Origin of the sequence: Sagittula sp. S175 (genome assembly GCF_049800975.1) — a bacterium.
Lineage (GTDB): Bacteria > Pseudomonadota > Alphaproteobacteria > Rhodobacterales > Rhodobacteraceae > Sagittula.
The window spans coordinates 84,490-140,804 of record NZ_JBNAGB010000010.1; the positions used below are offsets into that span (position 1 = coordinate 84,490).

The 56,315-nt window shown below is 64.5% G+C and carries 54 protein-coding genes and 2 pseudogenes; 21 read left to right on the forward strand and 35 right to left on the reverse strand.

Annotated features, from left to right (window positions below; translation table 11 throughout):
- Positions 1-107 precede the first annotated feature (107 nt).
- Both ACP16H_RS14200 and ACP16H_RS14205 read right to left on the reverse strand, forming a co-directional pair.
- Positions 108-635, reverse strand: a complete 528-nt coding sequence (locus ACP16H_RS14200; RefSeq protein ID WP_425072956.1) for a tetratricopeptide repeat protein — start codon at positions 633-635, stop codon at positions 108-110.
- Positions 636-677: 42 nt separating this feature from the next.
- A complete protein-coding gene (locus ACP16H_RS14205) occupies positions 678-1,154 on the reverse strand; it encodes an Lrp/AsnC family transcriptional regulator (protein WP_425072957.1) in 477 nt (158 codons plus the stop codon).
- Between the two features lie 103 nt (positions 1,155-1,257).
- Here ACP16H_RS14205 and putA point away from each other — a divergent pair, with 103 nt between their 5' ends.
- The 3 genes from putA (at position 1,258) to ACP16H_RS14220 (ending at position 5,940) form a co-directional block, all read left to right on the forward strand.
- A complete protein-coding gene (gene putA / locus ACP16H_RS14210; protein WP_425072958.1) occupies positions 1,258-4,689 on the forward strand; it encodes a bifunctional proline dehydrogenase/L-glutamate gamma-semialdehyde dehydrogenase PutA in 3,432 nt (1,143 codons plus the stop codon).
- Positions 4,690-4,798: 109 nt separating this feature from the next.
- The gene (locus tag ACP16H_RS14215; RefSeq protein WP_425072959.1) at positions 4,799-5,578 is read left to right on the forward strand and encodes a rhomboid family intramembrane serine protease; all 780 of its coding nucleotides are present in this window, start codon (positions 4,799-4,801) and stop codon (positions 5,576-5,578) included.
- A complete protein-coding gene (locus ACP16H_RS14220; RefSeq protein ID WP_425072960.1) occupies positions 5,575-5,940 on the forward strand; it encodes a GFA family protein in 366 nt (121 codons plus the stop codon). Before ACP16H_RS14215 ends, ACP16H_RS14220 begins: the two co-directional genes overlap by 4 nt.
- Before the next feature lie 9 nt (positions 5,941-5,949).
- On the opposite strand, the gene ACP16H_RS14225 is transcribed toward ACP16H_RS14220, so the two are convergent.
- From ACP16H_RS14225 to ACP16H_RS14235, 3 genes are all read right to left on the reverse strand, one after another.
- Entirely contained in the window at positions 5,950-6,291 is a 342-nt protein-coding gene (locus tag ACP16H_RS14225; protein WP_425072961.1) for a hypothetical protein, read from the reverse strand.
- 334 nt (positions 6,292-6,625) lie between these two features.
- Positions 6,626-7,417: an inositol monophosphatase family protein gene (locus ACP16H_RS14230; protein ID WP_425072962.1), complete on the reverse strand. Its 792-nt coding sequence runs from the start codon at positions 7,415-7,417 to the stop codon at positions 6,626-6,628.
- Positions 7,418-7,510: 93 nt separating this feature from the next.
- Positions 7,511-7,921, reverse strand: a complete 411-nt coding sequence (locus ACP16H_RS14235; RefSeq protein WP_425072963.1) for a hypothetical protein — start codon at positions 7,919-7,921, stop codon at positions 7,511-7,513.
- A gap of 197 nt (positions 7,922-8,118) precedes the next feature.
- Here ACP16H_RS14235 and ACP16H_RS14240 point away from each other — a divergent pair, with 197 nt between their 5' ends.
- Complete coding sequence (locus ACP16H_RS14240) at positions 8,119-8,388, forward strand: hypothetical protein (RefSeq protein WP_425072964.1); 270 nt, start codon at positions 8,119-8,121, stop codon at positions 8,386-8,388.
- A 263-nt stretch (positions 8,389-8,651) separates the two neighbouring features.
- On the opposite strand, the gene ACP16H_RS14245 is transcribed toward ACP16H_RS14240, so the two are convergent.
- Positions 8,652-9,050 (reverse strand): hypothetical protein, encoded by a 399-nt coding sequence (locus ACP16H_RS14245; RefSeq protein ID WP_425072965.1) that lies wholly within the window; start codon positions 9,048-9,050, stop codon positions 8,652-8,654.
- Positions 9,043-10,251, reverse strand: a complete 1,209-nt coding sequence (locus tag ACP16H_RS14250) for a pyridoxal phosphate-dependent aminotransferase (protein ID WP_425072966.1) — start codon at positions 10,249-10,251, stop codon at positions 9,043-9,045. The genes ACP16H_RS14245 and ACP16H_RS14250 overlap by 8 nt, the downstream gene beginning before the upstream one ends.
- An 88-nt stretch (positions 10,252-10,339) precedes the next feature.
- Here ACP16H_RS14250 and ACP16H_RS14255 point away from each other — a divergent pair, with 88 nt between their 5' ends.
- Together ACP16H_RS14255 and ACP16H_RS14260 are read left to right on the forward strand one after the other, a co-directional pair.
- Positions 10,340-10,738 carry a helix-turn-helix domain-containing protein gene (locus ACP16H_RS14255; protein WP_425072967.1) on the forward strand — a complete coding sequence of 133 codons (399 nt, stop codon included), beginning with the start codon at positions 10,340-10,342 and terminating at the stop codon, positions 10,736-10,738.
- Positions 10,735-10,998: a succinate dehydrogenase assembly factor 2 gene (locus ACP16H_RS14260; protein ID WP_425072968.1), complete on the forward strand. Its 264-nt coding sequence runs from the start codon at positions 10,735-10,737 to the stop codon at positions 10,996-10,998. Before ACP16H_RS14255 ends, ACP16H_RS14260 begins: the two co-directional genes overlap by 4 nt.
- Positions 10,999-11,390: 392 nt before the next feature.
- Here ACP16H_RS14260 and ACP16H_RS14265 read toward each other — a convergent pair whose 3' ends face one another.
- From ACP16H_RS14265 to ACP16H_RS14280, 4 genes are all read right to left on the reverse strand, one after another.
- Positions 11,391-12,875 carry an inorganic phosphate transporter gene (locus ACP16H_RS14265; protein WP_425072969.1) on the reverse strand — a complete coding sequence of 495 codons (1,485 nt, stop codon included), beginning with the start codon at positions 12,873-12,875 and terminating at the stop codon, positions 11,391-11,393.
- A gap of 55 nt (positions 12,876-12,930) precedes the next feature.
- Positions 12,931-13,425, reverse strand: a complete 495-nt coding sequence (locus ACP16H_RS14270) for an NUDIX hydrolase (protein ID WP_425072970.1) — start codon at positions 13,423-13,425, stop codon at positions 12,931-12,933.
- 126 nt (positions 13,426-13,551) lie between these two features.
- On the reverse strand, positions 13,552-14,487 hold the full coding sequence (locus tag ACP16H_RS14275; RefSeq protein WP_425072971.1) for a hypothetical protein: 936 nt from the start codon (positions 14,485-14,487) through the stop codon (positions 13,552-13,554).
- 21 nt (positions 14,488-14,508) lie between these two features.
- Positions 14,509-15,186, reverse strand: coding sequence for a DUF6345 domain-containing protein (locus ACP16H_RS14280; protein ID WP_425072972.1), 678 nt, complete (start codon positions 15,184-15,186; stop codon positions 14,509-14,511).
- Between the two features lie 270 nt (positions 15,187-15,456).
- On the opposite strand from ACP16H_RS14280, the gene ACP16H_RS14285 reads away from it, so the two are divergent.
- Positions 15,457-15,954, forward strand: coding sequence for a MarR family winged helix-turn-helix transcriptional regulator (locus tag ACP16H_RS14285; RefSeq protein WP_425072973.1), 498 nt, complete (start codon positions 15,457-15,459; stop codon positions 15,952-15,954).
- Positions 15,955-16,150: 196 nt separating this feature from the next.
- Here the strand turns inward: ACP16H_RS14285 and ACP16H_RS14290 are convergent, their stop codons facing one another.
- The 5 genes from ACP16H_RS14290 to ACP16H_RS14310 form a co-directional block, all read right to left on the reverse strand.
- Entirely contained in the window at positions 16,151-16,822 is a 672-nt protein-coding gene (locus tag ACP16H_RS14290) for a DUF1194 domain-containing protein (protein WP_425072974.1), read from the reverse strand.
- Positions 16,819-17,475: a DUF1194 domain-containing protein gene (locus ACP16H_RS14295; RefSeq protein WP_425073036.1), complete on the reverse strand. Its 657-nt coding sequence runs from the start codon at positions 17,473-17,475 to the stop codon at positions 16,819-16,821. The genes ACP16H_RS14290 and ACP16H_RS14295 overlap by 4 nt, the downstream gene beginning before the upstream one ends.
- Positions 17,476-17,498: 23 nt before the next feature.
- The gene (locus ACP16H_RS14300; protein WP_425072975.1) at positions 17,499-17,933 is read right to left on the reverse strand and encodes a VOC family protein; all 435 of its coding nucleotides are present in this window, start codon (positions 17,931-17,933) and stop codon (positions 17,499-17,501) included.
- Between the two features lie 63 nt (positions 17,934-17,996).
- Entirely contained in the window at positions 17,997-19,373 is a 1,377-nt protein-coding gene (locus ACP16H_RS14305; protein WP_425072976.1) for a surface lipoprotein assembly modifier, read from the reverse strand.
- A complete protein-coding gene (locus ACP16H_RS14310; RefSeq protein WP_425072977.1) occupies positions 19,370-20,515 on the reverse strand; it encodes a hypothetical protein in 1,146 nt (381 codons plus the stop codon). The genes ACP16H_RS14305 and ACP16H_RS14310 overlap by 4 nt, the downstream gene beginning before the upstream one ends.
- Before the next feature lie 194 nt (positions 20,516-20,709).
- Between ACP16H_RS14310 and ACP16H_RS14315 the strand changes: the two genes are divergently transcribed.
- From ACP16H_RS14315 to parE, 4 genes are all read left to right on the forward strand, one after another.
- On the forward strand, positions 20,710-21,504 hold the full coding sequence (locus ACP16H_RS14315) for a thymidylate synthase (protein WP_425072978.1): 795 nt from the start codon (positions 20,710-20,712) through the stop codon (positions 21,502-21,504).
- A gap of 66 nt (positions 21,505-21,570) precedes the next feature.
- Entirely contained in the window at positions 21,571-22,050 is a 480-nt protein-coding gene (locus ACP16H_RS14320) for a dihydrofolate reductase (protein WP_425072979.1), read from the forward strand.
- 7 nt (positions 22,051-22,057) lie between these two features.
- Entirely contained in the window at positions 22,058-23,608 is a 1,551-nt protein-coding gene (locus ACP16H_RS14325; protein WP_425072980.1) for an HNH endonuclease, read from the forward strand.
- A 270-nt stretch (positions 23,609-23,878) separates the two neighbouring features.
- Positions 23,879-25,837 carry a DNA topoisomerase IV subunit B gene (parE, locus tag ACP16H_RS14330; RefSeq protein WP_425072981.1) on the forward strand — a complete coding sequence of 653 codons (1,959 nt, stop codon included), beginning with the start codon at positions 23,879-23,881 and terminating at the stop codon, positions 25,835-25,837.
- Here parE and ACP16H_RS14335 read toward each other — a convergent pair.
- A pseudogene (locus ACP16H_RS14335) lies at positions 25,798-26,387 on the reverse strand (transposase); the annotation flags it as partial. The gene parE and the pseudogene ACP16H_RS14335 sit on opposite strands and share 40 nt — an antisense overlap.
- Positions 26,388-26,484: 97 nt before the next feature.
- Between ACP16H_RS14335 and ACP16H_RS14340 the strand changes: the two are divergent.
- Complete coding sequence (locus ACP16H_RS14340; RefSeq protein ID WP_425072982.1) at positions 26,485-26,649, forward strand: hypothetical protein; 165 nt, start codon at positions 26,485-26,487, stop codon at positions 26,647-26,649.
- A gap of 699 nt (positions 26,650-27,348) precedes the next feature.
- Here ACP16H_RS14340 and ACP16H_RS14345 read toward each other — a convergent pair.
- Genes ACP16H_RS14345 through dctP form a run of 5 tightly spaced genes read right to left on the reverse strand, consistent with a single transcriptional unit; the run spans position 27,349 to position 31,471 of the window.
- The gene (locus tag ACP16H_RS14345) at positions 27,349-28,332 is read right to left on the reverse strand and encodes an alpha/beta fold hydrolase (RefSeq protein WP_425072983.1); all 984 of its coding nucleotides are present in this window, start codon (positions 28,330-28,332) and stop codon (positions 27,349-27,351) included.
- On the reverse strand, positions 28,329-28,679 hold the full coding sequence (locus tag ACP16H_RS14350) for a hypothetical protein (RefSeq protein WP_425072984.1): 351 nt from the start codon (positions 28,677-28,679) through the stop codon (positions 28,329-28,331). Before ACP16H_RS14350 ends, ACP16H_RS14345 begins: the two co-directional genes overlap by 4 nt.
- 9 nt (positions 28,680-28,688) lie before the next feature.
- Positions 28,689-29,972 (reverse strand): TRAP transporter large permease, encoded by a 1,284-nt coding sequence (locus ACP16H_RS14355; protein WP_425072985.1) that lies wholly within the window; start codon positions 29,970-29,972, stop codon positions 28,689-28,691.
- A gap of 4 nt (positions 29,973-29,976) precedes the next feature.
- Positions 29,977-30,450 (reverse strand): TRAP transporter small permease, encoded by a 474-nt coding sequence (locus tag ACP16H_RS14360; protein ID WP_425072986.1) that lies wholly within the window; start codon positions 30,448-30,450, stop codon positions 29,977-29,979.
- A 16-nt stretch (positions 30,451-30,466) separates the two neighbouring features.
- Positions 30,467-31,471 carry a TRAP transporter substrate-binding protein DctP gene (gene dctP / locus ACP16H_RS14365; RefSeq protein ID WP_425072987.1) on the reverse strand — a complete coding sequence of 335 codons (1,005 nt, stop codon included), beginning with the start codon at positions 31,469-31,471 and terminating at the stop codon, positions 30,467-30,469.
- A 98-nt stretch (positions 31,472-31,569) separates the two neighbouring features.
- Here dctP and ACP16H_RS14370 point away from each other — a divergent pair, with 98 nt between their 5' ends.
- Positions 31,570-32,502, forward strand: coding sequence for a LysR family transcriptional regulator (locus tag ACP16H_RS14370; protein ID WP_425072988.1), 933 nt, complete (start codon positions 31,570-31,572; stop codon positions 32,500-32,502).
- Between the two features lie 21 nt (positions 32,503-32,523).
- Here the strand turns inward: ACP16H_RS14370 and tcuB are convergent, their stop codons facing one another.
- Genes tcuB through ACP16H_RS14385 form a run of 3 tightly spaced genes read right to left on the reverse strand, consistent with a single transcriptional unit; the run spans position 32,524 to position 35,643 of the window.
- A complete protein-coding gene (tcuB, locus tag ACP16H_RS14375; RefSeq protein WP_425073037.1) occupies positions 32,524-33,579 on the reverse strand; it encodes a tricarballylate utilization 4Fe-4S protein TcuB in 1,056 nt (351 codons plus the stop codon).
- Positions 33,569-34,966 carry an FAD-dependent tricarballylate dehydrogenase TcuA gene (gene tcuA / locus ACP16H_RS14380; protein ID WP_425072989.1) on the reverse strand — a complete coding sequence of 466 codons (1,398 nt, stop codon included), beginning with the start codon at positions 34,964-34,966 and terminating at the stop codon, positions 33,569-33,571. The genes tcuB and tcuA overlap by 11 nt, the downstream gene beginning before the upstream one ends.
- Positions 34,963-35,643: a GntR family transcriptional regulator gene (locus ACP16H_RS14385; protein WP_425072990.1), complete on the reverse strand. Its 681-nt coding sequence runs from the start codon at positions 35,641-35,643 to the stop codon at positions 34,963-34,965. The genes tcuA and ACP16H_RS14385 overlap by 4 nt, the downstream gene beginning before the upstream one ends.
- A 79-nt stretch (positions 35,644-35,722) precedes the next feature.
- Here ACP16H_RS14385 and ACP16H_RS14390 point away from each other — a divergent pair, with 79 nt between their 5' ends.
- The gene (locus ACP16H_RS14390; RefSeq protein WP_425072991.1) at positions 35,723-36,778 is read left to right on the forward strand and encodes an AbrB family transcriptional regulator; all 1,056 of its coding nucleotides are present in this window, start codon (positions 35,723-35,725) and stop codon (positions 36,776-36,778) included.
- Here ACP16H_RS14390 and ACP16H_RS14395 read toward each other — a convergent pair.
- From ACP16H_RS14395 to ACP16H_RS14420, 6 genes are all read right to left on the reverse strand, one after another.
- Positions 36,753-37,727: a D-2-hydroxyacid dehydrogenase family protein gene (locus ACP16H_RS14395; protein WP_425072992.1), complete on the reverse strand. Its 975-nt coding sequence runs from the start codon at positions 37,725-37,727 to the stop codon at positions 36,753-36,755. The two genes, ACP16H_RS14390 and ACP16H_RS14395, sit on opposite strands and share 26 nt — an antisense overlap.
- A 12-nt stretch (positions 37,728-37,739) precedes the next feature.
- Complete coding sequence (locus ACP16H_RS14400; protein ID WP_425072993.1) at positions 37,740-37,901, reverse strand: hypothetical protein; 162 nt, start codon at positions 37,899-37,901, stop codon at positions 37,740-37,742.
- 8 nt (positions 37,902-37,909) lie between these two features.
- Complete coding sequence (locus ACP16H_RS14405; RefSeq protein ID WP_425072994.1) at positions 37,910-38,725, reverse strand: universal stress protein; 816 nt, start codon at positions 38,723-38,725, stop codon at positions 37,910-37,912.
- 1 nt (position 38,726) lies between these two features.
- A complete protein-coding gene (locus ACP16H_RS14410; protein WP_425072995.1) occupies positions 38,727-39,815 on the reverse strand; it encodes a 4-oxalomesaconate tautomerase in 1,089 nt (362 codons plus the stop codon).
- Between the two features lie 18 nt (positions 39,816-39,833).
- A complete protein-coding gene (locus tag ACP16H_RS14415) occupies positions 39,834-41,864 on the reverse strand; it encodes a tripartite tricarboxylate transporter permease (protein ID WP_425072996.1) in 2,031 nt (676 codons plus the stop codon).
- Between the two features lie 83 nt (positions 41,865-41,947).
- Entirely contained in the window at positions 41,948-43,024 is a 1,077-nt protein-coding gene (locus tag ACP16H_RS14420; protein WP_425072997.1) for a tricarboxylate transporter, read from the reverse strand.
- Positions 43,025-43,172: 148 nt separating this feature from the next.
- Between ACP16H_RS14420 and ACP16H_RS14425 the strand changes: the two genes are divergently transcribed.
- Complete coding sequence (locus ACP16H_RS14425) at positions 43,173-43,844, forward strand: response regulator transcription factor (RefSeq protein WP_425072998.1); 672 nt, start codon at positions 43,173-43,175, stop codon at positions 43,842-43,844.
- Positions 43,807-45,207: an ATP-binding protein gene (locus tag ACP16H_RS14430; RefSeq protein WP_425072999.1), complete on the forward strand. Its 1,401-nt coding sequence runs from the start codon at positions 43,807-43,809 to the stop codon at positions 45,205-45,207. Before ACP16H_RS14425 ends, ACP16H_RS14430 begins: the two co-directional genes overlap by 38 nt.
- A gap of 14 nt (positions 45,208-45,221) precedes the next feature.
- On the opposite strand, the gene ACP16H_RS14435 is transcribed toward ACP16H_RS14430, so the two are convergent.
- On the reverse strand, positions 45,222-46,745 hold the full coding sequence (locus ACP16H_RS14435) for a tripartite tricarboxylate transporter permease (protein WP_425073000.1): 1,524 nt from the start codon (positions 46,743-46,745) through the stop codon (positions 45,222-45,224).
- Between the two features lie 179 nt (positions 46,746-46,924).
- Here ACP16H_RS14435 and ACP16H_RS14440 point away from each other — a divergent pair.
- Both ACP16H_RS14440 and ACP16H_RS14445 read left to right on the forward strand, forming a co-directional pair.
- A pseudogene (locus ACP16H_RS14440) lies at positions 46,925-47,876 on the forward strand (IS5 family transposase); the annotation flags it as partial.
- Positions 47,877-48,221: 345 nt separating this feature from the next.
- Complete coding sequence (locus ACP16H_RS14445; protein WP_425073001.1) at positions 48,222-48,905, forward strand: hypothetical protein; 684 nt, start codon at positions 48,222-48,224, stop codon at positions 48,903-48,905.
- 1 nt (position 48,906) lies between these two features.
- Here the strand turns inward: ACP16H_RS14445 and ACP16H_RS14450 are convergent, their stop codons facing one another.
- Together ACP16H_RS14450 and ACP16H_RS14455 are read right to left on the reverse strand one after the other, a co-directional pair.
- Positions 48,907-49,305: a c-type cytochrome gene (locus ACP16H_RS14450; RefSeq protein WP_425073002.1), complete on the reverse strand. Its 399-nt coding sequence runs from the start codon at positions 49,303-49,305 to the stop codon at positions 48,907-48,909.
- A gap of 69 nt (positions 49,306-49,374) precedes the next feature.
- The gene (locus ACP16H_RS14455) at positions 49,375-50,844 is read right to left on the reverse strand and encodes a bromoperoxidase (RefSeq protein ID WP_425073003.1); all 1,470 of its coding nucleotides are present in this window, start codon (positions 50,842-50,844) and stop codon (positions 49,375-49,377) included.
- A 263-nt stretch (positions 50,845-51,107) separates the two neighbouring features.
- Between ACP16H_RS14455 and ACP16H_RS14460 the strand changes: the two genes are divergently transcribed.
- Positions 51,108-53,159 (forward strand): hypothetical protein, encoded by a 2,052-nt coding sequence (locus ACP16H_RS14460; RefSeq protein ID WP_425073004.1) that lies wholly within the window; start codon positions 51,108-51,110, stop codon positions 53,157-53,159.
- Positions 53,160-53,252: 93 nt separating this feature from the next.
- On the opposite strand, the gene ACP16H_RS14465 is transcribed toward ACP16H_RS14460, so the two are convergent.
- Positions 53,253-54,149, reverse strand: a complete 897-nt coding sequence (locus ACP16H_RS14465) for a phosphatase PAP2 family protein (protein ID WP_425073005.1) — start codon at positions 54,147-54,149, stop codon at positions 53,253-53,255.
- A gap of 108 nt (positions 54,150-54,257) precedes the next feature.
- On the opposite strand from ACP16H_RS14465, the gene ACP16H_RS14470 reads away from it, so the two are divergent.
- Both ACP16H_RS14470 and ACP16H_RS14475 read left to right on the forward strand, forming a co-directional pair.
- The gene (locus ACP16H_RS14470; protein WP_425073006.1) at positions 54,258-54,407 is read left to right on the forward strand and encodes a hypothetical protein; all 150 of its coding nucleotides are present in this window, start codon (positions 54,258-54,260) and stop codon (positions 54,405-54,407) included.
- Positions 54,408-54,551: 144 nt separating this feature from the next.
- Complete coding sequence (locus ACP16H_RS14475; protein ID WP_425073007.1) at positions 54,552-56,159, forward strand: transcriptional regulator; 1,608 nt, start codon at positions 54,552-54,554, stop codon at positions 56,157-56,159.
- Positions 56,160-56,315: the final 156 nt, after the last annotated feature.

Sequence of the window (56,315 nt, forward strand, 5' to 3'; positions counted from 1 at the left end):
GGGACCCCCCCACACCCCGCGCACCCACCGCCCCGCCCCCGTCGCTTTGGCGCAGCCAAAGCGAAATCCGAACATCTCAGTCGCTTTCGCGCAGCCAAAGCGAAACCCTACAGCTCATCCCCCGGCACGCCCTCCAGGAACCGCCGCTCCGGCAACCACGGATTCACCTCCAGAGCCTCACGCAGCGCCACCTGCCCCTCGGCCTCCCGCCCCAAGGCCAACAGCGTCAGCGCATATCCAGACAGCGCCCCGATATGGCGTGGATTCAATGCCAAAGCCCGCTCCAAATCCGGCACCGCCGCCGCGTAATCGCCGCCCAGAACATGCACGAAAGCCCGCTGATTGTACCCCTCGGCATAGTCCGGACAATACAGGATCAGCGTGTCGAACCGCTCCCGCGCTGCCAGCAGGTCAAAGGCCGCCCGCGCCTGCATCCCCTCGTCGAGGATCTCCTGCGAGGGTCCATCCGGCGCGTTGTCGTACAACCGCCACATGTCGTTTGTTATCATCTGAGCCGCCCCGGCATCGGGCGCCAGGCGCAGCGCCTCGTACAGGGGATCCAGCTCTTCCGACAGGTCCGGCGCAGCCGGGCACCCGCCCGCCACCGCAGGCCCCGCCGCCAGAAGGAAAGCCATGACATACCGCATGGCCCCAGCCTGCCACAGATTGTTTACAAATCAACCCACCTCGGTGACGGCATCGTCCTTGATCGCCTCCATGGCCACAAAGGTCGAGGTCGCCGCCACCCCCGGCAGGGTCGACACCTTCTCGGCCAGCACCATCCGGTAGGACGGCATATCCGCCGTGCGCACCTTCAAAAGGTAGTCGAAATTGCCCGCGATCAGATGCGCCTGCTCGATCTCCGGGATCTTCGCCACCGCCGCATTGAACTTCGCCAGCGTCGGCTCGCGCGTGTCGACCATCTTCACCTCGACAAAGGCCACATGCGCCAGCCCCAGCCGGATCGGGTCCAGCAGGGCGCGGTAGCCCTTGATGACGCCGCTGTCCTCCAGCTTCTTCAGCCGTGCCTGCACCGGGCTTTTCGACAGGCCCACCCGCCGCGCCAGCTCGGTGACCGAAATTCGCGCCTCGCCCGCCAGCTCGCGCAGAATCGCCCTGTCAAAGCGGTCCATCTCCGCCAATTCATCCTGCATCACGCACCCTCAAAAGTCGAAACACCTACGTCAGCCGCATCAATCAGTGAAATCACCCGGCAACTCGCGAGTATCATACACGCAATTCACCCCAGAGGCACCCATGAACACGCCATCCGACCTGCGCGCCCGCATCGACACGCTCACCTACGCCGCGGAGGCCGAGGTGCTCGATCGCCTCCGCACCACCGCTGCCCTCTCCCCCGAGGACCGCGCCGCCATTTCCGCGCAGGCCGCCCGCCTCGTCACCGAGATCCGCGCCAGCACACGCCCCGGCTTGATGGAGGTCTTCCTCGCCGAATACGGCCTTTCGACCGACGAGGGCGTGGCGCTCATGTGCCTTGCCGAGGCGCTGCTGCGCGTGCCCGACGCCGCCACCATCGACGCCCTGATCGAGGACAAGATCGCCCCCTCCGACTGGTCCCGCCACCTCGGCCACTCCACCTCGCCCTTGGTAAACGCTTCCACCTGGGCGCTGGTGCTGACCGGCAAGGTTCTGGACGACGACGCCCGCCCCGGTCCCGCCGGTCACCTGCGCAACGCCATCAAGCGCTTGGGTGAACCCGTCATCCGCACCGCCGTGGCCCGCGCGATGAAGGAAATGGGCGCGCAATTCGTCCTTGGCGAAACCATCGAGGCCGCCATGAAGCGCGGGCAGGCGCAAGAGGCCAAGGGCTACACCTACTCCTACGACATGCTGGGCGAGGCCGCCCGCACCGAGAAGGACGCCACCCGCTACCACCTCGCCTATTCCCGCGCGATCACCGCCATCGCCGGGGCCGCCACGCATGACGACATCCGCCGCAATCCCGGCATCTCGGTCAAGCTCTCGGCCCTGCATCCGCGCTACGACGACCTCCAGCGCGACGAGGCCATCGCCGCCCTCGCCCCCCGCCTCACCGCGCTCTGCGGTCTGGCCAAGGCGGCGGGCATCGGCCTCAACATCGACGCCGAAGAGGCCGACCGCCTCTCGCTCTCGCTCGACATCATCGAGAAGACGCTGGAAACCCCCAGCCTGCGCGGCTGGGACGGCTTCGGCGTCGTGGTGCAGGCCTACGGCCCGCGCGCCGGTGCCGTGATCGACTGGCTGCACGCCACCGCTGAACGCCTCAACCGCCGCATCATGGTCCGCCTCGTCAAGGGCGCCTACTGGGACTCCGAGATTAAGAAGGCGCAGGTCATGGGCCTCGACGCCTTCCCCGTCTTCACCGCCAAATCCATTACCGACGTCAGCTACATCGCCAACGCGCGCAAGCTCCTGTCCATGACCGACCGCATCTACCCGCAGTTCGCCACGCACAACGCCCACACGGCAGCGGCGATCCTGCACATGGCGCGCGATCTGCCCCGCGACGCCTTTGAATTCCAGCGCCTGCACGGCATGGGCGAGACCCTGCACGCCCTGCTGAAAGACCAGAACCAGACCGCCTGCCGCATCTACGCCCCCGTGGGCGCGCACCGCGACCTGCTGGCCTACCTCGTCCGCCGTCTGCTGGAAAACGGCGCCAACAGTTCCTTCGTGCACCAGATCGTCGACACCTCCGTGCCGCCCAGCGCCGTCGCCGCCGATCCCTTCGACGCGGCGCAGCCCTCGGACCTGCCGACGGGCCGCGACCTGTTTCCGGGCCGCGTGAACTCCAAGGGCTGGGACCTGCGACACCGCCCGACCATGGCGCGGATCAACGAGGCCCGCGATGCCTTTGCCGCCCACCAGTGGCAAGTCGCGCCCCTGACCACCGCCAAGGGCGACACCACCGCCCCGGAAACCCGCCTGAACCCGGCCAACCCCGCCGACACCGTAGGACAGGTGGCATGGGCCTCGCCCGGCCTCGCCCGCGCCGCCGCGGAGTCCGCGCAACCATGGCAGGCCGACGCCGCCACCCGCGCGCACATCCTCAACACCGCCGCCGACCTCTACGAATCCCACTTCGGCGAACTCTTCGCCCTGCTGCACCGCGAGGCGGGCAAGACCCTGCCCGACGCCGTCGCCGAACTGCGCGAGGCCGTCGACTTCCTGCGCTACTACGCGGGCCAAACCACCAACGACGCCCCAAGGGGCACCTTTGCCTGCATCTCCCCGTGGAACTTCCCGCTGGCCATCTTCACCGGCCAGATCGCCGCCGCGCTGGCTGCTGGCAACGCCGTGCTGGCGAAGCCCGCCGAGCAAACCCCGCTGATCGCCTTCCGCGCCACGCAACTGCTGCATCAGGCAGGCGTCCCGACCGAAACGCTCCACCTTTTGCCCGGCGCGGGTGACGTGGGCGCGGCGCTGACCTCTGCCCCTCAGGTGGCAGGCGTGGCCTTCACCGGCTCGACCGAGACCGCGCAAGCGATCCACCGCAGCATGGCCGACCACCTCGACCCGGGCGCGCCGCTCATCGCGGAAACCGGCGGGCTGAACGCCATGATCGTCGACTCTACCGCCCTGCCGGAACAGGCCGTGCAGGCCATCGTCGAAAGCGCCTTCCAGTCGGCGGGCCAGCGCTGCTCCGCCCTGCGCTGCCTTTATGTTCAAGAGGACATCTTCGACGACTTCCTGCACATGCTGACCGGGGCGATGGACACACTCACCTTAGGCGACCCATGGCAGCCGCAGACCGACGCAGGCCCGGTGATCGACGCCGAGGCGGCGCAGACGATCCTCGACCACATCGCCAAGGCGCAGGCCGAAGGCCGCGTCCTGAAAACCCTCCCGACCCCGACCACGGGCCACTTCACCCCGCCCACCCTGATCCGCGTGAGCGGCATCGAAGATCTGCAACAGGAAATCTTCGGCCCCGTCCTGCACATCGCCCCCTACAATGCCCGCGACCTCGACCGCGTGATCGACGCCATCAACGCCACGGGCTACGGGCTGACCTTCGGCCTGATGACCCGCATCGACGACCGCGTGCAGCATGTCACCGACCGCATCCACGCGGGCAACATCTACGTCAACCGCAACCAGATCGGCGCGATCGTGGGCAGCCAGCCCTTCGGCGGCGAAGGCCTCTCCGGCACCGGACCCAAGGCCGGCGGGCCGCACTACCTGCCCCGCTTCCGCGCCCATCCCGCGCCCAGCGCCGAGGCCCGCACCGAACGCCTGCCCGCCACCGCCGAGGGCCTTGCCACCAGCCTCGCCCAGACGGCACAGACCGACACCAAACCCCGGCGCACCACCCTCCCCGGCCCCACCGGCGAGGCCAACCAGCTGACCACCAGCGCCCGCCCGCCAGTCCTCTGCCTCGGCCCGGGCCGCACCGCGTCCGAGACACAGGCGCAGGCGATCCGCGCCCTTGGCGGCATCGCCCATGCCACCGCCGCACCCGTCGCGGCGGAGATACTCGAAACGCTGGGTGGCATCTCGGGTGTGCTCTGGTGGGGCGACGCCGACACCGCCCGCGCCTACCGTCAGGCACTGGCCCGCCGCCCCGGCCCGATCCTGCCTCTCATCACCGGTCAGCCCGACGCCGCCCACGCCCTGACCGAGCGTCACACCTGCGTCGACACCACCGCCGCCGGGGGCAATACCGCGCTGCTGGCCGGTCACGCCTGAGCGCCAGCGCCACGCCAATGTCACGCGTAGGTCGGGGATACTCCCCGACCTGCCCCGGCCCTGGCCCAAACCTCTGGACGGCGCGCGCCGCTGCGCCTACCTCTATCCCATGTTCCCGATCCGCGATCACAACCCGTCCGGGCGGACGCCTTACGTCACCTACGCGCTGATCGCGATCAACGTGGCGGTCTTCCTGTCGAACCTCGACCTGTTCAACAACGACCGCGCGCTCATGGCCTTCTACGCCGATTACGCGCTGGTCCCGGGGTTTATCTCCGAAGGCTACGGCTATTCCGGCCTCCTGACCTCCATGTTCCTGCATGGCGGCTGGATGCACATCATCGGCAACATGCTGTACCTCTACATCTTCGGCGACAACCTCGAGGACGAGATGGGCCACGCCCGCTTTGCCCTCTTCTACCTCGCCTCCGGCCTTGCTGCCGGGCTGATCCACTACGCGTCAGAGCCCTACTCCATGATTCCCACCGTCGGCGCATCCGGCGCCATCGCGGGTGTCATGGGCGGCTACCTGCTGCTGTTCCCGCGCGCCCGCGTCGACATCCTCGTCATCATCATAATCATCTTCAAGGTCATCCCCGTCCCGGCATGGATCACCCTCGCCGCATGGTTCGCCCTGCAGCTCTGGGGCGGCTGGGGCGCCAGCGCCGACGAAGGCGGCGTCGCCTATTGGGCCCACATCGGCGGCTTCGTCGCGGGTCTGATCCTGACCCTGCCCACCTTCCTGCGCCTCGGCGGTCCCCGCTTCTGGAGCCGCACGCGCGGCTTGCCTCCACACCCGTCTGGCGGGTATCGCTGGGGTGAACGTCCCGTCCGTCACAAAGACCATCGGGACTCCGTGACCCGTGTCCCAAGGATCAAGCGTAAATGACCACACTCAAGGCCACCTGCCACTGCGGCGCCATCGAACTGGCGGTCACCCCCATCGACGGCCCCAACGCGCCGCGCAAATGCGATTGCTCCTATTGCCGCCGCCGCCCCTCTGCGGTGATCTCGGCGCCCCTGAACGGCGTCACGGTCACCAAGGGCGAGGACAACCTGACGCTCTACAGCTGGGGCACCCACACGGCGAAACACTACTTCTGCAAGACCTGCGGTATCTACATGTACCACCGCCGTCGCTCCAACCCGAACGAGTTCGGCGTGAACCTCTATGCCATCGAGGGCATGGAGCCGAAGGATTTCGAACCGGTCCACTGGAACGACGGCGTCAACCACCCGTCCGATCGCTAGGCCCGACCATCAGGAATCGCGTCCCGGGACCTCCGCCGCATCTTCCACCGGCGCATCGACGGACGGAGGATCGGGCGGCATGGGAGGGGGCGGAGGGACGTCTGGAACGTGATCCTCCACCCGATCGGTGATATCGCGCTTGTCGAGGAAGTCACGTATCACCTCTCCGCAGGACAAACGTGTATCGCCGCAACTCGTGCGCTCTCCGTTACCGAGATCGACGAAATACCAGTCCTCGGCGGCCAGCGTTCTGCGCCAGATGAAGTAGCTCCGGCCATTGACGACCAAGGGCTGCGCGACGCCCCAGTCCTCGCAGCCGGTCGCGAAAAGCAGCACAAATCCGATGGCCAAGGCTCTGGGACCCACGACGCGCCCTCCCGAAATGCCCAGGCAAAAGCGTAGGTCCTCCCGCGCGATTCCGTCAACCATCCCATGTAACTTTCCCATGGCTGGCCAAACGGCAGGATGCAAGACGGGTCGGGGAATCCCCGACCTACGCGGTGGCAATCGGGTGCCGGATCATCGAAGTCCGCGGGCGCGGAAGGGTCGGGAGGCCTCCGGCGGGAGGTATTTGGACCAAGAAGAAGCCACGCGCGTGCGATTGCTTTTCCCGGCCCCGGTGTTCAAGCCGCCTCAGCCCGCCACGCGAACCGGCCGGGCATCAGATCAGCCGGGTCGGTCCGGATCACTCCGACCGCAGCACCTTGGCAAAGCTCGAGAAGATGTCGTTGTTCGCCACCAGCAGCGCGCCGTGCTCCAGCGGGTCCTGGTCCGGGCGGATGCCCTCGGCCAGCGCGCCCGCTTCCTGCGCGATCAGGAACCCTGCGGCCACGTCCCACAGCTGCACTTCACGCTCCCAGTAGCCGTCGTACCGGCCCGCCGCGACATAGGCGAGATCCAGCGAGGCCGCGCCCATGCGGCGCACGCCCGCGCATTCCGGCATCAGCCGCGCGAGGTCCTTCAGCGTGGCGGGCAGCGTGCGCTTGGTCCCGAAGGGGACGCCCGTGGCGAACAGCGCCTCGACCATGCGGCGACGGCCCGACACGCGCAGGCGCTTGGAATCGTTCAGCCACGCGCCCGAGCCCTTTTCCGCGTAGAACATCTCGTCCTTGGCGGCGTCAAAGACCACCGCCGACACGATCTGTCCCTTGTGCTCCAGGGCAATGGAGACCGCCCAATGCGGCAGGCCGTGCAGGAAGTTCGTGGTGCCATCCAGCGGATCGACGATCCAGCGCCGGGTCGGGTCCTGCCCGTCGATCTCGCCACCATCTTCGGCCAGCCAGCCGTAGGTCGGACGCGCGCCCAGCAGTTCCTCCTTGAGGATCGCCTCGGCGGCGATGTCGGCACGGCTGACGAAATCGCCCGCGCCCTTCATCGACACCTGAAGGTTCTCGACCTCGCGGAAGTCCTTGACCAGGGACCGCCCCGCCTTGCGCGCCGCCTTCATCATGATGTTGAGATTCGCGCTGCCCTGCATGGATTGGCCTCCGGACGACATAAAGAAATCAGGCCGCGCCTATACGCGGCCTGACAGGAATGAACAAGGGCAGAAGCCCGTCAGTGGTTACCTTCAGCGGTAAACCACGCCCTTTTCGCCCGGAATGGCCACACCTTTGACGCCCACCGGCGCATAGGCGCGCGGCGCAGGACGCCGTGCGACCTTGCCCGGACGGTCCACATAGGCACCGGCATTGGCGTTGCCGCAGCAGACGACCCCACCCACCAGCACCGGCTGAAGCCCCGCCGGACAGTAGTTCGGCGCGTTGTATGCGTGCTGCAGCATGTTGGAGTTCGGGTTGTTGGTCGCGTTGCCACGGTACTGGTCACCGATATACATGTCACTGTCGGCAGCTCTGCCAGCAGCGGCCGCTCCGGTGTAGATATCGACCTTGTAGATATTGAGCTGGACACTTTCGGCCAAAGCACCGGAGGCATAGCCCGACAGCGCGACGGCGGCAGCGGCCGCAAGGAAAAGTTTCATGTTGTCCCCCATGGTGACTGAATACGGTGACTCGCAGAAATCCCTCTTGGAAGCTAACACCCCCTGTGGGCAAGTCAATTTCTTCCTGACTTTCCGGGCGAGTGTGCGGGAATTGTTTCCCGTTGCGAACAAATGACCCCGCCCGGCGCACGCCCCGTTAACCATTTTCCAATCACTGCGGTCGCAGCCTGTGGGCCATGACCCTGCACACGCTCCTTGCCCTTTACTACCTGTGCGACCAGACCGCCGCGCAACGCCTGCTGTCCCGGCAGGAGGCGGCGCAGTGCATCGCGCATTATGAACGGGTGAAACTGGAATTCATCGAAGCCGCTCCCGCCCGCCCCGGCACACCGGAACGCGCGACGCAGAACCGCGCGGGCTACGCGGGGTTCAAGGCGTGGGAAGCCGACAACGCGGACGCCGTCCGTCGCTTGAAGGCAGACGCGCGGCGTCGCATCACCCCCTAGGCTCCTATCGCAACTCCAGAAGCGCCCTGACCGCGTCCGGCGACAGCGGAAACAGCGACCCGGAGGCGCGGAAAGGTGTCAATAAGGAATGGGCGGGGCCTTCGCCCGCCGGTGTCGGATCGGTCGGCATATCTATCGCTACGTCTGTTGCTACATGGATAAAAGGGGGAGCGACCCGCAAAGGTTCCCCACGGCGGCCCGCCGCCGCTTCATCCCGCGCAATCTGCCAAAAACACGGCCAAACCCGCCCAGTCAGCCCGCCCTCAACCCTTCATCACCCGATCGGCCTTCTTGCGCACCAGCACCGACCGCAGGTCGTGCATGGCCAGCAGCAGGGCATCCGTCACTTCCTCAAGCTGGTCATCCGTCGCCTTGGACTGCACCCATTGCGTCGTGGTGTTGAGGTAATCCACCGCGCGGTGGATGTCGTCGATGTCCCGCATCGCCAGCAAGGCCTTCCGCGCCGCCATCCAGGACCGGATTTCCGCCAGATCTCCCTCGGTCAGCTTCGCCTCGCCCTGCGGCTTGATCTCGTTGCGGTTCAGGTTGACCACCGCGATCTGGTCCATCTCGATCCGGCGCTGGCGGTTCTCGGTATCGACCCGGAACACCGCCGCGCCGTTCTCGCGGATGCGGTAGTAGTAGTTCGGCAGGTCAGCCATTGTGCAATCCCTCGCAGAACCGTTTGATCCGTACGCAGGCCTCGGCCAGCGTCTCGTCCGCGGCGGCATAGCTGACGCGGAAGTAGGGCGACAGGCCAAAGGCCGCGCCGAACACCACCGCGACGCCCTCCTCCTCCAACAACGCCGTGCAAAAGGCCTCGTCATCGACAATCGCCTTGCCGCCCTTCGACACCTTCCCGATGCAGTCCGCCACCGACGGGTACACGTAGAACGCCCCCTCTGGCACCGCGCAGGTGATCCCCGGACAGGCGTTCAGCCCCGCCACCACCAGATCGCGCCGCCGCTTGAACAGATCGCAGTTGGTCGCAAGAAAATCCTGCGGGCCATTCAACGCCTCGACTGCCGCCCATTGCGAGATCGAGCAGGGATTGGTCGTCGACTGCCCCTGGATCTTGCGCATGGCGTCGATCAGCACCTTCGGCCCGCCCGCGTAGCCGATCCGCCAGCCGGTCATGGCATAGGCCTTGGACACGCCGTTGCAGGTCAGCGTCCGCTCGTACAGCCCCGGCTCGACCTGCGCGGGCGTGACGAACTCGAACCCGTCAAAGGTCAGGTGCTCGTACATGTCGTCGCTCATCACCCAGACCAGTGGATGGCGCATCAGCACATCGGTCAGCGCCTTCAACTCGTCGCGGGTATAGCCCGCGCCCGTCGGGTTGGAGGGCGAATTGAAGATGAACCACTTCGTCTTGGGTGTGATCGCGGCCTCCAGCGCCTCCGGCGTGATCTTGAAGCCCAGCTGCCGCTCGCCCTCCACGATCACCGGCTCACCGCCACCCAGCCGCACGATATCGGGATAACTTACCCAATAGGGCGCGGGGATCACCACCTCGTCGCCGGGGTTTAACGTCGCCATCAGCGCGTTGTACAGCACCTGCTTGCCACCCGTCGAAACCGAAATCTGCGACGGCTCGTAGGCCAGCCCGTTCTCGCGCGCGAACTTGTCACAGATCGCCTGCTTCAGCTCGGGGATGCCGTCCGGGGCCGTATACTTCGTTTTTCCGGCCTGAATCGCCGCAATGCCCGCAGCCTTGATGTTGTCCGGCGTGTCAAAGTCAGGCTCACCGGCACCGAGGCTTATGATGTCCCGCCCCTGCGCCGCCAATTCGCGCGCCAGCTGCGTCACCGCCACCGTCGGAGAAGGTTTCACGCGGGCCAGCGTTTCGGACAGAAAGGGCATCTCGACCTCATCGGTTTGTAATCAGGCGCTGCCTGTCTTAGGTTCCAAACGACCCCCGATCAAGCGGCGACGCAAGGGAGAAAAAACGATGCAAGACACCACAGACTGGTACGGCCCCGACGTGGCCACCCTCGGCGACCGCCTCGCGGCGGCACGCGAAGCGCAGGGCATGACGCAGGAAGCCTTGGCAAAACGCCTCGGAGTGAAGCTCAAGACCGTGCAAAGCTGGGAGGACGATCAGGCCGAACCCCGCGCCAACCGTCTTCAGATGCTGGCCGGCATCCTCAACGTCTCGATGATGTGGCTCATCACCGGCGAAGGCGAAGGCGGCCTCGCCACCCCCGAAGAGGGCGTGCTGTCCCCGGATGTGACCGCGCTGCTGCTGGAAATGCGCACCCTGCGCGCCCAGATCGTCCAGAAGGCCGAAAAGATGGCGCAGGTCGAAAAACGCCTGCGCGCCCAGCTGAAGGAAGAAGGTCGGATATGACCCCAGAGACCCGCGACATCCGCCTGAAACGGCTCAACATGCGCTCCATGCGGCGCGGCACGAAGGAGATGGACATCATCCTGATCCGCTACGCCGCCGCGCGCCTGTCCGGGATGGACGACGCGGGTCTCGACGCCTACGAGGCCCTGCTCGACGAGAACGATCAGGACCTCTACCAGTGGATCTCGGGCCAGAAACCCGCGCCCGAGGCCCACGCCCCCCTCGTCGCCGACATCTCGAACGTCGCCGCCAACGGCTGAGCCGGAAAGTCCCCGCCCGGCCTCTCCCGCGCCGATCGTTTCGCCTTCGCTTCGCTCAGGCGACCGCCGGGGGCCTTGCCCCCCCCCTTTACATTCAGCTTGTCGTGCCTTGCACGACGGGGGACTTTGCTCCCCCTTACTTTCAGCTTGTCGTGCCTTGCACGACGGGGGGCTTTGCCCCCCGCCCCCCCAGGAGTATTTCAACCAAGAAGAAGCATAGACGCGGAGAGCACCCCCACCGGGGTTCCCTGGCGTCTGGCTTCTTTGGTTTCATAAATACCCTCGGGGGAGTCCGCCAGCGGCGGACGGGGGCAGCGCCCCCTCACGGCGCCGAAGGTGCTGACCCAGCGGCGCGCGTCCAGCGCGCCTCCGCCAGGTCAGACACGATCCTGTCAGCCCACCATGGCCCGGATGCCCCAGAACACCACCGCCGACAGCACCGCCGCCGCCGGGACCGTGATGACCCATGCCGCCGCGATGGTCATGAAGTGTGACCGGCGCACCAGCTTGCGGCGCTGACGCTCCTCGCGCGGCAGCGACGGGCGCTCGGGCACCGCCTGACGCGCGGCCTTCAAACGGCGCTCGAAATCCCACTCGCGGAAGAAGCCCACCCCGAACACCGCGCCCACGGCGATATGGGTCGAGGACACCGGCAGCCCCAGCCAGCTTGCAACGATCACCGTGATCGCCGCCGACAGCGCCACGCAATAGGCGCGCATCGGGTTCAGCTTGGTGATCTCGGAACCCACCAGCCGGATCAGCTTGGGTCCGAACAAGAACAACCCGAAGGATATCCCCATGGCGCCGATCACCATCACCCAGAAGGGGATCGCAAAGGCCGAGGTAAAGTCCCCCGACTGCGCCGCATCCACGATCGCCGCCAGCGGGCCGACCGCATTGGCCACGTCATTCGCGCCATGGGCAAAGCTCAGCAGCGCCGCCGAGACGATCAGCGGGATGCCGAACAGCACCTTCAGCGACTTGTTGCGGTTCTCCAGCCCCTCGGACTGGCGCTTGATGACCGGGATCATCACGATCCATGTCACCACACCCAGCACCGCGCCGATAATCAGCGCCATGGGAAGGGTGATCTTCACCAGATGCTTGAGGCCCTTCATCGCCAGGTAGGCCGCGAAGGCTCCCGCCATGATCCCCACCAGCACCGGCACCCACTTGCGCGCCGCCGCGATCTTGTCTTCCTGGTAGACGATGCGCGCCTTGATGAACCACAGGAAGCCTGCCGCGATCAGACCACCCAGCATGGGCGAGATCACCCAGCTGGCGGCAATCGCGCCCATCTGGCCCCATTCCACCGCGCCGAACCCCGCCGCCGCGATGCCCGCGCCGACCACGCCGCCGACCACCGAATGCGTCGTCGACACCGGCGCGCCGATCCAGGTCGCCAGGTTGACCCACAGCGCCGAGGACAGCAGCGCCGCCATCATCGCCCAGATGAACTCGTCCACCGATTCCATCGCCGTGGGGGCCACGATGCCCTTGGCGATGGTCGACACCACGTCGCCGCCCGCGATCAGCGCACCCGCGCTTTCAAAGACGGCCGCGATGACGATGGCCCCGCCCATGCTGAGCGCGTTCGCGCCCACCGCCGGGCCCATGTTGTTGGCCACGTCGTTGGCGCCGATGTTCAGCGCCATGTAGGCGCCAAAGACCGCTGCGATGACGATGGTCATCATGCTGCCGGTGCCGCCGAACATCAGCGCCGCCAGCAGCGCCGCACCGATCATGAAGACGGCGGCGATGCCCTTCCCCGCAACCGGCTTGGCGACATAGGCCGTCGCCTGCTCCAGCGTGCTCAGGCGTTTCAGGTCGCGGTCCAGCGTTTCGAGGTGGTTCGCGTCTCTGGAATGATCCGCCATGGTTCAGGGCCTCCCGTTCAGGTCGGCCCCGCCCTAGTCGCCCAAGGACTGAAAATCAACGTTTTGTAACAGGTATACGACAGTTTCGTGACGCGAACTGGCGCAGAAGCCCCTGCAAGCCCGGCTCGTTCACCATGCTGGCCGCCTCGGCGGGGGTCACCCATACCCGGCGCCGCTCGGACATCTCGGGGAAATCGTCCTCCAGCCGCGTGACCCGCGCGCTGTAGACGATGCAACGCACCGGGATGCACCAGTCGCCCTTCAGCCCCTTGTCATAGACGAAATCGCCCAAGGGCAGCGTGTCCGCCACGGCCTTGCGCACACCCGCCTCTTCCCAGGCCTCGCGCAGCGCCGTGCCCGCACCGTCGCGCCCGCGCATCGGCCAGCCCTTCGGCAGCACCCAGCGCCCCGTGTCGCGGCTGGTGATAAGCAACACGCGCAGGTCCTCCCCTTCGCCGCGATAACACAGCGCGGCGAACTGCAACCGTTCCGGTCGCCGGTAGATGGGTTCGACGTAGTCGCCCCAGAGGTCCTTGAATCTCCCGATCAATGCGTTGCCTGCTCAATCCTGCATCAAGCCCGTATCTATACGCGACTTATCCACAAATTGCAAATTTCGCATGGATTTGACCCATGTGAAAAGGCGGCGCTGCCCAAAACAGCGCCGCCCCGGGTGTCACGTCGTGCGGCCAAGATAGTCGCCGCCGACACCGATCTTGGCATAGGCTTCCGGCGTCGCCGCAGGCAGGTAGCTGCCAAAGAAGAAATGCTCCTCCTTCGGCAGATCGACGCGGCCCGCCACCCGCAGGATCGGGAACAGCACGCCCTGCTTGTGCACCGCCGACAGCGACATCAGGCCGAATTCCATCTCCTGAATGGTGATCCGGCCCTCCTTCGCCACCGCGGCCTCCAGTTCGGGGTCGCGCAGCAGACCAGCGTCCAGAATGGCTTCGGAACTGCCAAGGTCCATGACAATGCTGCCCTCCGGCGCACGCCAGACGTGGAACGCCGTGGCCACGGTCATATCTCCCCGCGCGCCGGGCAACAGGTCCACCTGCGCCTTCGCGCCCGCGCCCAGCACCGGCAGGCCTTCCAGAGCGTAGCCAAAGCTGATCGTCGCCTCGCCCGCGCCTTCCTGCAGGGTTTCGCCCTTCTCCGAGAACTCCGCCACCTGCACCATCGACAGCTGCGGCTTGCCCGCGTGAGTCATGTCAAAGCCGCCGATCTCGACCATCTCGCGGGCGATCTCCTGCGCCTTGGCCGCCTGATCGCGGCCCAGCGTGAACACCGGGTTGCCCGAACCATCGCGAACGCGCTCCAGCCCATCCCACTTGCGCATCTCGTTCTCGCCGGCCTCCAGCGCGGCAACATCCGCCGTCCACATCCCGCCGGAATCCGCAAAGAATTCCACCTCGCCACGCTTCGACGCCAGCGTCACGCCATAGCGCGTGTCCACGCGGGTCACCTCGCCCAGCTGCATACGGTCGCTCAGGCGCTTCAGGTTGCCCTCGCGCTCGTGCAGGCAGGGGGTCTTGACCCGCACCACCGGAACGCGCCCCGGCATGTCGGGAATGCGCGTGTCGAACTTGATCTGATCCATCGTCAAGGTCATGTCATATCCTCCGTTTGCCGTTCAGCACTGACCGTTCGCCGTCCAGAACGTGCGGTTCTGGGTCGGATCGGTCGGTTCGTTCGGGGTGATCTTTTCGTTGTAGGTGTTCGAATTGCTGCCCGTGGCGCGCAGGTATGCCCAGCGCACGTCCGAGCCTTCGACGATGGTATTCGCCTTCTTCCAGGCGGTGCGGATCGGATGGTGCGTCAGCAGACCGAACACCACGTAATGCCCGACGCCCGAATGCCAGGCGAACTGCTCGCCCCGCGCATCGCGCCCGCCGCCGGAATAAGAGTTGGTGTGGAACCCGCACATGTAGTGCAGCCGTTCGAACGCCGGGATCCAGCGCGCCACCGAATTTCCGCTCTCGTGTTTCAGCACCTGGCAGGCATGACTCGCCCACATCTCCAGATCGCCCGAGCCGAAGTCGATGCTGTCCGAAGTGCTCACCGACCCGTCCCAGACCGAGAACCCGTTGGGGCTCCCGTGGGACGACATCATCAGGTAATCCACCTGCTCGGTCTTCTCGTTGTAATTGGCCGTGACGACAAAGTCCTTCTCCAGGACGTTCGCGTCACCATGATCCTGCGTCCAGTCAAAGCCGCTGACCATATCCCAGTAATCGGCAAAGCCCTGGGCCTCCTTGCGGCGGCCATCCAAACCGTCCTTGATCCACCACGATCCCATACGTCGTGCCATGGCAAAACTCCTTTGCTTAAAATGTATGTCCGGGCAAAAATACAACGCCCGGATGCAAGGAGCCTGACACGCGCCCGCCATAGGCGCAACAGGGCAGGTATTCCGGTATTCCTGACCCCCGCCGCGTCGCGCGCAGGTAGCACCACCGTACGCTGCATTAACCAAGCAGGCAAAATCCCGTCAATTTTCGCAGGTTTCGGCGCGGTTTAACGCGATATTTGGTTTTTTGCCCGAAAGCTGCCATCAATCATAACAGGCGGAGACATCAACATGAGCATACATTCGTCCATGGACAAGGGCCCCGAACAGGGCTTCATGGCGAGCTACCTTGACGCGCTGAGCCTGGTGGAACGACTCCACCGCCTCCTGCTCGACGTCATCAAGGACGAGTTCGAACGCCTCGGAATCATCGACGTGAACGCGGTGCAGGCACTGCTGCTGTTCAACATCGGCGAAAACGAGGTCACGGCAGGTGAACTGAAGACGCGCGGCTACTACCAAGGCTCGAACGTCTCCTACAACCTCAAGAAACTGGTCGAGATGGGCTACATGCACCACCAGCGCTGCGAGATCGACCGCCGGTCGGTGCGCGTGCGCCTGACCCAGCGCGGCCGCGAGATCCGCAACATCGTGTCGGACCTGTTCGCCCGCCACGCCGAGGGCCTGCAATCAAAGGCTGTCCTGTCCATCGAGGGCATGGACGACATCAGCGTCGCGCTCAAGCGCGTCGAACGCTACTGGACGGACCAGATTCGTTACATCTACTGAGCTTCGCGCCTTTGGTTGCGCACAGGCCAGAACGGCCGGGCTCACCCCACCCTGCGATCGCGATCCCGGCGTGTATTTCCGGGGCTCCGAATACGTTCAATTCCCCAAGGCATTCCTCACGAGACCGGGCACAGCCCAGCCAGACAAGGCCAGTCTCCCCCTGGAACAGACCGCCGAACCGACCGTTCGAAGCCCGTCACCGTTCCGACACCACCAAGACCTGCAATTCCCGTTTCAGCTTGCGCACCATGGCCGCCTCGAAGCTGTCGAACCCTTCGGCACTCTCGACAAAGGCATCCGGCCCCTGCACCACGTAGGCGCGGTAGTACCGTTCCAGCGCGGCCAGCGTGTCCAGATCGCCGCCGCCGATCACCAGCCCGTTGATCGTGATCCCCGCCGGGCGCACCTCGCGCGGGCGGTCCCCGGTGTTCGACGTCCCGTCGCCCGACACATCCAGCACCCGCCGCCAGCACCCGGCCTTCTGCGCCAGCAAGCCCGCGCCAAACGCCTTCGCCGCACCAAGCGCCGTCGACGACGCGCCCTCGACCCGCTGCACCCCGCGCAACTGCCCCGCCACACCCTGCAAGGCAGGCAAGCCGTCAATCACCACCCAGTGCACAACGACCCGCTGGCTCTCCGGCCCCGACCATTCGTAGACCGTCAGGGACACCGGCGCCTCGGGCATCTCGAACAGCGCCCGCTGTACCTCCGGGTCCATCAGCGCCGCCGCCAGCCCGTCCATCTGCAACCGATACTCATGCGCATCGACCGATCCAGACACATCCAGCCCCAGCGCCAACGCCTGCCGGCACTCCGCCGCCGCCACCGCGCCCCACAGGCTCAGGACCCCCGCCAGCACGACCTTCACCCGGGCACCTCCGACCCCGGCAAGGCCCCCACCACCCGGTCACTGATTTCACGGAACAGCTTGCGCTCCATCGCCCGCCGATAGCCCTCGTAGCCCTCGGCGGCCTCAAGAAACGCCCCTGGCCCATGCAGCACCTCGAACTCGAAATGCTCCACCACCGCCGGATCCGCCCCCAGCACCGCGAGCCCGTTGACCGTCACACCCTCGAAGGGAAAATGCTTGTAGGCATGGAACGGACCGAAGCCGTCATTCGTCACCCCGTCGCCCGAAACGTCGATGACCTTGCGCTCACAAACCGGCGCGCGCTGCAACAGCGAAGCCCCGAACCCCAGCGCATAGCCCAGCGCCGTGGGAAACCGTCGGAACGACCGCTGCGTCCCCAGCAACCGCTGCGACACGGCGGAAATATCAGCGACCGAGCCCAGCAGGACCCAGTCCTGCACCAGCACCGACTGCCGCCGCCCGCTCCATTCATAGATCGCCAGCGCGATCGGCCCGTCGCGGGTGATCGCCGTCACCACGTCCTCGGACATCAGCGCCGCCGCCAGCCCGTCGCGCTGCAAGGCATACTCACGCTCGTCCACCGAAGACGACACGTCCAGCGCCAAGGCCAGCGCCAGCCGACAGGCCGACGCCGCCCCCGGCAAACTCATCGCCAACAGAAGGGCGAAAAGCCTCACCAATGTCCGGTGTTCTCCATGCTGGCCCAAGGCTCCTGCGGCGCCAGCGCCTCGCCTTCCTGCAACAGCTCGATCGACACGTTGTCGGGCGAGCGCACAAAGGCCATGTTCCCGTCGCGCGGCGGTCGGTTGATCGTGACGCCCGCGTCCATCAGGGTCTGACAGGCCTCGTAGATATTCGGCACGGTATAGGCCAGATGCCCGAAATGCCGCGAATCCGACGGCAACCCCTCGTCACCATCCCAATTGTAGGTCAGTTCCACATCGGCATGGCCATCCGCCATGTCCGGCGGGCACAGGAAAACCAGCGTGAACCGGCCCTGCTCGCTCTCGCGGCGACGGCGCTCCACCAGCCCCAGAAGTTTGTAGAATGCGATGGATTTTTCCAGGTCCTTCACGCGGACCATGGTGTGCAGATACTTGATGCCCATTGCGGCAGCCTCCCCTTCGCGTCCCGGGAGCCGCCCGAATTTTCGCAGAAAATTCGTCCGCCCTCAGAACACCGATTTCAGTCCCAGCCGCAGGTCGGTCGTGCGGCTGTCATAGAGGTTATAATTGGAGCTTCGGTCGGTGAAGGAAAGCCCGATTTCCGGCGCAAACCCATAGGCCCCCATTTCCGGCAGCAGCACCTCGACCCCCACCGTCCGCGTCCGGTCTTCGCGCACCGGCCCGTTCGGCAGGGCAATCCAAGGCGCGTCGTAATCATAGGCTCCATAGGCCACCGAGACGGTCGGCATCATGCCCAGCACCGGCTTCGACAGGCTGTATCTCAGCCCCACCGTCGCATCCTGCCGCCCGACATTATAGGCCGCCGACAGCGTCTCGCCCGCCAGCACGTCCAGCGTCAGCGCGCCCTGCTCCATGCGCCGCACCAGGGCAAGGCTCAGCTCGCGGCGCTGCGAATCGCCAAGGCTGGAATCGTGGCGCGCCGTGTCGATCAGACCCAGACGCGCCCGTCCGATCCAATCCTGCGACAACGCCTGCTGCACCGACAGATCCAGCCGCGCGATATCGGCCAGCGGGTCTCCGCCCTGCCAGTGGCGGCTAAAGCTCAACCCCGCTGACCCCAGCCGCGTCCGCGATTGGGAAATCGTCTCCCATGTCAGCGAACCGCCCAGCATCCGCGTGCTCAGATCGGCCGCATCCGCGCCGGGAATCGCCTGCGCTTCCTCGCTCAGCGTCACCACAGAGCCCTGCCCGAAGCCCGCGAACTGCAGTCGCGACCGTTGCGCCAGTGGCTTGGTGTAGCGGAACGTGACCCCCGCGCCACTGCGCACGCCCTTCAACGGCGGTGTCGTGATCACCAGGCCGCCGGGCACTTCCTGCGCTTCGGTCGTCGCATTGTTGAGGTTGTCCGAAGGCGTCACGAACAGGTCGAAGGCCAGCCGCCACGGCGTGATCCGCCGCACGTGCCGGAAGTCCGACACGGCCACGGCCTTCAGCGCGTCGTCCGGCGCGATCTGCGCCGCGCGCCGCAACCACAGCTGGGCCATGCCGTTGTGCCCGGCATAGCTGCGCATCTGGGCAACCATCATGGCCGAGAAATACCGCTCGCGCGGCGTAACAGCCCTGGACCAGGCCGCCTGCGCCGCCTCCAGCGCTCCATCGGCCTCCCCCAGTTCGCGCAACGCCCGGGCCTTGATGAACAAGGCCACCGTGTCATCGGGCTGCGCCAACAGCACACCCTTGGCAAAGGTCAGCGCATCGCGCGGCTGTCCCGCCACCAGGGCGGCCGCCGCCGCCTCCCGCGCCTGATCCGGGCTGAGCCGCAACTGCTCTGCCGCCGCGGGGCGCAGGCTTCCGCCAAGACACGCCGCCCCCATGACAAGGCACAGACCGACCGCCCTCAGACCCGTGGAAAGACTCTTCATTTCCGCTGGGTCGGGTCTTCTTGCGCCTGGAACACGCCGACCTCGCGAATCTGCCCCTGCGTCAGGATCGTCCGTGTGCCGTTGATCGTATCGATCCCCACCGGCCCGGTGCCTTCAACAAAGACGATCCCGGTGACCTCCTGGCCATCCGGCCCGGTGAACAGCCCCTCCCAGGTCCCCGAGGCGGTCTCGGAATCCGAGATCCGGTCGGACGTCGTCTTCTCCCCCGTCACCGGGTCTGTCACGATATCCGCGCCTGAATCCAACGCGTTATACATCGTCAGGGTCGCGTCCGACGAGGTGATCGTCCAGTTGTCGTAGTTGATCTGCGCCGTCTTCAGCGCGATGTAATCCTGATCGTAGGTGTTCCCGCTGCCGTCGGTAAAGCGCGACTGGAAGATCTGCACCCCGTTCGCGTCAAAGAACTTGCGGTCGACGATAACCCCCTCGACGGCCCCCACGGTGTTGAAGTCCTCGATGTCGACCTGGATCTTCGTCGTCCCGGACACGTACTGGATCTCCGGGCGCGACCCGTCGTCCGCCAGAATCGTGCGCACCGCCGCATATTCCCCGAGGAACACGAACTGCTCCGCCGCATTCGGCAGCGATCCGTCGCCGTTCAGACGCTGCGCCGCCGCACCGCCAAACCCGAAGGTCGCATAGCGGTTCGTCCCCAGCGCACCGACTTGGCTGTACTCGTCCGGCGACCGGCGGAACACCGCGAAAAACTGGGTGTTCGGGTCCGCCCCGACTTCGTTCTCGTAGATGCCGAAGGTCGATCCGCCCTTCTGGAATTCCGCCGTCTTCGCCGCGTTCAGGATGTAGGTGTTGTCCGGACCGTCAAAGGCCACGTTGTCGAACACGACCTTGCCAGTGGTCTTGTCGTATTTCATGCCGTCAACGGTCAGGTTGTCCGCCATCTCGGTGGCGTAGACATCCGGGTCCTCCGGCGTCGTCGGAGCCGGGGTCGCGGTGCTCCCTCCGGACGTCCCGGAACTCGAAGTACTGCAATCCGCCGTGCCAGAAACCAACACGCTGGTGCACGAAGAGACAGTGCTCGTACCGCCTTCCGACGTCGGATTTCCATCGCCGCATGACGAAAGGATACTCGCCAGCGCGAGCGCTGCGATAAAACGATTCATACTGACTGCCTCAGGTCTTGCCTTTTATTTTGCGGTCAGCCTGCGCACCCCCTGTGGAAAAGTCAATTCTGGCCATACCTTGTCTGCCCGATGTGAGGCATATTCGCCCCACTCTTGCCGCCTTCGCCGCTCGACTCCCCCCGCCCCTTCCCATATCTTGCGGCAATACCCGCAGCGGCCACTAGGGGAACCCCATGCAGCAATACCTCGACGCGCTCCGCACCGTGCTCGACCACGGCACCGACACCACCGACCGCACCGGCACCGGCACGCGCAGCTACTTCGGCCTGCAATACCGCTATCCCCTGGCCGACGGCTTCCCGCTCGTCACCACCAAGAAACTGCACCTGCGCTCCATCATCCACGAGCTCCTGTGGTTCCTCTCCGGCGATACCAACATCCGCTACCTGAAGGACAACGGAGTCTCCATCTGGGACGAATGGGCCGACGGGAACGGCGACCTCGGCCCGGTCTACGGCCACCAGTGGCGCCACTGGCCCGACAAGCGCGGCGGCGAGATCGACCAGATCCGCAGCCTCCTCGACCTGATCCGCACCGCGCCCGATTCCCGCCGCATGATCGTCTCCGCCTGGAATCCCGCCGACGTGCCCGACATGGCACTGCCGCCCTGCCACACGCTCTGGCAGGTCCGCATCGCGGGGGGCAAACTGCACCTGCAACTCTACCAGCGCTCCGCCGACCTCTTCCTCGGCGTGCCCTTCAACATCGCGTCCTACGCCCTCCTTCAGCACATGCTCGCCCATGTCACCGGCTATGAACCCGGAGACTTCATCCACACCATGGGCGACGCCCATATCTATTCCAACCACATGGAGCAGGTGGCCACGCAGCTCGCCCGCGCCCCGCGCCCCCTGCCGACCCTGCGCCTGACGCGCAACGTTCCGTCCCTCTTCGACTTCCGTTATGAAGACTTCGCCTTCGACAACTACGACCCCGCGCCCGCGATCAAGGCCCCCGTGGCCGTCTGACGCCCCGGCCCGACCCGACGCCCTGACCCGGCCGCGAACACATCATGAACACACAGGTCTGAACAAATGATTACCCTGATCGCCGCCCACGACCGCAACCGCGCCATAGGCAAGGACGGCGGCATCCCCTGGCACATCCCCGAGGACCTCGCGCTCTTCAAACGCGAAACCCTCGGCGGCGCCATCATCATGGGCCGCAAGACCTGGGCCTCCCTCCCCTTCAAACCGCTCAAGGACCGCCTCAACATCGTCGTCTCCCGCGACAACACCCTGCACGACCACGTCGTCCCCTCGGTCCAGGACGCCATCACCCTCGCCCGCGCACAGGGCTACTTCCGCATCTACGGCATCGGCGGACAGGGGATTTACGAGGCCATGCTGCCCTTGGCGGACCGCCTGTTGCTCACCCATGTGGATACGGAGGTCGAAGGGGCCGACGCGTGGTTCCCTGAGGTGGGGGATGGGTGGCGGGAGGTTGGGGGGATCGGATTTGGCGCGTCCACTTCTAAAATCGCATCAACGACAGAAAATCTTAAAAAGGATTGAGTACGACATGGCACGCACCGTGAATCTAGATGCAATGATACCACGCGCCGATCTATGCGAAATAGATACCGAAACCGGTAGCGCCGAAAAAATTAGCAGCCTCCCACTAAGTCAACTCACTCAGGACTCATTTCTTGTTCCCAGCTTGCGAAAACCAGATTTCCAAAGAGAAACCAATCAGTGGACGCCAGATCAATTACTGACCTTTCTAAAGAGCTACTTAGACAATGAATTAATTCCTTCCCTCATCCTATGGAGGTCACCAGGTCGAGTTTTCGTGATTGACGGCGCTCACCGCGCTAGCGCCTTAATGGCTTGGATTCGTGACGATTACGGCGACGGCGTTTTATCCAAAAAATTCTACAACAACAAGATATCCAATGAGCAAATAAAAGTAGCCGAAACCGTAAGGAAAAAAATACAACAGGAGGTGGGTAGCTACAATCAACTCCATGCCGCAATTATGAACCCCTCTTTGATCGAAGACGATGTACTTAGAATTAGGGCTGACAATGCCAAAATTCGCTCACTCGCACTTCAGTGGGTTGAGGGAACACCACAAAAAGCGGAAACATCATTTTTTAAGATAAATTCTCAAGGCACCCCACTGCACAAGATCGAAGAGAAATTACTGAAAAATCGCAAAACACCGCTAGCGATTGCAACGCGCTCGGTAGTTCGCTCCGGCACGGGCCACAAGTACTGGTCAAGTTTCCCCGGTGACCAAAAAGAAAAAATAGAAGAGCTATCAGCAGAACTCCACTCCCTACTTTTTTCTCCGGAGTTGGAGCACCCAATAAAGACTCTAAACCTCCCTCATGCAGGACGCGTCTCACCCCTTCCTGCTTATGAGCTTATGATGGCTTTTTTCGAAGCCAATGAGACATCAGTAAAGGATGGCCCTTTACTCATCGACGATCCTGACGGAAAAAATACGACGAAGACGCTACTGAATGCAATTCAAACCACCAAGAGGATTACGGGCACTCATCCATCGAGCTTAGGACTACACCCCGCCGTTTATTTCTACAACGAACACGGCAAGCATGTTGACACAATATTTCTTGCGTTCATCAAAGCCTTCAGCAATGCGATTAGAAACAACAATTCCACCTTTTTTGAAAAATTTACGCAACGCAGGAGTCTTATCGAAGAAATATTCCTTGAAAATAAGCCCCTTTTGAACCAAGCCAATCAGGCAATTCACAGCGGACACAGAGTCAAGCGCTGGACTGATGCACTAGAGAAGCTGGTATCCGGAGACTTGGCACTGGAAAAATTCGACCAGCAACAACTTTTGGACACTCTAGGGCTAAAAGGAAAGATCATTGCAGCCGACGTAAAGGAAATAGGTGAAAATTTCTCGGATGGGACCAAATCCGCAGTCTTCTTGAACGAAAGTATTAAAGGAGCGCTAAAATGCCCACTCTGCAAAGGGTATATAGACATGGACAAAGCTGGATCTTATGATCACATCATAGGGAAGGCCAGTGGAGGAAAAGGAAACTATGAAAACCTCCAAATTACTCACCCCTACTGCAATTCGATAAAGAATTAGCGCGTCGGCTCTGCCCCGGTGGGCATACCACCCTTGTCCCGCGCCCGACCCAAAGCCTTCACCCGGGGCCCCACACCCCGCAAATGCCGCACACGCAAACAAAAATTGCTGCGCATGCGATACACATGGTTTCCGCATGGTTTCTGCATGCTTTCTGCATCCCATGTTTTTGCGGAAATGCTGCGCTGCGGCACGACCCAAAGCGACTGGCACGCCCCCGCCTGCCATGCCATAATGGCCGCCAATCCACAGAACAAAACGGGCACGAGCATGGCTGACGATCTTCTGAATTCCGTCAAGGAAAGCACCTACGACGCCTCCTCCATCGAGGTGCTCGAAGGTCTCGAACCCGTTCGCAAACGCCCGGGCATGTACATAGGTGGTACCGACGAACGCGCGCTCCACCACATGGTGGCCGAAATCCTCGACAACTCCATGGACGAGGCCGTCGCGGGCCACGCCAACCGGATCGAGATCACGCTGCATTCCGACTACGCCGTCGAGATCCGCGACAATGGCCGCGGCATCCCCATTGACCCCCACCCCAAGTTCCCCGGCAAAAGCGCGCTGGAAGTCATCCTCTGCACCCTCCACGCCGGCGGCAAGTTCTCGGGCGACGCCTACGAAACCTCCGGCGGCCTCCACGGCGTCGGCGCCTCGGTGGTCAACGCGCTCTCCGACTCCATGGTCGTGCAAGTCGCCAAAAACAAAGAGCTTTTCGAACAGCGTTTCTCGCGCGGCATCCCCTTGGGCGGTGTCGAAAAGGTCGGCCAGGCCCCAAACCGCCGCGGCACCGCCGTGACTTTCCACGCCGACGAGGAAATCTTCGGCCACCACCGTTTCAAGCCCGCCCGCCTGTTCAAGATGGTGCGGTCCAAGGCCTACCTCTTCTCCGGCGTCGAAATCCGCTGGAAGTCCGAGATCGACGACGGCGAAACCCCCACCGAGGCCACCTTCCACTTCCCCGGCGGCCTTGCCGACTACCTCACGGAAACACTGGGCAAATCAAGCACCTATGCCGACGCGCCCTTCTCCGGCGTGGTCGATTTCAAGGAACGCTTCCAGGTCCCGGGCAAAGTCGAATGGGCCATCAACTGGACGCCCTCCCGCGACGGGTTCATCCAGTCCTACTGTAACACCGTCCCCACCCCCGAGGGCGGCACCCACGAGGCGGGCTTCTGGGCCGCGATCCTCAAAGGCGTCCGCGCCTACGGCGAACTGGTGAACAACAAGAAAGCCGCGCAGATCTCCCGCGACGACCTGCTCACCGGCGGCTGCGCCCTTGTGTCCTGCTTCATCCGCGAACCGGAATTCGTCGGCCAGACCAAGGACCGTCTCGCCACGGTCGAGGCCCAGCGCCTTGTCGAAAACGCCGTCCGCGACCACTTCGACAACTGGCTCGCCTCCGACACGAAATCCGCCGGTGCGATTCTCGACTTCCTCGTCCTGCGGGCCGAGGAACGTCTTCGCCGCCGTCAGGAAAAGGAAACGGCCCGTAAATCGGCAACCAAGAAACTCCGCCTGCCCGGCAAGCTGACGGACTGCACGGCCAAGTCCCGCGAAGGCACGGAACTGTTCATCGTGGAGGGCGACTCGGCGGGCGGCTCCGCCAAGGGCGCGCGCTTCCGCGAGACGCAGGCCCTGTTGCCCCTCAAAGGTAAAATCCTGAACGTGCTCGGCGCGGCCTCCAACAAACTTTCGTCCAATGCCGAAATCCGCGACCTCTGCGAAGCGCTAGGCGTCTCTCTCGGCACCAAGTTCAACATCGACGACCTGCGTTACGAAAAGGTTATCATCATGACCGACGCGGACGTCGACGGCGCGCATATCGCCTCGCTTTTGATGACATTCTTCTTCACCCAAATGCGCCCGCTCATCGACCAGGGCCACCTCTACCTCGCCTGCCCGCCGCTCTACCGCCTGACGCAAGGCCCGAAACGCCTGTACGTCGCGGACGACGCGGCAAAGGAGAAGGCACTGGCCAAGGGTCTGGGCGGCAAGGGAAAAATCGACGTGCAACGCTTCAAGGGCCTGGGCGAAATGGACGCCAAGGACCTGAAGGAAACCACCATGGACCCGGCCACCCGCACCCTGATCCGCGTCACCATCGACGAGGACGAACCGGGCGAAACCGGCGACTTGGTCGAGCGCCTGATGGGCAAGAAACCGGAACTGCGCTTCCAGTATATTCAAGAGAACGCGCGGTTCGTGGAGGAGTTGGATGTTTGAGAAACAAAGCTGGCTCTAATGCACAAATTGGCAAATGACCGAGGTTTCCCTTTCCCCGGACAGACCTGTCCCACGGCCTCTGTGACAGGTATGCCGAGCGAGGTGTCGCCGTTCAGCACGGCGATACGGACCTGAAGCTCGGCGACCTGGCGATCAAAGTCTCGCGCCATGAGCCGCTGGCCCAGCAGATTCACACAGTGCATCTTTGTCTCGACGCGGCTTCAGTGGTGGTATCCGCTCCATCCACTGCCCGGCAGGGCATCGCAACGCGATGGCCCGAGAGGGGTCGCCAGAGCGCCCGGCCGAGGTATTTCGATGCCCGCAGTGCCTCGTTTCGTGCGACCGCGCCGGCGGTGACGGTCTTCCACGGCTTGGCATTCTTGTGCGGTGGGATGACTGCCTGGGCACCGCGATCGGCGATCGCGTCGTGACACTTTCGGGTATCGTGGGCGTCGTCCGCGGTGACGCTGCCGATCGCTTCGTCCGTTGGTATCTGGCTGAGCAGATCGGGCAGCACCGGGGCATCGCCGATGTGGCTCCCGGTGATCTCGGTGATCTCCCCTCTCGGCAGATTTGCCTGGCAAATCGCCTGCCGGGCAATGGGCGGCCGGTTCAACGGCGCGATCATCGGCGACCCGGAGGCTACCGTGCCCGCGATCCTCAAGGATGTCGACGCCGAGGAGCCTCCGTTGCGTCTCATCCTCGGAAACTGGCTCTTGCCGATGGTCAAGCTGCATTACCATAGCCGGATCGGGACCTGGGAAAAGTGGGCTGACGTCTCGAATGCGGCCCAAGGCGCAGCAAATACGTAGAAGTCCCTCGTTCGATCAGGCCGCTCGACGACGCGCCGTTGTCGGGCGCGCTCACGCAGCCGAATTGAGATGACGCATTGCGGCGAAGGCCGCGCCTTGAGCAATGCAGACCCCGGCGAAGCATGATAATCAAGTAAACGTGGCAGCGCGCGTTGCTGCGCCCAAAGAGAGCAACAACAGTCGCAGTCCGTTCGGGTTCAACGGTGGATGGTGTGAACGACTGGTCCGGGACGCCGCGATGCAACCGTGGGCATTGCGGCAAGCGTCCGGTATGGGCCGAGCCTGTGTGGAAACGGGTCGGTAAGGGCTGCCGGTTCGCCCGGACCACTGAAGGAGCCGCGCGCCCTGTTCCCCGATGTGGTCAAGTCACAGGTTTCCCGTGCTCAGATCGAGCGGGAATACAGTGAAACGGCTCGGGTTTTCCCACGCAGGAGGTCCACGCAGACGGTTGTTCAGGTGGCGCAGGCTGGTTGATCGTCTGATCATTCTCCTCGTGGTCCAAACGTGACAGAGCCGGGAAAGACCGCCATTGCGCCTGGTCTGCGTTTCAAAACCGGTATTGGTGGATGCCATCGCATGTCACGATGGTTCCATCGGAACCGAGCAAAGGGCACATTTCCGGATCGCCTTGCTGGTGAATTTCGTCCCCTGGCGCTTCGGGCAGAAGCGCCGCAGGGCGGTCATGGCCGCTTGCCTGCTTCAGATGCGAGCGCGGTCTTTATTCGCAATCCGTTGACGTGCCAACCAAGCCACGACCAGGGACGCGATCTCATCTGAATTGTCGTCCATCATGGGCATGTGCGAATTGCCGAAAATCCCTTGTCTTGGCAGATCAAGCGTCTCGACGCTGCCGCCAAAGGAGCGAAGCCTTTCGGAATGGGCCGTCGCGTCTGCCTTGTACGGGGCCCAGGCCTTGTGGCTGTCGCAATTGTCCCCCCAGACATAAAGGTGGGGAACCTGAGCCGCCAAGGCCTGTTCGTTCGGGGTCAGGTTTGGTGCGCCCGCGGGTTCCAGCAGGATAACCGCAGCGATTTGGTCTGGCAGGCGCGCCGCAAGGGACTGTGCAAACCAGCCACCCTGCGAATGGGCAACGATGATGACCCTGTCGAACCGTCCAACCAGTTTCATGTAGGCGGCAATAGTGGCCCGAGCGTTCGTGGTCCAACGTGGCACGAACTGCGCGCACAACTGATCGAACCGCGCGATCGGGAAGCGTTGCCCGCCAAAGGGGCGACGCTGGGCAAAATCCTCCGCCGCGCCCATGCGGAACAGGTACCAGGCATCTTCGGCCGTCCGGAACAGCGGTGGGCTGTCGTAGATCTGCGGATAGGGCGACCACGAGGCACGTCCACGTTCGACCGCGTCTGACACGACGACATCATGGCCATGGCGCAGAAAGACCTGCGACCAGCCGGGCCGGTCGTCGGGGGTGGTTTCCCAGGTCACACCGGTCATCGCGCCGCCATGCCAGAACAGGATCGGCAGGTCGCTACGGGGCTGGTCCAGCATGAAATGCTGGGCATAAAGCTGCCCGCTGACGTAGTGGCCGTTCAGGTCCACGGTGCGCGGGGCCGCGTCGGGGGACACCCGAACGTCCTGCCGGGGTTGGCCGGTCAGTTCGACCGTCGCACCGCCGACATGGAAGGAACGGATGTCACGCAGTGAAATCGCGGTACAGGTCACGACAGGGCCTCCGGGCTGTCACAGGCGGCGATATGCGCAGGGTCGGTTGCGATCAGACGCACCCGCACCGTGTTCCCCGTGGCTGCATGCAGGATGTCGTGCAGGTGGCGTGCGGTCGCCTCGCGGATCTGTGCGGTGCGCGCCTCGGAGGCGCGGTGTTGGACAAGACACAGCGTTGCGCATCCCTCGGGTGGACACAGGGCGGCGGTGATCGTGACCTGCACGAGGCGCGGATCGGTCGAGAGCCCGTTGACAAGGGCTGTCTTCATATCGGCGGACAGCCGGTCGGCCTCTTCCGCGATGGTCCGGGCCACAAGCGGCGCGACGATGATCTGGGCAATGGGCATGAGGATTTCCTATCTTGCGCCGAAGACGAGGTCTGGCAGCCAGGTGGACACGGCGGGAACCAGAGTGATGAAGACCAGCAGCACGAGCATCAGTCCGATGTAGGGGGTCACCCCCCGGATCACCTTGTCGATGCCGGTGTCGGCGACGGATTTCAGAACGAAGAGGTTGAGCCCCACCGGCGGCGTCAGCAGCGCGATTTCCATGTTGACGACAAGGATCACGCCAAAATGGATCGGGTCGATCTCCAGCTTCAGCAGAACCGGCACGACCAGCGGCACGAAGATCAGAATGACCGAGATCACCTCGAGGAACATGCCAAGGATGAACATGATTATGTTGGCTGCGATCAGGAATTGCAGCGCGGTCAGGTCCATGCGTTCGATGAAGTCGACAAGCGCCCGGGTCACGCCCGCACCGGTCAGCCAATGGGCAAAGGTCAGCGCGGCCAGCACGATGAAGATGATGACACCCGTCTGCCGCACGCCGTCGGCAAGGATGGGTAGCACGTCGCGCAGGCGGATCTCGCGGTAGAAGGTCAACGAAACGATCATCGCGACCACGGCGGACAAGCCTGCCGCCTCGGAAATGGTCACGAGGCCCGAGTAGATGCCGCCCAGGATGATGATCGGCACCAGAAGCGCGGGCAGCGCGTGCAGGTTGGCGCGGATGAACTGCTGACGGTCCATCGGGTCCTCGACCGGCAGGTCGTAGCGCACGGCATAGAACCGGACATAGGCCATCAACAGACCCGCCTGGATCAGGCCGGGGATCACACCGGCCAGGAACAGGCGCGGCACGGATTCGTCCACGATGATGCCGTAGATCAGCATGGCCAGCGAGGGCGGGATCAGGATGCCCAGCGTGCCCCCAGCCCCGATGGTGCCGGTGGCAAAGGTGATCGGGTAGCCGCGCTGTTTCATCGCCGGGATCAGCACGGCGCCGATGGCCAGCGCCGTGGCAACGGACGATCCCGAGATCGCGGCAAAAAGGGCGGTGGCGAGGATGCACACGATCCCCAGCGCGCCCCGCGTCCGTCCGACCCAGGCCGACGCCATGTCGATCAGCGCTCGGGCCACGCCGCCCCGCTGCATGAAGGTCGCGGCAATCACGAACAGGGGTACGGCGACAAGCGTATAGGAGTTCAGATGGTTGGCGTATTGCTGCCCCAGTGAGACCAGCGGGTCGCCCTCGGCAAACCAGACCATCACGGCCAAGCCGGACAGCACGAGGTAGATCGGCACGCCGATCAGCAGCAGCAGGAAAAACAGGATCAGGACAACGGTCAGAAGCATCGCGTCATGCCTCCCGCCCGGTGGCGATCAGGACCGCCTGCCACAGATAGGTCGCCGCCGACAGGGCGAAGCCCACGGGAATGGCGGCGTAATAGGCCCACATCGGAAAGCGGATGGAACTGTCCGACCGCTCGCCCAGCATGATCGCGAAATCGACCATCAGCCAACCGGCCCAGGCGATGCATCCCGCAATCACCAGACCGAACAGGCAGGTGAACAGCCGAAGCGCGGTCTGGGTGCGTTCCGGAAGGCGTTCGGCCAGCATCTCGACGCTGACATGCATCCTTTCGCGGATCAGGCGACTGGCACTGAGCATCACGGCCCAGCCGACAAGGTACACGGTGACTTCGGCGCCCCAGTCGGGTAGTCGCATGGGGGCGACATAGCGCAACACGGATTCGCTGACCGTCAGCAGGGCAGCCGCAAGGGCGAGGAGACCGGTTGCCCCGGTCTCCAGCCCGACAAGGAGGGACTTCATCGTCAGGTCCGCCCGGTCACTCGCCGGTCACGGCGGCGATCCGGTCGATGAAGGCCGGGTCGATCCCCAGTTCCTCGACCAGCGCGGGCTGAACGGCCATCAGTTTTTGCCGCATCGCGGCCAGCGCTTCTGCGTTCGGATCGGACGTCACGATGCCATTCTCGGCATTCAGCTCGCGGGCCTTTTGCTGACGCTCGGCGGCAAAGTCGCGCTGCGCGTCGACCATCTCGTCCCAGGTGTCGACCAGCACGGCGCGCAGATCCTCAGGCAGCTTGTCCAGAGCACGCTGGTTGATCAGCGGCACGTATTGCACGATGGCCTGACGGTCCTCCATCGCGTATTTCACGCCCGCATCCCAAAGCTTGGCCGAGGCGACGGATTCCTGCGTCGACCAGAGCGACGAGATCGTGCCGGTCTGCAACGCCTGCGGCACGTCGGGCCAGGAAATCTGGACCGGAACCGCATCCATGTTCTCGTAGCGCTGAACCGTCGCGGGGCCGCCGGGAACGCGCACCTTCAGCCCGGTCAGGTCGGTGGGGGTCTTCAACTCGACATCGGTGGAAAACACGGTCCCAAAGCCAAGGTCGATGGGACGGCCCAGCACCTTGACGCGCAGCTTGTCCTCGATCTTGCCATGCAGTTCGTCACCGACCTCGCCATCGACGACGGCATAAATCTGGTCCCGGTCGAGGCCGTAGAACATTGGCAACTGCTCGAAATCGGCCTCGGGAACAAAGCGCGAGATCAACTGGTATTGCGGGATCGCCATGTCGATGGCCCCCTGCGCCACAGCCGCCGCCGCCTCGCTGTCCTTGTACTTTGCCGCCGCCTCGAAGATCTCAAGCTCCAGCTTGCCCTCGGACTTTTCCTCGATCGCCTCGGCGAAATCCTTGAGCCAGACGTTGCGCACGTGCTGCGGGCTGGTGTCGAGCGTGACCGAGATGGTGTAGTCGGCGGCAAGAACCGCGCCCGCGCACAGGGCGCTTGCGGCCGTGGTCGCGATGAATGCCAGATGTTTCATGTATTCCTCCCAGAAAACTGCCGGATCTTTTTAGCCTGACTTGGCAAAAGAATCTCATATGGATTGCCTCTGGTGCCATATGAAAGTTTATATGGATCATGGCACAACTCGTTCACCAGTTCGATCTTGTCCGGCTGAAGGCCTTCATGACCGTCGCCGAAGAGGGGTCAATCACCGCCGCCGCAGAGCGGCTTGGCGTGGCGCAACCGGCGCTGTCGGCGTCGATCCGGCGGCTTGAGGCGGATATCGGCCAACCCCTGTTCGAGCGTTTGCCGCGCGGCGTGACACTCACCCGGGCGGGCCGTCACCTGCTCCCCGGAGTCTACGAGCTGTTCGGCATTCTCGGCAATCTTCAGGCCGAACTGTGCCAGATCGGCTTTGAGCCGTCCGGTGACGTTTCCATCGGGCTGCCGCCCTCTGTCTCTGTGGTGATGACCCAGCCGCTGCTGCACCGATTGTCCACTGCCTTTCCAAAGGTCAAGCTGCGGATCGTCGAGTCGATGTCGGGTTATCTCGCCGACTGGGTCGAGGCCGGGGAACTGGACATTGCCGTGACGTTCAACGCCCGCGACACGGAAACCGTTGTCTCGCGCCCGCTGATGCAAGAGGAAATGAGGCTGATCGGCGCGGCGGACAAGATGCGGGACATGCCCGATCCCTTTCCGGTCAGCCGCATTCCGACGCTGCCGCTGATCGTCACTTCTGGCCGGCACACTCTGCGCTCGAACCTCGAACGGCAGGTCGAGGCCTTGGGGCTCAAGCTGAACATCCTCTACGAGATCGACGCCGGCCACCAACTGGTCAAGCTGGTCAGTTCGGGGGCCGGTTTCGGGGTGTTCGCGCAAAGCGCCTTTGCGGGGGAGTTGGTCAGCGGGCAGGTCGTTTCTGTCCCATTGGAACCGCGTTACCTGCGGACGGTCGGGCTGAGCCACCACCGCCGCATGCTGGGTGACCCTGCCCTGACCCGCGTACTGGCCGAGGTCGAAAGGCTCGCCCTGGACCTTCATGAATCCGGCGCGTGGCCAACCTGACAGGTCGGCCACCGCCAGCCTTTACCTTTGGGCGTCGACGACCAGCGCGGCAAGCCGGTAGAAGCCATGCGCCATCTTGGTGAAGGGTGTCAGCAGGAAGAACGCCAGCACGGCCCCCAGATGCACCGCCAGCAACAGGGGCATGGCTGCCGTCTGACCCAGCCCATACAGCGCCAGCCCGCTGAGGCCGACAAAACCCAGCAGCCCGACAAAGGCGACTTCGCCCCCGAAAGCCCCCTGCGCGCCAAGCGCCCGGTCGGCCCGAAGCTTGAGCCGGATCATCTCCACGCAGCCCAGAACCAGCAGCAGCCCGCCCGACAGGCCCAGCAGTTTCGGCAAGGAAAACAGGCCATAGGGCGCGGGCATGTCCAACGCGTAATGCATCACCGTGGCGACGCTGGTCGAGGCAAAGCACAGCAAGAAGCCGTACATCACCGCCTGATGCGCCATCCGGCGGGCGTGGCTGAACCGGTCCTCGTCCTCGAAATTACAGCCGTCGCCATGCCCGCCCTTGAGGTTGCGCATGTTGGCGGCCTGTTTGATGGCCTTGACCAGATGCGCACCCCGGAACGGCCCCGCGTCGACCCGCTGCCAGTAGCGGCGCAGGCTGATCCCGATGCTGACCAGTGGAAACAGGAAGGCGGGCAGGAAGATCGCCACCATCGCGTTGTGCGACAGGACCGCGTAAAAGCCCTCGGCGCCCTGCGCCCCCAGCATCCGTGCCGCCCAGAACAGCAGGGCAAAGCCGATGACGGTAGCAACGGCAATCAGCATGCCATTCTTCTGGAACGCCTTGCCCGCCGCGCGCGGAAAGGCGAGATCCTCCCAACTGTCCTGCCGGACATTGGCCAGCGCCTGCGGCAGGTTCAGATCGAATTCGTGCGGCGCGGTATACTGGCAGGCATAATAGCAGCCCCGGCAATTGTGACAGAGGTTCGCCAGCTGCGTCAGGTCGCCGTCGCTGAAGGCGCGTTCGGCATGAAGCGCCGGGAAAACGGAGCAATAGCCCTCGCAATAGCGGCAGGCATTGCAGATCTCGGCCTGACGGCGGGCCTCTTGCAACAGGTCAGTTTGCATTTGCATGGGCTGCGGCCTCCTTGCCTGCGATGCGTCCGAAAACGGTGCCGATGGTCATCCCGAACCCGGCCAGATAGCCTTGGCCAAGGATCGACCCGGCCATGGTTTCGCCCGCCGCCCACAGGTTGCTGACAGGGCGGTTGCCGATGGCGCATTGCGCCCGCTCGTCGACCTTCAGCCCCAGATAGGTGAAGGTAACCCCGGTGCGGAGCGAGTAGCCGTAAAACGGCGGTTCCGTGATTGGCCGCGCCCAGTTGGTCTTGGGCGGGGTCAGGCCGGTGGTGGCCACGCCGTCCAGTTCGGTCGGGTGGAACCCGGAGGTATCGCCGCAGGCGGCGTTGAACTCGGCCACGGTCTGCACCAGCGCCTCGGCGGGCAGGTCCATCTTCTCGGCCAGTTCTTCCAACGTGTCGGCCTTGATCGGCGGAAAGACCGACGGCATGAACAGGTTCAGCGACTTGGCATCGATGATGACATAGCCCACCTGATCCGGCTGCGCGGCGACCAACCGCCCCCAGATCGCGTAACGTTTGGGCCAGACATCCTCGCCCTCGTCATAGAAGCGTTCCGCTTGTTTGTTGACCACGATGGAAAACGGCACGCAGTCCAGCCGCGTGACGATGCCGCCGTCGAATTTCGGCGCGCGGCCGTCGATGGCAACCGCGTGACATTGCGTCGGGTCGCCCACCTGCTCGACGCCCTGATCCAGCAGATCGGCCAGCACGACACCCCGATTGTAAGGCGTGCCCCGGATCAAGAAGTTCTTTGCCGCAGGTCCCCACGCCCGGGCGAGCCAATCGGTGTCCGCCTGAAAGCCACCCGAGGCGACAACGACCGATTTCGGCGCGACCCGGTGGGTTTCCCCGTTCTGCGTGTAATCGATGAAGTCGATGCGGTCATCGTTCAGTTCCAGATGCGTCACCGAGGCCTCGTAGGCCACCCGCACACCAAGGCGTTCGGCGGTGCGGTAATAAGCGTTCACCAACCCTTTGCCGCCGCCGAGGAAAAACGCGTTGGTCCGCGCCAGCGACAGGGTGCCCGACAGCGAGGGCTGAAAGCGCACGCCATGCTGCTCCATCCACGGCAGGCATGCCTCGGAGCTGCGGATCGCCAGCCTGGCCAAACCCTCATGCGTCTTGCCGCCGGTCACCTTGAGCAGGTCGGCAAGGTATTCCTCTTCGGTGTAGCTGTCCGTCAACGGCCCGAGCGGACCGTGATGCATGCAGCGAAAGTTGCGCGTGTGGCGCGAATTACCGCCCCGATAGGGCTTGGGCGCCGCTTCGAGGATCAGCACCCGCGCGCCGGCCTCGGCGGCGGTGATCGCGGCACACAGCGCGGCATTGCCGCCGCCGATCACGACGATATCGGGGGTTTCGGACTGGGTCACAGCAGGTCTCCGTCATATCCGGGGGAGCGATGGGGCAAGGCGCGCAGGGCGCGCACCCGCACCCGCTGCGCGGCTTCGATATGGGCGCGCATCGCCGCTTCGGCCAAGGCACCATCCCGCGCCTTGATCGCGTCGAGCACGCCGAAATGTTCCTCGACCGCCTTTTCGGCGCGGTCCGGTTCGGTCAGTGTGGTCGGCCCGAGGATCATCAGCGCCTTTTGCAGGGCATGGATCGACCGGGCGAGGAAACGGTTCTTGGCGGCATCCAGAAGCGCTGCATGGAACTGGCGGTTCAGGATGAACGCCTCCGGCGCGTTGCCAAGCGCCGCCATCTGCCGGTTCATGTCGACAAGTTCCTCGATCTCGATGTCCGAGGCGGCCCGTGCGGCCAGCCGTGCGGCGGTGCCTTCGAGCACGGCGCGCATTTCATAGAGTTCCATCACCTCGGCATAGTCCAGCGTGCGGATCGTGGCGCCCTGCCGGGGGACATGGGTGACGATTCCGTCGGCCTCAAGCTGGCGGATCGCCTCGCGCACAGGGGTGCGGGACACCCCCAGCCGGTCGGCCAGTTCGGTCTCGCGCAGCCGGTCACCGGGGTTCAGACGCCCTTCGCGCAGTTCGGTCAGCAGGCGCGCATAGGCGGCGTTGCCCTGCGAGGTGCTGTCGTCCTCTGTCATGTTCGGCCTCCAAACGAGTCTTGTATGCAGGTGGATACAAGCGTATCCATAGGGACGTCAAGAGACTCGGGAGGCCGGTTTGCGCAAACATTTCTTCGATCAGGCGCTGCCCCGGCGCGCACTGACCTTTGTCCTCGCCGCGCTGGGAACCGCGCTGTTCTGGCTGCTGGAGCTGCCACTGCCGTTCCTGTTCGGCCCGATGGCCTTTTGCCTTGCCGGGGCGCTCGGGCAACTGCCGCTCAAGGGCTTTGGCCAGGTCTCCGTCGCAGCCCGTACCGTGCTTGGCGTCGCCGTGGGCGCGTCGATCACGCCCGAGGTCATCTCCGAACTGCCGCGCATGGCGGTCTCGGTCGCGCTGATCCCGCTCTTCATCGCGGTGATCGCGCTGGTGGGCGTGCCGTTCTTTCGCAAGCTGTGGGGGTTCGACGCGCCAACAGCCTATTACGCAGCGATGCCGGGCGGCCTGCAGGACATGGTGATCTTTGGGACCGAGGCCGGGGCCAATCCGCGGGTGCTGTCACTGGTTCATGCCACGCGGGTGCTGATCATCGTGACGCTGGCCCCCTTCGTCCTGAGCCATTTCTACGACGTGGGCCTGAGCAATCCGATCGGTGCGCCCGCCGCCGATCTGCCAATTCACGAGCTGCTGATTATGGTCGCCGCCGCATGGATCGGCTGGAAGGGCGGCGAGCGGATCAAGCTTTTCGGGGCGTCGATCCTTGGGCCGATGATCGTCACCGCGATCCTGTCGCTGACCGACGTGATCCACGCCCGCCCCCCGGCCGAGGCGATCCTTGCCGCGCAGTTCTTCATCGGCTGCGGGATCGGGGTCCAGTTCCTGGGCGTCACATGGGGTGAGCTGACCCGCGTGGTCGCGGCGGGCATCGCCTATGTCATGGTGCTGGCCGTGCTGGCGGCGGTCTTTGCCGGTATCGTCACGGACATGGGGCTGGGGGAGCCGGTCGCCGCATTCCTCGCCTTTGCGCCGGGCGGTCAAGCGGAAATGACGGTGCTGGCCATCGTCACCGGGGCTGACCTTGGCTTTGTCATCACCCACCACCTGACGCGTATCGTGATCGTGATCGTAGGCGCGCCGGTATTGGCGGCGGTCATTGCCCGTAGACGGCGGGGTTGACCATGTGGACCGGCGCGCCTTCCGCGTAGGCGTTCACCTGCTCGAAAATGTCGGCGAATTGCTTGTCGAACTCATCCTCGGTGACAAAGCCGATGTGCGGCGTGGCGATCAGTTTCGGATGGGACAGCAGCGGGTCGTTCGGGTCGGTCAACGGCTCGATGTCAAAGACGTCGATGGCGGCCATGCCGGGGCGGCCCGCATTCAGTCCATCCAGCAGGGCCCCCGGCGCGATCAGCCCGGCCCGCGAGGTGTTCACCAAGACCGCGCGCGGTGCCATCTGCGCAAGGTCATCCGCCGTGACGATGCCGCGCGTCTCCGGGGTCAGGCGCAGATGCAGCGAGACCACGTCGCTTTGCGCGAAGAAGGCCGCCCGGCTTTCCGCCACCTGCTCGCCTGCCCAGGATGCGCGCGCGCGCCCCGTCTCCGACGCCCACCAGACCACGTCCATACCGAAGGCGCGGGCATAGTCGGCCACAACGCGCCCGATCCGCCCATAACCATACAGCCCCAGCGTCCGGCCGCGCAGCGTCCGCCCCACGCCCATCTGCCACTGACCCGCCTTGGCACTGGCCATCTGCTGCGGCAACTGCCGCATGGCCGACAGGATCAGCGCAAAGGTCAGCTCGGCGGCGGCATAGTTCGCCCCGTCAGCGCCGGTATTGGAACTCAGCAGCACGCCATGATCGGTGCAGGCCTCCACATCCACATGCGGCCAGACCCCACGCTGCGAGATCAGCCGCAGGTTGGGCAACTGTTCGAGCAAGCTGCGGGTGACGCGGGTGCGTTCGCGGAACAGCACGACGCATTCGGCATCGTGCAGACGGGCGGCCAGCGCCACCTCATCGGCCTCGTGATCGGTCCAGACCGTGACGTCATGGCCGTCGAGCAGGCCAAAGCAGGGCAGGCCACGCAGTGTGTCGAACCAGTCGTCGAGGATATGGACCTTCATCCCGAGCGCCTTTCAGCCTTGTGGAGACAGCGCCTTGATGGCCCTGCTGACCCGGTCGTGCAAGATCATCAAGTCGCCTTGTCCGGCGTCGCCATCGGCGATCCGCTGCGACAGATCCTGACGCATCTCTTCAAGGTCGCGCCGCAACCGGGCCAGTTTTTCGAAATCGGTCATGTAAGTCCTCAATGTGACAGCAGCACGGGGATGTCGATCTGGGCCAGCACCTCGGAGGTGACACCGCCCAGCAGGTCCTCGCGGAACTTGGAATGCTCGTAGGCGCCCAGCACCAACAGCGAGGGCCGGTGCTTGCGGCACCATGCCAGCAGGGTCGCTGCGACGGGATGCGAGGTGGGCCATTCCTCATGCACTGCCTCGACGCCGTGCCGCGACAGGTGAGTCATCAGGTCCTCGATCGGCCAGCCGGTGCGCGGCCCGACCGTCAGGACGCTGACGCGCCCGGCTTCCTCGATCAGGCGCAGGCTGTCGGACAAGGCCCGCGCCGCCGCCCGACCGCCATCCCATGCAAGGGCCGAATGGGTCAAAGCGCCACCGCCGTCATAGCCTGCGGGCACGACCACCACCGGCCGCCCGGACATCAGCGCGATGCGGTCCGGGTGCAGGGTGACATGCTCGTCATCGGTGTCGGCATGGTTGCCGACGATCAGCATGTCGTAGTGCCGCGCGGCCTCGGACAGGACGGTATCGACTCGGCCCGTGACCTCTTTGAGGTGCAGCGCGCCGGTCAGCCCGAGCGCGGCACGCTCGGTCTCGAACCTGTCTTCGATCTCGCGCAGGATTTCGCTGTTGGCCGCCTCCAGCAGCGCGCGTGCCTCCTTGGGGATCCAGCGCGAGCGCTTGTCGATCACCTCATGCGTGGTATGCGCCAATATCGCGGTGACATGGGCACCCAGCCTGTCTGCCAGCGCCGCCGCATAACGCAGCGCCGCGACAGAGCCCTCGGACCCGTTGAAGGCCACGAGCAGGTTCATCATCGGCATGTCAGCGCCCCTTCCAGATGGAGGCGGGCACGTAGATGTGCCCGTCCGCCAGCTTGCGCGCGGTGCGCAGCAGCCCGGCGGAATTCAGGGTGAAATGGTTGTTCATCTCGAAATCGACCAGAACCTCGATGGTGCCCGAGGCATGTTCCAGCACCACGTTGGCAGGGCTTTGGGTGGGACGGTCCAGCAGACCATCGGCCACGGTGCCGGGCGTCAGCGCGCAGGAAGCAAGGCATTGCGACCCTGTCACCGCCATCGACGGATGTGTCGTCCAGGGCATGAAGTAGCGGGTGCAGATCGTCCCGCCGTCGCGCGCCGGGGCGAGCAGGCCGAACTTGGGCGTCACGGATTGCGTGACATCGCCCATGCCCATCGCCGTGCCTGCCTGCAGGCGCACCGCCTCCATCCGGGCAAAGAAATCGCGGTTCGCGTCCAGTTCCTCGACCGTCTCGTAGCCGGTCAGGCCGAAATCCGCGGCGCGGGCGATGACCATCGGCATGGCAACGTCCATGCAGGTCACCTCGATCCCGTCGAACCTGTCGCGCAGGTTGCCGGTGGGCAGGAAGGCCCCGGTCGAGGACCCGACAACCCCCATGAAGTTCAGCGCGATGGGCGCGGCCCGCCCCGGCACCCCGGCGATTTCCGTGTCACCCGTGTAGTGCAGGACGCCGCCCGGCGTCTGAACCCGCGCCAAGACCCGCGCGCCGGTGTTGACGGCGCGGATCCTGATCTCGGTCTCGTCGCCCTGTGGCGTGACGAGGCCCATCTCGATCGCGGCAGGACCGACGCCAGACAGGATGTTGCCGCAGGTCGGTTTGAAATCGACCAGCCGATCCTCGACCGAGACCTGCGCAAAGAAGTAGTCCACGTCGGCCCAGTCATCGTCGGACCGCGACAGCATCGCGACCTTGGTGGTCACCGCGACGCCGCCGCCGATCCCGTCGATGTTGATCGCGTGGCCTGCGCCAACGGCGGCCATCAGCACCTCGGCCAGCGTCTCGCGGTCCTCGGGCAGGTCGGCGCGGTTGAAATACGGCCCCCGCGAGGTGCCCCCGCGCATGAAGACATAGGGAATGCCTGTCTGTGTCATGTCATTCACTCTGTTGGATTATTTCAGCGGCCAGGGCAGATCGACGGCGTGTTGCAGCAGCCCCGGCGGGAAATCGCGGTTCAGCGCACCGGCCATCACGCACATCAGCGCCAGGCCGCAGGCGGTCAGGATCAGCGTCTTGGGCCACGGCGCCTGTGCCCGCACCCGCAGGAAGGTCACGAGGAACCCGGCCAGCGCGAGGATGAACCCGAGGACCCAGGTGGCGGCGATCAGTCCGGCGAACCACGCCAGCGTGCCCCAAAGCCCGTAGGGCGCATCGGCGTCCTCGCCCGCCATTTCCTTGTCGGCAAAGATCGTGTCGCCCTCGGGCCGCAGGATCATCTGCACCAGCAGGATCAGCAGCGCAGCCAGCGTGACCCCACCGATGACCAGCGGCACGAACTTGTCGGTCATGTTGTAGTCGGGGATTGCGTTGGCGTTCAGCAGGGCGATGACGACATAGGTCAGGATCACCAGCAGGAACACGATCGGCGCGCGCTTGGACCCGGACTGGACCTCGCCCTCGGCCATGATCGTCTTCGCCTGCCGCAGCCCCAGCACGACCGACACCACGGTGACGATCAGCAGCACGATCACGATGGGCGAAAAGATGTAGTCGATCCCGTCTTCGAACGACTTGCGGAAGCGGAAGGACGCGATCTGGTACGCCTGGTTCGAGAACTTCTCGACCGGGTTCGACAGGACGAAGCCGATCAGGAAGGCCGGGCGCGACCAGTCGAAGCGGCGCAGGAAGATGCCGATCAGGCCGATGGCAAACAGCGCAAGAATGTCCTCGAAGTTCTGGCCCGACTGGAACGCGGCAAAAGCGATCAGCATGAACAGGAACGGCGCAAGGTAGGTGAAGCGGATGGTTGTCAGCTTCGCGATGCCGCCCGAGACGCCGATGCACAGGAGCGTGCCGACCACATTGGCCAAGGCCAGCAGCCAGACGATCGAATAGGTGATGTCCAGGTTGTCTCGCAGCATGGCCGGGCCAACCTCGATGTCACCCGATCCCAGCAGGGCAATCGCCCCGATGAAGATCGCCATCGAGCCGGAGCCGGGGATCCCGAACAGCAGCGTCGGCACGAGGCCACCGCCTTCCTTGGCGTTGTTGGAGCTTTCCGGCCCGATCACGCCGCGGATTTCGCCCTTGCCGAAGTTCGATTTGTCCTTGGTGGTCTGAACCGCATGGCCATAGGCGATCCAGTCCACGACCGAGCCGCCGAGGCCGGGGATCACCCCCACCAGAACGCCGATCAGCGAGCAGCGCACCGACAGCCATTTGTTGTCGACCCAGTCGCGCACGCCGTCCATCCAGCCCGCGCCGAGCGCGGCATCCTTGGCGATGGAGCGGTCCTGCCGCAGGAGGGACACGATCTCGGGCACGGCAAAGATGCCGAGGCCCACGATCACCAGTTGCAGACCGTCCGTCAGGTACGGGAAGTCATAACTCGCCATGCGCAGCGAGCCGCCCGCGTCCGCTACGCCGATGGTGCCGATCAGCATGCCAAGCCCCGCCGCCGCCAGTCCCTTGAGCGCGACCCGCCCCGCAAGGACCGCCACCATGGACAGGCCGAGGATCGAGATCATCAGCATTTCCGGCAGACCGAAGGCCAGCACCAGCGGGCGCGCGACCACGATGAACAGGGTCAGGAACATTGCGCCGACGAGACCGCCGAACAGCGACGCGGTAAAGGCCGCGGACAAGGCCCGCGCCGCCTGCCCCTTTCGCGCCAGCGGAAAGCCGTCCAGCACCGTCGCCTGAGAGGCAGAGGATCCGGGAATGCCCATCAGCACCGATGAGAACGTGTCCGAGGTGGGCACCACGGCCACCATCCCGATCATCAGCGCGAGGCCCAGGACGGGCTCCATGCCGAACATGAAGGGCAGCAAAAGCGAAAGCCCGGCGATACCACCGAGGCCGGGGAACACGCCGACAGCAAGGCCCATGACCACGCCAAGGACAAGATATCCAAGGACGACAGGTTGCAAAATCAGAGCCCATGCATCGGCAAGCGCCGGCAGGGCGGTCGCGAAGAGATCCATCGCACCGTTCTTTCGGTTGAATTTTCAGAAGGGAGAGAGGCTGCGGGCCCCGGCCGGTGTGGCGGGACCCGCGGGCGCGTCGATTACTCGATCGTCACGCCATACGACTCTTTGAGCCAGTCGATGACATAGGCCTTGGCCTCGGGCGTCACGGTCGTCGCCTCATCGGTGGCCTTTTCGGCGCCTGCGCCCACGAACATCGGGTATTGACCGACTTCGTTCGACGAGATCTCGGCAAAGTCAGGACGCGCGCGGACGGCTTCGAAGGCAGCCACGTAGGTGTCGATCACGTCCTGCGGGGTGCCCTTGGGCAGGAAGGCGATTTTCTGCGACGGATAGCCCGAGATGAAGAAGGCCTTCCACGCGTCCCAGGCGACGCCCTCGGTCTCGCAACCGTCGGTGGCCGCGCAGACTTCCTTGAAGGACGGCATGTCCGGGAAGGTCGGGTCGCGCACGATCACGCCATTCTCGTCCAGCGCGCCCCAGCTCATCATCGGCACGGCGGTCCCGGCAGCGACCAGATCGGCGGCACCGGACAGGTAACCGGACGAGGTCTGGTAGTCGATGGTGGCCTCGCCGCGCTCGAACATCAGGCGGCCGTCACCGCGACCCTTGATGCCAAAGACCGGCTCGACGTTCATGCCCAGCATCTTCCATGCCAGAAGCGGCACGAGGTCGAGGCCGGTGGCCCCCTGCGAGCCGAAAATCAGGTCCACATCCTTCAGGCCGTTGGCCGAACCGTCGAACTTGGCACCGTCTTCGGGGTTCAGATAGGCGACACCACCGGTGCCGGTCGCCATGACCGGGATCCAGTCGTTGTATTCGTAGCGCACACGCGGATCGTTCAGCAGGTAGGGAAACTGCGTCGAGCCGGACGAACCGAACAGCAGCGTGCCGTCCTTGTGTTCCTGCTCCTGGAACCAGTTGGCGCCTTTGGTCGACCCGGCGCCCGGCATGAATTTCACGACGACCGTGGGGTTGCCCGGCAATTCCTGGGCCAGCAGCGGCGCAAAGAAGTTTGCCCATTTGGCCGACCCGCCGGTTTCCGAGAACGGGATCACCCATTCGATCGTCTTGCCGGAAAAGTCGACTTCGGCCAGCGCCGGGGCTGCCATGAGGGTGATTGCTGCAACAGAGGTTGCAAGGCTCTTGATGGTCATTGGTGTCCTCCCGTAGACCTTGGCGGCGCCGAACGCAGGTCCGGCGCGTCAGAATTCATCTTTCAAGGGAATGATTCCCTCCTCCAACGGCTGCACCATGCCGTTCCAAGCTTGCACGAAACTTGCGCAACATGACAAAGTTGTAACCATGCGGATTGCCATCATCGAAGATAACGAGACCCTTGCCAGCGGAATCGCCTTTCGGTTGCGGGATCGTGGCCATTCGGTGGATCTTTTGCACGATGGCGCCGAGGCGAATGCCTTTCTCGCGCGGGAAGGTGCGGATCTTGTCGTGCTCGACCTCAACCTGCCGGGGATGGACGGCATCGACGTGCTGCGTGCATTGCGTCGGCGCGGCGACGGGACGCCGGTGATCCTGCTGACCGCGCGATCGGAAACGGCCGAACGTGTCGCTGGCCTTGATGCCGGTGCGGACGACTACCTGACAAAGCCCTTCGAGATGGACGAGCTGGAGGCCCGCCTTCGGGCCATGGCCCGGCGCAAGAACCTTGAATTCAGCGCCCGCGACGCGCTGGGGCCGCTGGTCTTTGATCGTACGGGCCGACAGTTGCTGCATGACGAACAGCCGCTGGACATTCCCCGCAAGGAAATCGCCACGCTGGAATGTCTTCTGGAACGGCGCGGGCGGCTGGTGTCCAAGGCTCAGCTGATCAGCCATGTCTACGGTGTAGGAGCCGACGCGGAGGAAAGCGCCATCGAGCCCCATGTCTCGCGCCTGCGCAAGCGGCTGGAGCCCTTCGGCATCCGCATCAAGACGGCCCGTGGCCTGGGCTACATGCTGGAAGTCGATGGTGCGTAGACCGAAACGCACGTCCATGTCGCTGCGGCTGCGGCTGTTCCTCGTGATCCTGCCGCCGTTGCTCGTCGTCTCGGTTCTGCTGGGCCTGTGGCGGTTCAGCGCCGCGCAAAGCACCTCCGAAGACCTGTTCGACCGCAGCTTGCTGGCGGCGGCTCTGGCCATTTCGCGCGATGTCGCGATTTCCGGCGGCGACGCCCTGTCCCCCAGCACCCGCCGGTTCGTCTCGGATGCGGGCGGCGGCGAGATCTTCTACCACGTGACCGGACCCGGCGGAATCTACGTGACGGGTTACGCCTATCCTCCGCGCGCCACGGCGGACAGCCCGCGCGACCAGCCGAGCTATTTCATCGCCAACTATCGGGACCAAGAAATGCGGGTCCTGCGCATGATCGAGGACCGGACCATCGGCAACCTCTCGGGCGAGACGGTGGTGACCGTGTGGCAAAGGATGAGCGACCGTCAGGCCTTTGCCCGCGAACTGGCGCTGCGGGCGATTGCGCTGATGGCGGGACTGATGGCTGCGTTGGCACTGGTGATCTGGTTCGGGGTACAGATCGGTCTGCGCCCGCTCAACGACCTGCAGGAAGCGATACGCCAGAGATCGCCCGACGACCTCGGCCGCATTCGCCGCCCCGTGCCGACCGAGGTTGCCGGTATCGTCTCGACGTTGAACCGGCTGTTTGCGCAGGTGAAAGACAATATCGAAGCGCATCAGGCCTTCATTTCTGACGCGGCGCATCAACTGCGCAACCCTGCGGCTGCCCTGCTGGCGATTGCCGAAACCCTGCCCGACGTGACCGACGCGACCGAACGAGAGGCGCGGCAATCCGAACTGATCGCCGCAGCGCGGACCTCTGCGCGGCTGGCGGATCAGCTGCTGTCGCTCGAACGCCTGCGCTACGACGCCAGGATCACGCCTGCGCGGGCCGATCTCAACGCCTTGGCCGAGGACGTCTGCATGGGCCTTGCCCCCATCGTCCTGTCCAGCGACGTGGAATTCGGGTTCGAACCCAGTGAAAAACCGCTGTTGATCGATGTGGACAAGGTGCTTTTCGGCGAGGCGTTGACGAACCTTGTCGAAAACGCGCTGCGCCATGGCGGCGATGGCATGTCCCGCATCACCGTGCGGACATTGGCGGACGGTTCGGACGCCTTGCTGGATGTGCAGGACGATGGAATAGGTATTCCACTGGATCAGGCCGACCTCGCGTTCCGCCGTTTTTCGCAGTTGCGCAACGGAGAAGGCACCGGTCTGGGCCTGGCCATCGTGCAACAGGTCATGCACAGACATAACGGTACGGTGCAGCTGTTGTCGGTTGGCAGGGGAACTCAGGTCCGCTTGACCTTCCCGCTCTTCAAATGACGGGCCGTGTCCCTTCAGATCACCGAGATGCCAAGTCGTGTCGCGGCGACAGCGCGTGGATTGGCTGGAAGGCCTGCAAGCAGTCTGCTCCGCAAGTGACGGCTATGCTTTTTTGACTGCGTCACGGTGCCGGATGATGGGCAGTGTTCTGACGAGAAAAGAACAGCAGGGCAACCGGACTCTATAACAGAAACGACGGGTACGCGCCTGAGGCGGCAAAGGCCTCGCGCGCGGATCGTTCGATGGGACCCGCAAGGATATAGGCGATCACGAATGACGGGTATGTCGCGCCGCCGAAACAGGTAGCCCAGCACGCCGAAACCCACAGTTGTCCAGAGGGCGAACATCGACGCTTCCTGCACGCAGATCGCGGTCAAGGTCACCAGCAGCACAACTGGCAGAAGGGACTTGACCGGCACCCGCGCCAAGACACCCATTGAGCGCATAAACGACCCGCCCAGTGTCCAGTTTACCAAATTCCCCGGCACCATCAGAAAGAAGATACCGGAGACCACAACCAGTTCCGGGTTCGTCTCGGAGGTAAACCGGAACACGGCCGGTCCGGGATTGAAGCCGCCGATGCTGTCGGCTGCGGGGATCAGGAACACCGCCACCGCGTTGCCGGGAATGCCAAGCGACAACACCGGGATCAGGTTTGCGCCGGATATGGCGGAATTGGCGGCCTCGGTCGCGGCGATGCCCTCGGGCGCGCCTTTGCCAAACGGCGTGTCACTGGGCGGCGCGACCTTGCGGTGTCTGCGGGAGGCCAGCGAATAGGACAGCGTTGCCGCAAGGGTAGAGCCAACCCCCGGCAAAGCCCCGACGAGCGTCCCGATCACTGCGCCGCGTGCGATATAGGGACGGATGCGGCGCAGATCTCCGGCCTTCAGGCCATCGTGGTTGGACCGCTGCATCGCAGGGTCACGGCGTTGCGACAGCCCGCGCCGCTCATTGTCGATGGCCACGAAAATCTCGCCGACGATCAGGACGCCCATCACCGCCGCCACGCAGGAAATCGACAGGATCAGCAGTGCGGTCTTTTCCGGCAGGTCGAGCCATTCTTCGACCATGATGGCCAGAAACGGGGCGCAGATGAACAGCACGAGATCGGAGAACGTATCCCCCGCGACGGAGGACATCTGGGCGATGCGCAGCGCGCGGTGCGGCTCTCCGGCCTGCGCTATGGGGTGCCCGTCAAGCGTGGTCATCATCGCGTCCGGCGTGCCGGGAAGGTTGAACAGGATCGCAGGCACGGCCCCGCCCAAGGTCGCGCCCTTCATGATGCCGATCAGAAAGCCGAAGACCGGCAGCAACGCGTCTGGGGTGAACCCGAAGATCGAAATCAGGATTGGCAGCGAGATCGCCATGGCCATCGGCCCGGCCAGACCGGGGGTTGCCCCGACGGCGATACCTGTCAGGACACCAAGCAACAGCATCATCGGTGCTGCAGGGATCGCCAGCCCAAGGACCGAGAACAGCTCTGGCCCGTTCAGCACGGCAAGGATGCCCAGCCAGATATGGTCCAAGGTCTCGATCATACGTCACCGTCCGGGCGCAGCAGCAGATCGTCGAAGGCAAGGTCGAAAACCCCGATCAGGATTGAAAACAAACGCATATGCGCCAGCAACCGCTTGTTCCTTGAACACACCGAGAGGACTCTGTTGCACAAATTTCGTGGGGGATTCACCTCATGAGTCCAGTGCGGTACCTGGGGTGCATGAGCAGACCCACATCCCCGACCTACAGGACCAGGAACTGGCCAGCCTGCAATGAAGCGCTCAAGCGCCGGGGCTCGCTGACGATCCCCTGACCGGCAGGGTATTTCCGGAGGAATGTCCCGAGAGGTTGGTTCGACCCCGAGATGAGCTGGGAGACCGCGCCGACAGGCAGGCGTGGCCGCCACCAGAAGACCCTGGCCGTCAACATCCCCTACCGCGGCTCCAGGGGGCCGCTGCATCTGCTGATCGCCTCTCGGGACATCACTTCGTGATGCCCTGACGGCCAGTGGACAGCACCGGCATCAAGGTCGAGGGCGAAGGTGAGTGGAACGCCCGCAAGCACGGCGGCCCCAAACGGCGTGTCTGGCGCAAGATCCACCTCGGGATCGACGAGGAAACGCTGGAGATCCGCGCCGCCCATTGCCCGGCAGGCGATTTGCCAGGCAAATCTGCCGAGAGGGGAGATCACCGAGATCACCGGGAGCCACGTCGGCGATGGCCCGGGCTGCACGATCTGCTCAGCCAGATACCAATGGACGAAGCGATCGGCAGCGTCACCGCAGACGACGCCTACGATACCCGAAAGTGTCACGACGCGATTGCCGATCGCGGTGCCCACGCAGTCATCCCACCGCACAAGAATGCCAAGCCGTGGAAGACCGTCACCGCCGGTACCGTCGCACGAAACGAGGCACTGCGGGCATCGAAATACCTCGGCCGGGCGCTCTGGCGACCCCTCTCGGGCCATCGCGTTGCGATGCCCTGCCGGGCAGTGGATGGAGCGGATACCACCACTGATGCCGCGTCGAGACAAAGATGCACTCTGTGAAGCTGCTGGGCCAGCGGCTCATGGCGCGAGACTTTGATCGCCAGGTCGCCGAGCTTCAGGTCCGTATCGCCGTGCTGAACGGCGACACCTCGCTCGGCATACCTGTCACAGAGGCCGTGGGTCAGGTCTGTCCGGGGAAAGGGAAACCTCGGTCATTTGCCAATTTGTGCGACAAAGCCCCCCCACGTTCACACTGCTTCCTGGCGTTGACATCACGCAAACGTGATCCCGAAAATCAGTCTTTCCACGGGGTCCCAGCCCTCCGCTTGCACAATCCCGACAATCCGAGCCGCCAAATGCGATGTTCCCGAGTCGCCCCCAAGGGTTAATGGTTAACAAGCGGCCGGTTTGGCCCCTGAAACCGGCCGGGACTCACGTTAAATTTGTGTTAACGCGCCCGGGTTAACCTGCCGTCCGATCCGTTAACCCCGCTGGACAAGCGTCGAAATCGCGACAACTCTGCCATCATGCGCGTCCTGTTAACCCTGCTGCTGTTCCTCGCCGCCTGTGGCCGTCCGCTGACTCCGTCAGAGGCACAATATCTTGCGGCCATACAGGGGCCGGACGTCGATATCTCGAAGGTTCGCATCGTCGATGGCCACTTCGCCGGGGCTGTCACCTACCAGATTCCGGTCCGCCCCCGCACCACCTGCCAGGAACGCATCTGGCCGCCGATCACCGAGGAGCAGACCGTCACCGTCGCCCCCGCCGCCACGGTGTTCTTCAACAAGATACTGGTCCGCAAGGATATTTACCGTCCCGACTTCCTGCGGGGCTACCCCGAGACCATCGACCTGTTCGACGCCATGCTCTTTGCCCACGAGGCGACGCATGTCTGGCAGTGGCAGCACCGCAAACACACGGGTTACCATCCGTTAAAGGCTCTTACCGAACACATCGGCAGCGCCGATCCCTACCTCTTCGATCCCGACAATACGACGCGTTTTCTGGACTACGGCTACGAGCAGCAGGGCAGCATCGTGGAGGAATATGTCTGTTGCCGCCTGCTCGATCCCGAGGCCCCGCGCACCGCGCGCCTCCGCGCCCTGATCGGCGCGGAAATGCCTGTCGACCGGCTTGACGAGGCTATCACGGAACCGCGTCTGACCGTCCCCTGGCAGGGCGTGCAGACCGAGGGCATCTGCCGCTAACCTACTCTACGCGCTGCATTTCCATCAGGTAGGCCACAAGGTCCACAACAGGCTGTGACGTCAGCACCGGTTGCCCGGCGGGGGTCTTCATAGGCACGTCGAAGGTGCCTTCGAAGTAGTCGCCGTAAACCGGCATGGGCGAGCCATGCGAGACCAGCGGATCGCGCCCGTCGATGCGTTTGATGACCCGTTCCAGCGGGAAGGTCCCGCCGTTCTGGGCGCTCAGCTCGGTAAGGTTAACGGGCTTGATAAGCAGCACGCCCGACATCGGCCCGTCACCGCGCCCTTCCAAGCCGTGACATGTGGCGCAATGCGTCGCGAAATGCGCCCGACCAATGTCCGCATCCTGAGCAAACACCGGTGTCGCAAGAACCAACAAGACTGCGAGAAAGCGTTTCATTTCAACCTCCTGTACCCCGCACGGGATAGTCTGCCATGAAACGGCACACGCCGCTTTGACCCGTGTCAATCACACCACAGCGGTCAGGTGCGCAGCGGGCGGAGCGGCCTCTTGCGGCCAGGAAATCGCCGCCCCATCGGCCCGAAGTTCTGCAAAACCGCGTCCGAAAACCCGCGGATGCGCCTCGAGTCGCAGCTCCCGTCCGTCGAAATCGTTAAGGCTGAGAACGGCGCTGCGGTTGTCCGCCTCCAGCGCCTCGCGTAGGATCTGCAACGCAATGGATTGCCCCAGACGCATCTGCTGGACATTCTCGGCGGGATGGTAACCGCCTGAAACGACACGGGAAAGCGCGATGTTGGAAACCATGCGATCCGCCTCTTCGCCCAAGGCGACACCCGGTCCAAAGACCCCAACCGGCTGCAACTGCGTGCGCCGCGAGGTGTCAAACACTGCCTTCAACAGCGTCGCAAGCGCTCCGGCCACGGCCATATGGGTCGCGCAATCGGCGGGGTTCAAGGCATGGCCCTGCGGTTCCACCAACGGCAGGAACAACCCGCCCCCAAAGCGCGCCGCCCCCTGCCCCAGCGCCTTGTTGGCCCTGCTCACCCAGTACAGCAGGTTCGGCGCGGCCTCCGCCAACTCTTCCGCGGCCGTACGATATAGGGCAGTGTCACCGCCCGAACCGCGCTCTTCGCGCGCCAGCCAGACGGTCATCCGCGCCGACGTCACCGCAGGGCGCGGAAGCCGGTCCGCCGCATGTGTCTGCGACAGGATGGCCCGACACGCCCTAGTTTCAGCCTCCGCCATGAGGGACATCAACCGATTGCCGCGCCACGAAAATCCCGAACCGACCAAGCCTTGGTCCAGCGCTGCCCCTCGCGCCAGCGCCGCCAGCACAGCGTTGTAAAACGGCCGTGCGGCAGGCATGCGGTGAAGGTCCTCGGACATGGCTTCGAGCGTGCCCACATGCGGCCGCCTCATCGGCTGTCCCGGCAAGCGCAGCCCCGCCCCGGAGTGACGCTCGCACCAGTCCAGCCAAGCGGACATGGGCGCGTCATCGCGCGGCGGGCGACGGACCGGATCAGGTTTCGACACCGCATGATCGCTGCGCCACAGGGACGACAACCCCACCTCACCGCGCAGGGCAACGCCACAACGGAACAGGGTGCGCAGCGTCAGTTGCCCGTCCGCGTTCCACCGAAGCGCACGGCGATGCTCCGCCTCCTCGGACAGGGTGTCACGCCCGGGGAGGGCACGGCTGCTGTCATACCACGCCAGTGACCGCATCTCGCACAGGAGTTCGTGCAGCGTGAAACGCGTCGTGCCGTCCACCCAGACAGCGCAATGCGGATCGTGGAGGTCGGCGAGACTGCATTTTCGCAGCAGGGACAGTGCGAAGATCTCTGCCATTTCCGCCGCCAGTTCCGGCGCCGACACGCGCGGAGCATCCGGGACGGGAACCTCGATCCGATGTCCGGGACGGGGTCCGGAACCGTCGATCACACGAAAAGCCGGTCTTGCGGTAGTGCTGCTGATCATGGTCACCCCCTGGTGCCGTTAGCGCCGCCGTGGGCGCCGATTGACGAAACGTTAATCCCAGAATGCGCGGCTTCCGTGATTACAGCGTGATCGGAACGGCCCAAAATCGTGAATGCCGAGTTATTTTTACGGGGCGCTGCGTGTTTCCGGGCCTCTGAACCCGTGAATTCTGCGCTAATCTTCCTGCGCCACCAGTGGCTTGCTTGACCGGGGACCGTGAAACGCCTTTCCTTGGGTAAATTTGTATCAAGGGGGAATTTTGCATGAAATTTCACTGGAACGCCCCGCGTCCGGCCACATTCCGCGATCCCTACCTCGATTGGTCGCGCCTTCTTGGCAAACGACTCGATGCCATTGCCCCCGTGCGGCCCGACCGGGGCACCGAATACGAGCCGATCTTTGTGCGCCTGGTCGACAATACGCCCGCCGCCCGAAAGGCGCTGCAGGACGCTCTGAAGACCAGCACCAGCCTGCTGATGGATCCGCACGAGGCTGACGCTCTGGCGGGCCGCATCGACGATCCGCGGCACCTTGCGGGACTTCCCGATGAATATGCCCTCTATCGGCGCATCGGAACGCCAGACCACGACCATGGCAGCCTGTTCACCGTGATCGACACCGGTGTCCCGATCCACCTTCAGGAACCGCCCAAGGCGCCCCCTGCCGCGCCGCTGACCGCCGTACAGCCACATCACAAGGGCAAGCCCATCGTGGCGATCATTGACGACGGCATCGGCTTCCTGAATGACCGCTTTTGCAAGGGCAACGAAAGCCGCTTTCACGCGATCTGGCTTCAGGCACTGGAGAGCCGCTCGGACGAAGGCGGGATCCTGTCGGGCCGCGTGCTGGACCGCGCCGCCATCACCAGCCTGCGCAGCGAACCCGAGGCCGATGTCTACGCCCGTCTGAACCGCGAGCTTCAGGGCTTTGAGACCCGCGCCGCCAGCAACCGTGCCACGACGCATGGCACCCATGTGCTGGACCTCGCCGCCGGTGCCGGGGACGGCGATCCGGTGGCCGACTGGCCACTTCTGGCCGTGCAGCTGCCGCCCGAGGCCGTCGACGACACCTCTGGCACGTGGTTCGAAAGCTACATACTGCAAGGCCTGCGCTGGATCCTGCGTCAAGCGGCCAGTATCGACCCGACCTCGCCGGTCATCGTGAACCTGTCGCTGGGCGTCTCGGCGGGGCCGAAGGACGGCACCCGCTTTGCCGAACACCAGTTGGCACGCGAAGCACGCCTTTGGGAGGAACACACCGGCCAGCCCGTGAGACTGGTCTGGTCTTTCGGCAATGGCAACCGCAATGACCTGACCGCCACCTGGGATCTGGACGCCGGAGGCTCCGCCGACATCCTTGCCCGTGTGCAGCCCGACGACATGACCGCGAGCTACGTCGAGGTCTTCCTGCGCGGTGCGGGGTCGGAGGCGCTTGGCCTCACCATCACCGCACCGGATGGCACGTCCTCGGGGGCGCTGACGCTTGACGTCAACACGGTCTGCTCGCTGATGGACGCACAGGACCGCGCCGTCGCGCGTCTGTACCACGCCCCCGCCCGACACCATGGCGACGGCACCGAGGAACCCGCGCATTACGTCCTTGCCCTCGCGCCCAGCGCCCCACGCAAGCCCGGAGAGCCCACGGCCCCCTGTGGCGCATGGAAGATCGAGGCGACCACCACCCAGCCCGCCAAACTGCTGATGATGATCCAGCGCGACGATGCACTGGCGGGCAGCCGCCTGCGCGGTCGGCAGGCGCATTTCGACGCGCCGAATGCTTACGGATGGGACGCCGACACCGCCGAGTACACCTGCCCCCAGCCGGGCGGGCCTGTGACCCGCGCGGGCAGCCACAATGCGATGTGCACCACCGACTGCCGCCAGCTGATAACCGTCGGCGCTGCGCTGCACTCTGGCCGGATGGAAGGCAAACACCCCGAGAACTTCACCCCCGCGCGCTATTCCGCGTCGGGCTGTGACTGGTCGACCAATGGCCCCACGGTCTCGGCGGTGGTGGAATACGGCCCGTTCTCGGGCGGCATCCGCGCCAGCGGCACGCTCTCCGGCAGCCGCTCGCGTATCGGAGGCACCAGCGCCGCAGCCGGGGTCATCACCCGCGCCCTTGCACTGTCCGCCGCGCGGATCGTCGAAAACGCCAGGGACACCACGACCGTGCAGCTGGACGACTTCGATCCGGCAGTGCTCGACCTCTTTACCGTCCTGCCCGAACACGCCGCCCAGCTTGGCACCTATGTCGTCGTGCCCCTGCCCACGTCGGACGCACCGCACACCGCGCCCGAAACAGCGATCGCCTGACAAAAAAAGACCGGGATGCATCGCTGCATCCCGGCTTCACTCGCTACTCGATCGGCCAAAAACCCGGCCTCACTGACACAAAACTCTCGGCCCTCACCACTCGGCCTTGGCCTCCTCCCACATGTCGCGGAGCCACGCCGGAACCGCGCCAGCATCCAGCGCGACGGTCGAGGTCTCGACCACACTGGGATCGGCCAGCGCCGCATCCAGCGCCGCGAGGGTGAAATCGCCCGTGTAGGTATCGCCGCGATAAACCCGCGCCGTGGTCTCGGTCTCGCCGTCCAGCAGGCGCACCAGAGCCTCGGCCAGCGTCACGCCCATGACCGCGCCCGCCATGCTGTCAGTGGGGAAATGCACACCCGCGACGGTGCGGTTCATCGTGATACGCTCGGCGTGGCGGTACAACTCGTTGCCCGCCTTGATCTCGGCCACCGGATCAAAGGCACGGTTGTAGAACAGGCGCGTCAACAGCGTGGCCGAGGTGAAGCTCTCGGTCGCATGACCCGAGGGCCAGGAGCCGTGTCCCGGCGTCTGGATGATCGGCTGCACCTTGCAGGACATGGCGATCGGACGCGCCACGTCGAACCCGTGCTTCAGGGGCATCTCCAGCGCGGTACACAGCCGGTAGATCGCCTGATTCAGCAGCAGCGACCACTTCGTCGCATCCGGCGCCATATAGCCAACCAGCGCGAAAAAGCTCTGCACATCGCCGGTCTGCATGATGATCTCGGACAGGCGGTCGCCGCGCAGGTCCGCGTAGGTGCGCAGGTAATGCAGCTGGTTGTCGGCAAGGAACTGGTTCGACGGTTTCTTCAACGTCACCACGGTCTGACCGCCGACCGTAATGCGGCCTTCGGTGTTTGCCTTGGTGCTGTCATCCAGTGTCACGCCACACAGCCCCGCCAGAGCAGTGTCCACCACAGCGCGGCGCGGGACCAGCGACATGGCCTTCAGTGCGGCCCAGGCCGAACGGTCCGCGTTCGAAGGCACACGATCCGCCTTGCCGTCCCAATGCCCGACAGTGCCGTCCCTCGCCGACCCCAGCGCGGCCCCGGTGAACCCGCTGTCGCCGCCGCCTTGGTGGCCTTCGGTCGACTGATGCCCCTGGTGGCCCTGGTGTCCCTGATGACCTTGGTGTCCCTGATGACCTTGGTGCCCCTGATGGCCTTGATGACCTTGGTGCCCTTGGTGACCCTGATGACCTTGATGGCCCTGGTGTCCGTACACCGGCATGAAATGTCCCCCTGAAATCCGATTGCCGCCATGTTGGGCAAAGCCTTGCCCCCGCGTCAAAACTTCTCCATCGCACGGACAAACTATTAACGGAATATTTACGCCTGTTGCCGGAGCGCTGCGGTAATGCTAGCGTTTACATGCATTTGGAGGATGCAGATGTCCGCGGATCGGCCGAGTCTCTTCAGGATTGACGTACTTGGACCGTTGCGGCTCACCTCGACCAGCGGTGAGGACTGCACGCCCAAAGGGGCAAAGAATCAGGCACTTGTCGCCATGCTCGCCCTCAGCCCCGGCATGGAACGACCCCGCCGCTGGATCGAGGACAAGCTCTGGTCGACCTTCGGTCCCGAGCAGGCCAGCGCCAACCTCCGTCAGGCCCTGTCCAAGCTGCGCACGGCGTTTGGCGACGACGCCGACATCCTCACCGCCGATCGCAGCAACATCCGTCTTGAACCGCGCCGAATCCGCGTCGACCTTCTGGAAGAGGTCATTCCCAGCGACGAACGCACGGAACTGCTCGAAGGGCTGGACGTGCGCGATCCCGAATTCGAGGACTGGCTGCGGCAGGAGCGCGCGCAGCTTCAGGCCATGGTCAGCCGCGCCACCCCGCAGGAAACGCGCGGGATCCTCATCAACTGCCGCTCCGAAGACGAAACACCGGGCCGCGCCCGCATCGCCTCGGACGTGCTGTCAAACCAGATTGGCGAAAGCATCGCCGAGCAGGTCCGCGCGTGGCGGCAGGCCGATCCGGTCAGCGTTGGCGCGCAGGGGGCGCCCGAGGCCGATGTGCTGATCCAGAGCCACCTTGTGGACGAAGGCAACGGCCACATGCTGTTCCTCAAGGCAGTGCACCAGCCCAGCGCCCGTATCCTCTATTCGAAACTGCAGCGCATCGACCGGTTGGAAGCGATCTACACCACCGAAGAGGACATCGCCCGCACCATCTACGAAGCTGCCGACCAGATCCTTGGCAAGCTGCCGCATGTGCTGGCCAAGGACCGCCCCGAGACCCGTTCGACCGCGCTGTCGCGGCTGGCGATGTACCGCATGTTCAGCTTCGAACAGGACGCCCTGCGCGAAGCCTACGGGCTGATGGAACAGGCCTACCGCCATGATGAAAACGGCCTGTATCTGGCGTGGAGCAGCATGATCCGCGTCATTCAGATGATGGAGATGTCCGAGGCCGATCAGGGTGCCCTGATGGACGAGGCGGTGGAACTGTATTACCGCGCCATGGAGATGTCCGGCGACAACGGCCTTGTGCAGGCCATCGTGTCCAAGGTCCGCAGCACCGCCTTTGGCGACACCGCCGGGGTGCTGGACCTTGCGCGCACGGCGGTGGAACGCAACCCCTCCGGCGCCTTTGCGCTGAAATCCCTGTCCGAGGCCTACATGGGCATCGGCGAGATGGAGCAGGCGTTCCAGCTGTCCGCCCGCGCCACGCGCATCGCGCGGTCCTCTCCCTTCAAGCACTGGTGGGACACCGGGCATTGCTTTGCAGCCATCGCCTGCGACCGCCACGATGATGCCATTGCCTCGGGCGAGGCGGCGACCCGCTCCGCCCCCCTGTCGCGCCCGGCGCACCGTGCGCTCCTGTCGCTTTACGCAAAGCGTGGCGACCTCGCCAAGGCACAGGATGTCGCCAACAAGATGGCGAAAATCGAGCCGGGCTTCACCCTCGACAAGATGGTGAACGACCCCGCCTACCCGGTGCGCACTCTGCGCAACAAAGGATTGCTGGAGCCTATCCGCGCTCTCCTGTGAGTGAAATTACCCCGCTCTGACGCGCGCCGAAAAAGGGCGCCGCGTTTCGAACAATGCACTCAATAATCCTCAGATTACCCACGAAATCGCCCATTTCAGCCACATTCCTCCCGTTTCTGAAACAGCGGGCAGAAGCCCGCCTTGGAACGAATTGTG

Bases quoted from the DNA above. Each gene is read 5' to 3' on its own strand.
- ACP16H_RS14200 (WP_425072956.1), bottom strand. From the start codon at position 635: ATGGCTTTCCTTCTGGCGGCGGGGCCTGCGGTGGCGGGCGGGTGCCCG.
- ACP16H_RS14205 (WP_425072957.1), bottom strand. From the start codon at position 1,154: ATGCAGGATGAATTGGCGGAGATGGACCGCTTTGACAGGGCGATTCTG.
- putA (WP_425072958.1), top strand. From the start codon at position 1,258: ATGAACACGCCATCCGACCTGCGCGCCCGCATCGACACGCTCACCTAC.
- ACP16H_RS14215 (WP_425072959.1), top strand. From the start codon at position 4,799: ATGTTCCCGATCCGCGATCACAACCCGTCCGGGCGGACGCCTTACGTC.
- ACP16H_RS14220 (WP_425072960.1), top strand. From the start codon at position 5,575: ATGACCACACTCAAGGCCACCTGCCACTGCGGCGCCATCGAACTGGCG.
- ACP16H_RS14230 (WP_425072962.1), bottom strand. From the start codon at position 7,417: ATGCAGGGCAGCGCGAATCTCAACATCATGATGAAGGCGGCGCGCAAG.
- ACP16H_RS14235 (WP_425072963.1), bottom strand. From the start codon at position 7,921: ATGAAACTTTTCCTTGCGGCCGCTGCCGCCGTCGCGCTGTCGGGCTAT.
- ACP16H_RS14240 (WP_425072964.1), top strand. From the start codon at position 8,119: ATGACCCTGCACACGCTCCTTGCCCTTTACTACCTGTGCGACCAGACC.
- ACP16H_RS14245 (WP_425072965.1), bottom strand. From the start codon at position 9,050: ATGGCTGACCTGCCGAACTACTACTACCGCATCCGCGAGAACGGCGCG.
- ACP16H_RS14250 (WP_425072966.1), bottom strand. From the start codon at position 10,251: ATGCCCTTTCTGTCCGAAACGCTGGCCCGCGTGAAACCTTCTCCGACG.
- ACP16H_RS14255 (WP_425072967.1), top strand. From the start codon at position 10,340: ATGCAAGACACCACAGACTGGTACGGCCCCGACGTGGCCACCCTCGGC.
- ACP16H_RS14260 (WP_425072968.1), top strand. From the start codon at position 10,735: ATGACCCCAGAGACCCGCGACATCCGCCTGAAACGGCTCAACATGCGC.
- ACP16H_RS14265 (WP_425072969.1), bottom strand. From the start codon at position 12,875: ATGGCGGATCATTCCAGAGACGCGAACCACCTCGAAACGCTGGACCGC.
- ACP16H_RS14275 (WP_425072971.1), bottom strand. From the start codon at position 14,487: ATGACCTTGACGATGGATCAGATCAAGTTCGACACGCGCATTCCCGAC.
- ACP16H_RS14280 (WP_425072972.1), bottom strand. From the start codon at position 15,186: ATGGCACGACGTATGGGATCGTGGTGGATCAAGGACGGTTTGGATGGC.
- ACP16H_RS14285 (WP_425072973.1), top strand. From the start codon at position 15,457: ATGAGCATACATTCGTCCATGGACAAGGGCCCCGAACAGGGCTTCATG.
- ACP16H_RS14295 (WP_425073036.1), bottom strand. From the start codon at position 17,475: ATGAGTTTGCCGGGGGCGGCGTCGGCCTGTCGGCTGGCGCTGGCCTTG.
- ACP16H_RS14300 (WP_425072975.1), bottom strand. From the start codon at position 17,933: ATGGGCATCAAGTATCTGCACACCATGGTCCGCGTGAAGGACCTGGAA.
- ACP16H_RS14305 (WP_425072976.1), bottom strand. From the start codon at position 19,373: ATGAAGAGTCTTTCCACGGGTCTGAGGGCGGTCGGTCTGTGCCTTGTC.
- ACP16H_RS14310 (WP_425072977.1), bottom strand. From the start codon at position 20,515: ATGAATCGTTTTATCGCAGCGCTCGCGCTGGCGAGTATCCTTTCGTCA.
- ACP16H_RS14315 (WP_425072978.1), top strand. From the start codon at position 20,710: ATGCAGCAATACCTCGACGCGCTCCGCACCGTGCTCGACCACGGCACC.
- ACP16H_RS14320 (WP_425072979.1), top strand. From the start codon at position 21,571: ATGATTACCCTGATCGCCGCCCACGACCGCAACCGCGCCATAGGCAAG.
- ACP16H_RS14325 (WP_425072980.1), top strand. From the start codon at position 22,058: ATGGCACGCACCGTGAATCTAGATGCAATGATACCACGCGCCGATCTA.
- parE (WP_425072981.1), top strand. From the start codon at position 23,879: ATGGCTGACGATCTTCTGAATTCCGTCAAGGAAAGCACCTACGACGCC.
- ACP16H_RS14350 (WP_425072984.1), bottom strand. From the start codon at position 28,679: ATGCCCATTGCCCAGATCATCGTCGCGCCGCTTGTGGCCCGGACCATC.
- ACP16H_RS14355 (WP_425072985.1), bottom strand. From the start codon at position 29,972: ATGCTTCTGACCGTTGTCCTGATCCTGTTTTTCCTGCTGCTGCTGATC.
- ACP16H_RS14360 (WP_425072986.1), bottom strand. From the start codon at position 30,450: ATGAAGTCCCTCCTTGTCGGGCTGGAGACCGGGGCAACCGGTCTCCTC.
- dctP (WP_425072987.1), bottom strand. From the start codon at position 31,471: ATGAAACATCTGGCATTCATCGCGACCACGGCCGCAAGCGCCCTGTGC.
- ACP16H_RS14370 (WP_425072988.1), top strand. From the start codon at position 31,570: ATGGCACAACTCGTTCACCAGTTCGATCTTGTCCGGCTGAAGGCCTTC.
- tcuB (WP_425073037.1), bottom strand. From the start codon at position 33,579: ATGCAAACTGACCTGTTGCAAGAGGCCCGCCGTCAGGCCGAGATCTGC.
- ACP16H_RS14385 (WP_425072990.1), bottom strand. From the start codon at position 35,643: ATGACAGAGGACGACAGCACCTCGCAGGGCAACGCCGCCTATGCGCGC.
- ACP16H_RS14395 (WP_425072992.1), bottom strand. From the start codon at position 37,727: ATGAAGGTCCATATCCTCGACGACTGGTTCGACACACTGCGTGGCCTG.
- ACP16H_RS14400 (WP_425072993.1), bottom strand. From the start codon at position 37,901: ATGACCGATTTCGAAAAACTGGCCCGGTTGCGGCGCGACCTTGAAGAG.
- ACP16H_RS14405 (WP_425072994.1), bottom strand. From the start codon at position 38,725: ATGCCGATGATGAACCTGCTCGTGGCCTTCAACGGGTCCGAGGGCTCT.
- ACP16H_RS14410 (WP_425072995.1), bottom strand. From the start codon at position 39,815: ATGACACAGACAGGCATTCCCTATGTCTTCATGCGCGGGGGCACCTCG.
- ACP16H_RS14415 (WP_425072996.1), bottom strand. From the start codon at position 41,864: ATGGATCTCTTCGCGACCGCCCTGCCGGCGCTTGCCGATGCATGGGCT.
- ACP16H_RS14420 (WP_425072997.1), bottom strand. From the start codon at position 43,024: ATGACCATCAAGAGCCTTGCAACCTCTGTTGCAGCAATCACCCTCATG.
- ACP16H_RS14425 (WP_425072998.1), top strand. From the start codon at position 43,173: ATGCGGATTGCCATCATCGAAGATAACGAGACCCTTGCCAGCGGAATC.
- ACP16H_RS14435 (WP_425073000.1), bottom strand. From the start codon at position 46,745: ATGATCGAGACCTTGGACCATATCTGGCTGGGCATCCTTGCCGTGCTG.
- ACP16H_RS14445 (WP_425073001.1), top strand. From the start codon at position 48,222: ATGCGCGTCCTGTTAACCCTGCTGCTGTTCCTCGCCGCCTGTGGCCGT.
- ACP16H_RS14450 (WP_425073002.1), bottom strand. From the start codon at position 49,305: ATGAAACGCTTTCTCGCAGTCTTGTTGGTTCTTGCGACACCGGTGTTT.
- ACP16H_RS14455 (WP_425073003.1), bottom strand. From the start codon at position 50,844: ATGATCAGCAGCACTACCGCAAGACCGGCTTTTCGTGTGATCGACGGT.
- ACP16H_RS14460 (WP_425073004.1), top strand. From the start codon at position 51,108: ATGAAATTTCACTGGAACGCCCCGCGTCCGGCCACATTCCGCGATCCC.
- ACP16H_RS14470 (WP_425073006.1), top strand. From the start codon at position 54,258: ATGCCCCTGGTGGCCCTGGTGTCCCTGATGACCTTGGTGTCCCTGATG.
- ACP16H_RS14475 (WP_425073007.1), top strand. From the start codon at position 54,552: ATGTCCGCGGATCGGCCGAGTCTCTTCAGGATTGACGTACTTGGACCG.